Genomic DNA, 56,903 nt, shown 5'->3' on the forward strand with positions numbered 1-56,903 from the left:
CTTCTTCATGCTCAGCCGAAAAGAGCCCTACCGCGATACTGTCATCGACTTCCAAGCCCTCAGCGTCAAACGCAATGCACCTCGCTGGATCAAGGCCCTCACTCAGTACGGCCTGATCCCCGCAGCACCCTGATCTCCACCCCGCTTCCCATGGCCTCAAAAGGCCAGGGACCTCTGCGCCCTAAATCAGGTCTCTTTCACGTTAACCTACCGGCCAGCAAATTCGTGCCGCCCTCCCACAGCAGCTTGATCGACAGCAGCACCAGCAGAGTCTTGAACAGCAGCGCGAAACGCTCCTCGTCCAGATAGGCGTTCAAACGCCGGCCGAGCCAGGTTCCGGCGATGACCGCGGCACAAAGCGCCAGCAGCAGGCGCGGCTGCGTGAACGCGCTGAAGCCGACGAATCCGTAGGCGAGCACGCGCAGCAGATGACCGAGTGCCTGGGTCAGCGCCATCGTGCCGAGCGTGGTTTCCCTGCGCCACTCCGGGCGCAGAAACAGCCTGCCGACCAGCAGGCCGGTGGCGCCGACGACCAGGCCGAACGCGCCGTTGAGCAGGCCGGCGACGATGAACGAGGTGCGCGGCGGCAGCGGCGCGCGCGCTTCGCCGCCGCGCGCGGGGATCAGCGAAACCAGGATCAGCAGCGCGAGCAGGATCTGCACCCAGTTCGCGTCGATGCGCTCGATCCAGGGCGCGACGACGAAAGTCGCCGGCACCGAGGCGAGCAGAAACCAGCCGGTCGCGCCCCAGTGCACGTGACGCACGTAGGCGAGCACGCGCGAGCCGTTGGAGACCAGCTGCACCGCCGCGAACAGCGGCACTGCCTGCACCGGCGTCAGGCCGGCCGCGTAGAACAGGCCGATCAGGATGGTGCCGCCGCCGAGCCCGGCGATGCCCGACAGCGCGGCAGTACAGAACGCCGCCGCGGTCAGGCCCAGGCCCAACATCGTCAGTGCGCGTGATCGTGATCGTCATGATCATCGTGATGCGCAAACGGCTGCGCGCCCGTGGCGTTCAAGGCATCCACCTCGATGGTCACATGCACCAGGCCCGGCAGGCCGGCGAGACGTGTCTTGTATTCGGCCGGCGTCAGCGGCGCCGCCGCCGACAGCGACACGATCACGGCGTGCTTGCCCGGCGCCAGCCGCCACAGATGCAGATCGGCGACCTGCGCGTCGCCGCCTTCGACGCGGTGGCGCACGCGCCCGGCGAGCCGGGTGTCGACGCTGGCGTCGAGCAGCACCGCGGCGGTGCGGCGCGCCAGGCCCCAGGCCCAGTTGCCGATCACCAGCGCGCCGACGATGCCGACCGCCGGATCGGTCCAGGCCCAGCCCATGTAGCGGCCGGCGAGCAGCGCACCGATCGCCAGGATCGAAGTCAGCGCGTCGGCGATCACGTGCACATAGGCCGCGCGCATGTTGTGGTCGGTGTGATGGTCGCCGTGCTCGTGATGATCATCGTCGTGCTCGTCGGCGTGTGCGTGAGTGCCGTGATCATGTCGGTGATCGTGCGAGCCGCCGGGATGCAGCAGGCCGGCGCTGACCAGGTTCACCAGCAGGCCGAGGCCGGCGACGATCAGCGCCTCGCCGTAGGCGACCGGCACCGGCGACAGCAGCCGCTGCACCGATTCGAAGATCATCGTCACGCCGATCGCGCCGAGCAGCAGGCTGCTGGTGAACGCGGCGAGGTCGCCGACCTTGCCGGTACCGAAGCTGTAGCGCGTGTCGTCGACGTGACGATGCGCGTAGGCATAGGCGAACGCACCGACGCCGAGCGCGACCGCATGGCTGGCCATATGCCAGCCGTCGGCGAGCAGCGCCATCGACCCCGACCAGTAACCGGCGACGATCTCGACCACCATCATCACCAGCGTCAGCACCACGACCCAGCTCATGCGCCGGCCGTTGTCGCCGTGATCGTCCCCGAGGAACGCGTGGCGATGTTCGCCGCTGCCGTTCTGCGCCGGGCAGATGCGCGGCTCGGTGGCGGGAGCGTGATGATGTGCGGGAGTCGAGGTGTTCACGTCGGAAATGTTGCCGGAATGTTGCCGGTTCAGGCCCGGCCTGGGCCGGCGAGCGGGGCGCACAGTATGGAGCGCCTCGCCGCGCCCGTCATTCGGGCTCACAGCCGCCGTCAAGGTTTTTCGATTCCCGCAGCACGGCGCGGCTGCGAGACTGCGCAGCGCGGCGAGCGTCGCCGCACTAAGCGCGGGGACACATGATCAAGCTCTACGGCATGACCGGCTCGGGCAATTGCTGGAAGCCGGCGGTATTGATGACGATGCTCGGCATCGCGTTCGAGCACGTCGAGATCGACATGCTCGGCGGCGAAACGCGGCGCGCGCCGTTCCTGGCGCTGAATCCGAACGGCCGCGTGCCGCTGCTGCAACTCGGTGACGGGCGTCTGCTGGCCGAGTCCAACGCGATGCTGTGCTACCTGGCCGAAGGCAGTGCGCTGCTGCCGCCGCCGGGCTTTGATCGCGCCAAGGTGCTGGAATGGATGTTCTTCGAGCAGTACAGCCACGAACCGTATATCGCCAGCGTGCGCTTCTGGATCCATTACCGGCACAAGCGCGAGGAGTGGCGCGACAAGATCGCCGAGGCGAGCAGCAAAGGCCATGCGGCGCTGGCGGTGATGGAAACCGCGCTGGCGAAGCAGGCTTATCTGGCTGGCAGCACCTTCAGCATCGCCGACATCGCGCTGTATGCCTACACGCATGTCGCCGACCAGGGCGACTTCGATCTGTCGCCGTATCCGGCGGTGCTCGCCTGGTTGCAGCGTTGCGAGCAGCAGCCGGGATTCTTTTCGATGCGCTGACCCTGTTGGGGTTCGCGGTGCTCACCCCAACCTACAGTGCAGGGCCGCCCTCGCTCTTCGGGCGCCAGTCGACGGCGCCCGAGCGGGTCTGTCCCAGATAGGTGTAGCCGATGCTGATGGCGCCGACGCGCTGGCGCGTATCGGGCATGTCGGAGTAACTGGCATCGCGTCGCGAGGTGACGTACTTGAGCGTCAGGCCATGCAGGTTGAACACCCGCAGCGTCAGCGAGGCATCGGCGCGCAGGATGTGCTCGTGCCCGCCGTTCTCCTCCGACGCGATGTCGGTGACATGGTAGTTGCGCAGGCTGGTGTCGAGCGACACGCGGTCGCTGAAAATCAGCCTCAGGTTCAGCAGTTCCTGCGGCGTGACGCCGTTGTGATAATCGCGGTCGCCGACGCCGTGGATGGTCCCCGCCGAGCCGTAGCCGATACCGGCCAGTGCCGAGCCCTGCAGCGCGACATTGCGCGACAGCCACCATTGGCTGGTGGTGCCCAGCGCGGCGCCGGTCGTCGAGACGCGGAAGATCTGCGGTGCGACGTAGTCGTAAGTGCCATACAGGCCCCAGATGCCGCGGTAATCCTCGCCGGCCGAGTACGGCGCGCCCACCAGCAGGCCGCGGACGATGACGTTCTCGAGCACATTGCTGCTGGCCGCGGTGAACTGCAGATGGAAGTAATCAAACGGGCGCTCGTAGGTATAGCCGGGCTTGCCGGGCAGGCCGTAGGCCACGGTGAAATCGCCGATCGCCTCGCCGGTGTCGTAGCTCTGCGGTATCGGTGGGTCTTCGATGTTGGTGTTGCGATTGACACTGGAGCTGACCCTGGAATCGACGTTCACGCCCAGATCCAGCCGCGTATACACCGCCGGGTTGTGGCTGCGGAACACCCCATCGAAGCGCTCGCCGAAGGCGAGCCGGTTGAAGCCGGTAGAGGGCGATATCGCAGCCGCGCCGAGTTCGCGCCACATGCCGGGATGAGCGCCGGTGCCGCTCTCCAGCAACAGGCTGGCGAGCCGGAACAGCGGCTCGCCGAGAAAGCTGCCGCCGAAGCCGGTGGTGAACTGGTCGTTGATCGAAGGTTTGGTGGTTTCGCCGGCGATTTCCCAGGCGGCGCTGCCGAGGATCGTATAGGCCGACGCTTCCCAGTAACCCAGGCCGGCCGAGCGCGCGAAGCCGTGATACATCGAGCCCTGATAGGGATGCGCAAACTGGTTGACGCTGAACGGGTCGTTGTCGTGGACCCACTTGCCGGTGAAGTTGTCCTTGATCGACGAGAAGCTCACGTCGTAGTCCGAAGTGCCGGAGATCCGCCGGTCCACCTGGTTCAAGGAGAAGTCGAACAGGAAAATGCCGGCGGCGGGTACCCAGTAGCTCTTGCCATCGCCGATGCCCCAGTCCAGCACCGGATGCGGCCGCTCGTCGGCAAATGCAGTCGGCGCCGCCTGTTGAGCCGGAGTATCGAGCTTGGGGTCTTCCGCCGCGGCGAGCCCCGGCGCCAGTATCGTCGTCAGCAGCAGGATCAGACGGCCGGCGGAGATCCGCTCCCAACTGCGCAGGAACGCTTGTCTGTTCATTGCCCCTTTCCCTGGGTGTCGCCTGCGGCTTCCGGCAACGCCGGCGGCGTCGAACCGGAGCTGCGATATCGTTCGCGGCTGGTTCCGGGATGCTAGGCGTGCAATACAAACCGGCGATGAATGGGCCCGGACAGGCCCTAGTCGGAAGTCCGCGACAGATGAGCCAGCGTATGGCCGGCGGCTTCCCAGTTCTGCCCGTCGAAATCCTCGTAGTCGACCTGCTCGATGCTGCCTGCATCGACGCAGCGCAGGCTGATCGAAAAGCCGTCGGGGTTGGAGCGCGGAACGTAGAAACTCTTGATGCCGCAGACCGAGCAGAAGCGGTGGCGGGCGACGCCGGTGTTGAAGGTATAAGTGCTCAGCCGGTCTTCGCCGCTGAGCAGCTGGAAGTCGCGGCCCGGCACGATCAGGTGCTCGAAGCCGGTCATCGCGCACATCGAGCAGTTGCAGCGCTGTACCCGGACTCGCGCCGGCGCCTGGAATTCGAAGCGCACGGCGCCACAATGGCAACCGCCGGAGTGCGTGATCTGGGTGCTCATATTGCCATTAGTGTTGAGAGTAAAGGTGATAGGCGGAAGAAAAGTCAATAATATTGCACAGCCGAACCGGCTCAGGATCGGGTCACGATGAAGCTCTCTTTTACCAAGATGCACGGCGCCGGCAACGACTTCGTTGTGATAGACGCCACCCGCGAGCGCTTCCGGCCGACGCCGGAGCTGCTGGCGCGGCTCAGCGACCGGCGCTACGGCGTCGGCTGCGACCAGGTGCTGGTGATCGAGTCGCCTTCGTCCCCTGGCATCGACTTCGACTATCGCATCTTCAATGCCGACGGCAGCGAAGTCGGCCAGTGCGGCAACGGCACGCGCGCGCTGGCGCGCTTTGTTGCCGAGCATGGCCTGTCGGACAAGCGCCGGCTGCGCGTGCAAACCTCCACCGCGACGATGGAGCTGCAGCGCCTCGACGACGGCCAGGTGCGGGTCGACATGGGCGCGCCGCGCTGGACACCCGGCCAGATCCCGCTGGCACTGCCGGCCGCGGATCGCTATCGCATCGACACGAGTTTCGGCGCGATTGAGTTCGGTGCCGTCAGCGTCGGCAATCCGCATGCGCTGATTCGGGTCGACGACGTCGATACCGCGCCGGTCGAGGTGCTCGGCCGCGAGCTGCAGTCGCGCCGCGACGTGTTCCCGGAAAGCGTCAATGTCGGCTTCCTGCAGATTGTTGACGCGCAGCTGGGCCGGCTGCGCGTCTGGGAACGCGGTTCCGGCGAAACCCTGGCCTGCGGCAGCGGCGCCTGTGCGGCGGCGGCGGTCGGCCATCGCTGGGGCGGCTTCGGCGAGCGGGTCAAGCTGCAGCTGCGCGGGGGCGAGCTGATGCTGGAATGGAGCGGCTCCGAGCAGGCATCCATCTTTATGACCGGTCCGGCCGAGACCGTGTTCAACGGGGAAATCGAATGGCAGCAGTGAAGGACACAGCGGCCGCCGGTCTGAGCGATGACCAGGTGCTGGCCTATCTGAAATCGCACCCGGATTTTCTGGCGACGCATCCCGAGTTGCTGGAGACGATGGAGCTGCAGCACGCGACCGGCAGCGCGGTATCGCTGATCGAGCGCCAGGTCGAGGTGCTGCGCGGCCGCAGCCAGCGCTTGGAGGACCGCATGACCAAGCTGCTCGAAAACGCGCGCGACAACGAGCGCCGCGCCAGCAACGTGCATCGTCTGGCGCGGACCCTGATCCGCGCGCCGACGCTGGCCGCCGCGATTCTCGGCCTGCAGCAATGCATGCGCGAAGACTTCGGCATCGACGAGGCCTGGGTCGGCGTGTCGCCCGGCCTGCTCAAGCGCAGCGACATCGAAGGCCTGCAGCGCCTGGAGCCCGAAGGTGCGGTCGGCCGCCAGTTCGACGACTTCCTGCGCACCAAGCTGATCGAGTGCGGACCCCTGACCGCGGTGCGCGCCAAGCTGCTGTTCCCGAAAGCCGCCGAGCCGCCGCAATCCGCGGCGGTGGTGCCGCTGGAGCGCGACAAGAACCTGGGCATGCTGGTGCTGGCCTCGCGCGATCCCGAGCGCTTCCAGCCGCGCCAGGGCAAGGTGTTTCTGGAGATGACTGCCGAGCTGGTCGCCGCCGCGGTTCGGGCCAAGCTGGTGTCGTGAGCCGCTCGGCGCCGACGTCGAGTGTGGCACCGGCCGAGTCACCGCTGCTCAAACCGCTGCAGATGTTCCTCGACTGGATGAGCCACGATCGCCGGCTGTCGCCGAACACGGTCGGCGGCCGGCGCCGCGATCTGGAGCAGTTCATCGCCTGGTGCACGGAGACGCGCATTGCCGATCTCGCGCGCATCGATCTGCACGCAGTGCGCGCCTATGCGGCGCGGCTGCGGCGTGCCGGCCGCGACGCGCGCACCATCGAGCGTCACTTGTCGAGCCTGCGCGCCTGGTTCCGCTACGCGGTCGACGAGCGCTGGATCAGCGTCAACCCGGCGCTGGAAGTGCAGGCGCCGAAGCAGGCGCAGCGGCTGCCGAAAACCCTGTCTCAGGGTCAAATCGCCGGCCTGCTCGATGGCCAGTGGGACGACACGCCGGCCGACTGGCGTGACCGCGCGATGATCGAGCTGTTCTATTCGTCCGGCCTGCGCCTGGCCGAGTTGCTCAGCTTGAACCTGCTGGATTTCACCGCCGACCTCGGCGAAGTGCGCGTCACCGGCAAGGGCACGCGCACGCGCATCCTGCCGGTCGGCGGCAAGGCCCGCGCAGCACTGACCCAATGGCTGGCGCGCCGCGCGGTGTGGGTGGCCGGCGACGAACCGGCGGTGTTCGTCAGCAGCCGCGGCAGCCGTATCGGCCGCTCGACCATCGCCCAGCGCCTGCATCATCACGCGCGCCGCCTGGGCCTCGACGCGCGGCTGCATCCGCATCGGCTGCGCCACTCGTTCGCGACGCATCTGCTGGAAGAAAGCAGCGATCTGCGCGCGGTGCAGGAGCTGCTCGGCCACGCCAACCTGTCGACCACCCAGGTTTACACGCATGTCGATTTCAAGCGCCTGGCCCAGGTTTACGATCAGGCGCATCCGCGTGCCAGGCGCGGAAAGACGTCCAGAGCCTGACTCCGAAGCTGAATTAGATGTGAATGGGTCGTCGTCGTTCAGTTTATTTGCTGCATAATCGTGGCTGTCGCCAATCGGCGGCGTCGCTGGCCGATCAATAGCCAGCACCATTTACTGACCTGGGAGTTGTTCAATGAAGTCTAAACTCGTGATCGCCCTGGGCCTCGCCTCCGTGCTGGCGCTGGCCGCTTGTAAGAAGAAAGAAGAAGCCCCTGCTGCTGAACCGGCCGCTCCCCCGGCTGCCGAGACGATGGCGCCTGCCGACACCGCTCCGGCCCCGGCCGAAGCGCCGAAGTGCCCGACTGAGGCCGATCCGAATGCTGCTTGCCCGGAAGCCGCTCCGGCTCCGGCGGAAGCGCCGAAGTAAGCAATCGGTTCGAGCTGGGTTCGAGCTGAGTCGCCGGCAGATCAGCGCCGGCTTCGCGCTTCGATGACGAAGGCGGGGGCCAGTCCTCCGCCTTCGTCGTTTCTGCTGTCGGGTTTAGACGCGGGTTTCGAGCTTGAAATTGGCGGCGCCTGGCCCCAGATCCAGTGACTCTTCTCATTCGGGCAGATCGAATCCATGCAGCAATTCGACGGAACCACCATCGTCTGCGTGCGCCGCGGCAAGCAGGTTGCCCTGGGCGGCGACGGCCAGGTGTCGATGGGCAATACCCGCGTCAAGAACAACGCGCGCAAAGTGCGCCGCCTGTATGGCGAGAAAGTCATCGCGGGTTTCGCCGGCGGCACCGCCGACGCGTTCACGCTGTTCGAGCGTTTTGAAGGCAAGCTCGAGCAGCACGGCGGGCAGCTGACCCGCGCCGCGGTCGAGATGGCCAAGGACTGGCGCAGTGATCGCTACCTGCGCCGTCTCGAGGCGCTGCTGATCGTAGCCGACGCCGGCACCTCGCTGATGATCAGCGGCAACGGCGACGTGATGGAGCCCGAGGATCACGGCGTGATCGCGATCGGCTCCGGCGGCTCCTTCGCGACCGCCGCCGCACGCGCGCTGGTCGAGAACACCGAGCTCGGCGCGCGTGAGGTGGTCGAAAAGGCGCTGCACATCGCCGCCGAAATCTGCATCTACACCAATCATCACCTGACCATCGAAACCATCGGCGAGTGATCCGGCGACGGCGCCCTCAGCCCGGCGGATCGGGCTGAGGATTGAAGCCGTGGATCACTCCCGGATTCATCAGCAGCGTCTGCTGGGTCTGTGTTTCAAATAGCTCGTAGCCGGCCTGCACCGCGCGGCAGGGGTCGGGAGGAAAGGCCCGCGCCGGCCTGATTTCCTGCACGACCGCGCGCATCTGTGTGATCGGCGCGAAATCGCCGACGGCGTCGATCGGCGGCACGTCGGTCGACAGGGGCGCCACTGCCAGCGCGGACTGACCCGGCGTCAGATCGAATTGCTGTGAGTCGCCGAAGGCCTCGCCGTTGGCCTTGTAGAACGTCACCTGCACGCGGCAGGGATCCGGCGGGTACTCGGTGCCGGCGAGATTGACCAGCGTCACGCGCGTGCTCTGCCCGGCAACCAGCGAGCTGGGGACGAAGCTGATGCTGCGCTCTTTTGGCGGCGCGATCAGGCTGGCGCCCTGTGCGGTGCCGGCGATCAGGCCAGTGGCGGCGATCGCGGCGATCATGCGGATACGGTTTTTCATGGTGTCTTCCTTGTCGGTGTTCATGGATGCATCGACGGCCTTGCGATGCGGTGAAGCGCGGTTATTCGCGGATCGGGATCTCGCGCAGCTCGGCGCGGTCGACGTAGAACTGGCCGCCGTCCGGGTCTTCGTTGGCGATCACCAGCGCGTTGGTGCTGTACTCGGAGTTGGTGCAGACGCGCAGTTGCTCCCATTCGCCGATCTTCGAAGTCCAAGCGACCGGACCGCCGGTGGTGGTGTTGGACTGGATCGCGACCTGGCCCTTCTTCACGTAGACCCAGACCGAGAACATGTAGGCCTTGTCGGGCGGCAGCTCGAGCGCCTGGTAGACGCCGCCCTCGTTGCCGCCGGCCTTGAACATCAGCATGTACTCGCCGTGCGGGCCTGGTGTCTTCGAAGGCACCAGCTTCGAGCAGACCTTGGCGCCGGCGTTGCTGGAATGCATGGTCCAGCCTTCGGCCGCGGACGGCGGCGGCGATGGATCGCCCGACGTCCAGCAGATTGTGTCGCCGACCGCGACATCGGCCGTCGGGATCTCGAAACCGGGATTGCTGGCGAGGTTGTCGCTGAGGAAGAAATAGTCCGGACAGGCCGAGGCCGCCGGCGACGCGGCGCCGGCCGGAGTCGCGGCCAGCAGGCTGCTGAGGGACGCGACCAGCAGCATGGGGCCGACGGCGCGTCGTTGGAAATGCGAAGACACTTTTACTTTTTTCACGGCAGGAACTCCCGCGGGCAGGCAAGGATGTCCAGGCGGGCGCCCGACGGCCCGCCTGTCATGGATCGGTGAGGCCGCTGCGACGAAAGCTCGAAGCGGCCCTACTGATACAAACGCGGAAACCTCGGGGAAAGCTCATTGCTCGAGCGAAATCTTTCGATTGCGTCGAGGCGGGTCAATGCGCTGGCTTACGCGCCGCCGGCCGCCAACCCGCCGTCGCCGCCACAGAATCAGGGCGGCGGATTGGGTTCCGGCTTGCCGGCGAGCGTCCGCACCGGTGCCAGCGACAGCTGCGCGATTTCGGCCTGCTGCTGCAGTTGCCGCGCCGGCTCGAGCTCGCCCAGCGCCGTGTCGATCGCGGCCAGCTGGCGCATCGCGGCGATGGTTTTCGGCGCGCTGTCGCCGTACTGCCTGCGCCAGCCTTGCAGGGCCCGCGCCGCCAGTCCCTGGGCCTCGGTATCGCGGTGCAGCTCGGACAGGGTCTGCGACAGATCGCTGGACAGCTGCAGCACAGCCGGGTGCTGTTCGCCCAGCTTCAACGCGGTTTCCAGTGCAGCCTGCTGCAGCGCGAGGGCTTCGTCGTGACGACCCAGGGCGTCCATCGATCGCGCGATGGCCGCGGTCAGCAGCAGGGTATCGGGCTTGTCGGGTCCGAAAGCCTTGCGGAACCCAGGAAGCAGTTCCTCGAAGCTCGCCGCCGCCGCTGCGTGCTGGCCCTGCGCCTGCAGCATCAGCGCGGCGTCGCGGCGCGTCTGCAGCACTTCCGGGTGTTCCGGGCCGAAGGTCTTGAGCTGCCCCGTCAGCACCTCGGCCTGCAGCTTTTCGGCTTCGGCGTAGTGCTGCTGCTCGGACAGCACGTTGGCCAGGCCCTCCAGCGAATGCAGGGTGCGCGGTTTTTCCGGGCCGTAAAGGCGCGCACGCAGTTCGGCGATTCCGCGAAAGATCGTCCCGGCCTGGTCGTAATGCCCGCGCTCCTCCAGCGCCGCCGCGTAGTTCATCGCGCTGACCTGGCTGAGCTGGCTGTCCGGGCTCTGCGAGCGCTGCGCCAGGCGCCAGGCCTGCTGCTTGAGTTCGAACGCGGCCTGCTTGTCGCCGCTGTTGTCGACTGCCGAGCACAGGTTGATCAGCGCGCCGAGCGTCAACGGATGCTCGTCGCCGAGCGTGCGCCGCCGCGTCGCCAGCAGCTCGCGATCCAGCGCCGCGGCGGCCAGCGGCTCGCCCATGTCGTCGAGCGTCGCTGCCACTGAGAAGATCATCGACAGAGTGTCGGGATGCTCGTTGCCATACAGCGCGCGATAGGCCTGCAGCGAGCTTTCCTGCAGTGCCTTGCCCTTCGCATACTCGCCCTGGGCGACGTAAATCGCGCCGAGCACCGATTCGGTATTGGCGGTATCGGCGTCGGGCTGGGGTAGCAAGCGCCGCTCGTGGGCCAGCAGCGGCACCAGTATTTCGATCGCCGCTTGGAAATCCTCATGCCGGTTCAGGAACCGCGCCAGCTGGGTCTGCGCGTGCATGGTGTCGCGATGATCCGCGCCGAGCAGGCGGTGGCGCGCCTGCGCGACGTCGCGGGCGAGCGCGATCGCGTCGTCGGACTGGCCCTGCAGCGAGCGCACGCTGGCGAGCTTGAGCTTGGCGTTGAGCACGTCGGCGGAGTCGGCACCGAGCAGCGGCGTCATGCCGTCGATCGCCTTGCGCAACTGTTCGCTCGCCGGCGCCAGCAGGCCGAGGTCGGCGTAGGCCTGGCCGACGCTGACGCGCAGCGGGCCGTCGATACCCGGCTGATCGGCAAAGCGCTGGTCGAGCTCCTTCACCGACGGCGCCAGCAGGTAGTCGCCCAGCGTCTGTCGCGCGACTTCGGCGGACTGGGTCCAGGGCCGCATCTGGTCGAAGCTGGCGAGCAGCGCCGCGGCCTGGTCGGTCGGCAGCGGCTTGTCCTGGTCCAGGGTCGCGGCCAGTCGCGAGCGCATCTGGTCGAACCAGCCGGCGGCGAACTGGCGGATGTCCACGCGCTGCAGCATCGCGCTCTGGAACACCACCACCTGCGCCAGCTCGGCGGCGCGCTGCTGCGCCAGACGCGCCTGCCAGACGGTGCCGACGACGCCGGCCAGCAGCGCCAGCACGACCGCGGCGCCGGCGGCGACGCCGACGCGATGGCGCCGCAGATACTTGCCGGCGCGATAGCCGAAGGAGTCGCGCCGCGCCAGCACCGGCAGGTTGGCCAGGTGCCGGCGCAGATCCTCGGCCAGCGCCAGCACCGTCGCGTAGCGTTCCGCCGGCACTTTCTTCAGCGCCTTGCGCACGATGGTGTCGAGGTCGCCGCGCAGGCTCTCGCTGAGTTTGCGCGGCGTGGTCGCGCGCTGCGCCGCGATCTGCGCGCCGCTGTCGCCGTCGCCGCGCTGCGTGCGCATCTGGCTCGGCGCGGCCGGCTCGGTTTCGAGTACCGCGCGTTCCAGCTGTGCCGCCGACTGCCCCGGCTTGCCGTGAGGCCGGCGGCCGCTGAGCAGCGTATACAGCAGGACCCCGAGCGCATAGACGTCGGTGGCGGTGGTGATCGCGGCGCCGCTGATCTGCTCGGGCGCCGCGTACTCGGGCGTCATCGCGCGGCCGCCGAGCCGCGTCAGCTCGGTCTCGGGCCTCTCGTCGGTGTCGTTCTCGATCAGCTTGGCGATGCCGAAATCGAGTAGCTTGGCCTCACCGTCCGCGGTGACCAGGATGTTCGACGGCTTCAAGTCTCGATGCACCACCAGGTTCGCATGCGCATGCGCGACCGCGGCGCAGACCTGCAGGAACAGCCGCAGCCGCGCCGCAATGTCGAGCTGACGCGCGTCGCACCAGCGGTCGATCGGCTCGCCCTCGACGTATTCGATCGCCAGAAACAGCTCGCCGTCCGGGCTGATGCCGGCGTCGAGCAAACGCGCGACGTGCGGATGCGCCAGCTCGCCTAGGATCCGGCCCTCGCGCAGGAAACGCCCGCGTATCGCCGACTGCGCCAGGTGCGGATGCAGCAGCTTCAGCGCGACCGGCGCGGTATAGAGGCCGTCGCTGCGCCTTGCCAGCCAGACTTCGCCCATGCCGCCGCTGCCGAGCGGGCGTTCGATCGAATAGGGCCCGAGCATGCTGCCGGCGCGCGCGGCTGCCGCGAGTTCCATGGCTTCGAGGGCGAGCATGGCGCCACCGGCTGCCGGCAGCGTGCCGCCATTGGCGTCGGCCGCTAGCCATACCAGCACCGCGGCATGCAGCTCGGGACGGCCTTGCCTCAACACTTCAAGTTCGATGCCGCGCGCCGCTTGGTCGAGATCCAGCAGCGCCTCGAATGCGGCGTAGGCCTCGCGGCGCAGCGCATCGGCGCCGCCCGCGCTCATGCGGCGCCGTTTTGTCCGAGTTCGCCGATGACGAAGGCGCGTGCCTTGCGCAGCTCGCGCTTGACCGTGGCGGGCGACAGCGCCAGCGTCGTGACAATGTCGTCCACCGCCAGGCCGGCGAAGAAATGCATTTCGAATACCTGATGCGCGCGCGGATCGAGCCGTGCCAGCACCTGCAAGGCATCGTCGATCGCCACCAGGTCGATGCCGCACAATGCGTTGTCCTCGACGCTGGTAGTCAGCGTCACCGCAGCAGCGCCGCCGCCGCGTTTTTCGGCATGGCGTCCACGCGCGTGGTCGACCACCACGGCGCGCATCACGCGCGCGGCGTAGGCGAAAAACGCGTGGCGGCTGTCGAAGGCGAGGTCCTGACGGTGCGCCATGCGCAGGTAGGCCTCGTTGACCAGGCTGCACGGGTCGAGCTGGGTGCAGGGCGCGGCCTGCGCCAGGCTATGACGGGCAAGCTTGCGCAGCTCGTCGTAGACGAGCGTATAGAGCGCGTCGCGGGCGGTGCTTTTCCCGGCGGCCGCGCCCAGCAGCAGATGCGTCACTTCGGCCATGATTGAGCATACCTCCAAGCCCTTGCCGCACCACGCGCCGCCCGTCGGCGCTTGAAAGCCCGGGTTGCAGACCTCAGATCGTAGTCATTCCCTCTATTACGCAAGCGCGCCCCGGCGGCGCCCCGACCGCGAGATTGCCGAGACCCCGATGAATGATGCAGTGAAACCCGGCCCTGAGCTGTCCGCCAGTGCGCAGTCGATGACGCCGCGCGAAATCGTCGCCGAGCTGGACCGTCACATCGTCGGCCAGAAAGCCGCCAAGCGCGCGGTCGCCATCGCGCTGCGCAACCGCTGGCGCCGGCAGCAGGTGCCCGGCGCGCTGCGAGCCGAAATCAGCCCGAAGAACATCCTGATGATCGGCCCGACCGGTGTCGGCAAGACCGAGATCGCGCGGCGCCTGGCCAAGCTCGCCAATGCGCCGTTCGTGAAAGTCGAGGCGACCAAGTTCACCGAAGTCGGCTATGTCGGCAAGGACGTCGATTCGATCATCCGCGACCTCGTCGACGCCGCGGTCAAGATGACGCGCGAGCAGGCGACCCGGCGGGTGCGCGATCGCGCCGAAAGCGCCGCCGAGGATCGCGTGCTCGACGCGCTGCTGCCGCCGCCCAAGGATTTCGGCGAGGCCAGCAGCCTGCGTCAGTCCGAAAGCGGCGCGGCGCGCCAGGTCTTTCGGAAGCAATTGAGAGAGCACAAGCTCGACGACACCGAGATCGAGATCAAGCTCAACGCGCTGCCGCCCAATGTGCAGCTGATGGGGCCGCCGGGGATGGAGGAAATGACGAGTCAGCTGCAGCAGATGTTCGCCAACCTCGGGCAGGCGAAGACGCAGTCCAAGAAGATCAAGATCAAGCTGGCGCTGAAGCAGATCGCGGATGAGGAGGCGCTGCGCCTGGTCGACGAAGAGGCGATCAAGGCCGAGGCTCTGCACAACGTCGAGGAGAACGGCATCGTGTTCATCGACGAGATCGACAAGGTCGCCAAGCGCGGCGAATACGCCGGTGCCGACGTGTCGCGCGAAGGCGTGCAACGCGACCTGCTGCCGCTGATCGAAGGCTCGACCGTGACCACCAAGTACGGTGCGGTGAAGACCGACCACATCCTGTTCATCGCCAGCGGCGCGTTCCACATGTCCAAACCTTCGGACCTGATTCCGGAGCTGCAGGGGCGCCTGCCGATCCGGGTCGAGCTCGAGCCGCTGAAGACCGAAGATTTCGTGCGCATCCTGACCGAGCCGAACTTCTCGCTGACCGAGCAGTACCGCGCGCTGCTGGCGACCGAGGGCGTCACTGTCGGCTTCACCGACGACGGCATCCGCCGGCTCGCCGCGATTGCCTGGCAGGTCAACGAGAGCACCGAGAACATCGGCGCGCGACGCCTGCACACGGTGATGGAACGGCTGATGGAAGAAGTGGCGTTCGATGCGCCGGACTGCAGCGGCAGCACGCTGAGCATCGATGCCGCCTATGTCGACGCCAAGCTGGCGAAGCTGGCTGGCAACGAGGATCTGAGCCGGTATATTTTGTAGCGGCCCGTGTTGGGGTTCGCTGCGCTCACCCCAACCTACCGCGGCGATCGTAGGTTGGGGTGTGCGCAGCGAACCCCAACAGCACTACTCCATCCCCAGTTCCTTGATCTTGCGGGTCAGCGTGTTGCGGCCCCAGCCGAGGCGCCGCGCCGCTTCCTGGCGCTGGCCGTGACAGGCTTCGAGCGCGACTTCGATCATCGTGCGTTCGAAATCCGGCGTCGCTTCGGCGAGCAGGTCGCTGCGCCCGGCCTTGAGTTCGGCGGCGGCCCAGCTGCGCAGCAGCCCGGACCATTGCGCGTCGCGGGCCGCGGGTGCTGCGCCCGGCGCTGCACTCGCCGGGGCGGCGTGCTCCATCGGTGACGGCATGGCCGCCGCCGGAGCTTGACGCACCGCCGGCTCCGAGCTTCGCCGCGTATCGCGCAGCTCCGGGGGCAGGTCGGGCAGATGCACGTCCTGGCCGGGCGCCATCACCGTCAGCCAGCGGCAGGTGTTCTCGAGCTGGCGCACGTTGCCGGGCCAGTCGAAATCGCAGAGCCGCTCCATCACGTCCGGCAGCAGGCGCTTGGGCTCGGTCTTCAGCTCCTTGCCGGCCTGTACGAGGAAATGTCGCATCAGGATCGGGATGTCTTCGACGCGCTCGCGCAGCGGCGGAATGCGTACGCGGATCACGTTGATGCGGTGGAACAAGTCCTCGCGGAACTTGCCTTCGCGCACCAGGGTTTCCAGATCCTGGTGCGTTGCGGCGATCACGCGCACGTCGACGCGCACCGGCGAGACGCCGCCGACGCGATAGAACTCGCCGTTCTGCAGCACGCGCAGCAGGCGGGTCTGCAGGTCCGACGGCATGTCGCCGATCTCATCCAGGAACAGCGAGCCGCCGTCGGCCTGCTCGAAGCGGCCCTTGCGCTGCATCTGCGCGCCGGTGAACGCGCCGCGTTCGTGGCCGAAGAATTCGGATTCCATCAGGTCTTTCGGAATCGCGGCGGTATTGACCGCGATGAACGGGCGGTTGCCGCGCGGCGAGTTGTTGTGCAGCGCACGAGCGACCAGCTCTTTGCCGGTGCCGGATTCGCCGGTGATCATCACCGTGATCTGGCTTTGCGCCAGACGGCCGATCGCGCGGAACACATCCTGCATCGACGGCGCCTCGCCGATGATCGCGGTCGGCGCCGAGGCTTCCTCCGGCTGCTCCAGCACCGGACGCTTGGACGCGGCGCGGCGCACCAGCGCGGCGACGCCATCGACGTCGAAAGGCTTGGGCAGATATTCAAAGGCACCGCCCTTGTACGCGGCGACCGCGGATTCCAGGTCGGAATGCGCGGTCATGATGATCACCGGCAGCAGCGGTTTGGCCGCGCGCACGCGCTCCATCAGCTCCAGGCCGTTGACGCCCGGCATGCGGATGTCGCTGACCAGCACGTCGGGGGTATCGTCGGACAGCGCATCCAGCAGCTCGGCGGCGCCGGGGAACACCGTCACCTGCATGCCTTCGCGCGCCAGCGAGCGCTCAAGCACCCAGCGGATCGATTCGTCGTCGTCGACCACCCATACCGTCAGCGCGGGATTATTCATGCCGGGGTCCCGGCTGAAACGTCGAGCGGCATGTAGATCGAGAAAACGGTGCTGCCCGGGCGCGACTTGCACTCGATGACTCCGCCATGGGTGTGGACAAGGTATTGCGCTATCGGCAATCCAAGTCCCGTGCCTTCTGCACGCATCGTCACCATCGGGTAGAAGATTTTGTCGATCATTGCTGGGGGAATTCCGTGTCCGTCGTCTTCGATATCAATTTGGACGACCAGGCGGTGACGGGTGCCGCCGATCGTGTATTGCCGCCGCGTGCGGGACCGCAGCGCGATGCTGCCCTGGTCGCCGACCGCCTGCAGCGCGTTGCGCAACAAATTCAGTACCGCCTGTATCAATTGCTCGCGATCCCCGATCATCTCCGGGATCGACGGGTCGTAGTCGCGCAGGAAGCTCACGCCGATCGGCGCTTCCGCCTCGACCAGCTGGCGCACGTGCTCGAGCACCTCGTGCACGTTGACCGGCGCTTTCTGCGACACGCGGTTCGGGCCGAGCAGCCGGTTGACCAGGTTCTGCAGACGGTCGACCTCGCGGATGATCACGCGCGTGTATTCGCGGTGCTCGGAGTCCGGGAACTCGCGCTCGAGCAGCTGCGCCGCGCCGCGGATGCCGCCCAGCGGGTTCTTGATTTCGTGCGCGAGGTTGCGGATCAGCTCGCGCGAAGATTCCTGCTGGGCCAGCAGCAGCTCGTCGCGCGAGATCCGCAGGTGCCGGTCCATCGGCAGGATTTCGATCAGCAGGCCGACGTTCTTGCCGAGCTGCAGCGGCGTTACCGTGCAATCGACGGTGATCGGTTGCTCGCCGCTCTTGCGCAGCTGCAGTTCGCGTTCGATAAAGCCGGTGCCGGCCTTCAAGGCTTCGCGCAGACGCGGCGCGTGCGGCGCGAACTGCGGAATCGCGTGGGTGAAAGCCTCGCCGACGGCGTAGCGGCGGCTGACGCCGAAAACGCTCTCAGCCGTGGAATTGATCGATACGACACGCAGCGCTGCATCGAGGCTGATAACGGCCGTACTGAGCCCGTCCAGAATGTGCGCGGGCGCCGCACGACTACTGGGGGCGAGCTTCATTGCTCCGTTTTAGCAAAAGCCGGGCCACAAAATGGAGCCCAAGAATAGCCTTTCCGGGAAACGAGCGCACCGATAAGGTGCGCGCCTAGTTGATCCCGGGCGGTTTGATGTGAACCAGAACCGGTGCCGCACGCCCAAGCTCCTTCCCACGGCCGTCGACGACCGCCACCGCGACCAGGTGCGTGCCGCGATCAACATCGCCCATGGTATAGCTCAGATCCTGCACCGGTTTGGACGTGCGCGCATTGCCGTCGAGCAGATACACCAGGCCGGCGCCCTCCGGCAGCGGCTTCTGCAGGTTGATCGCGACGCTGAGCTTGCGATCGGTGCCGCGCAGCGTCTGGTCCGGGGTCGGCGAGACGATGCTCAGCATGACGCTCTCGATTGCCGGCGTGGGCGGCTCGGCCTTGCCGGGCGCAAGCGCCGCGGCTGCAGTTGCATTGGCTCCGCCGGAGATGAACTGCAGCGGCGGCAGCTGTACCGGCTTGGCGCCCGGTGTCGGCGCCTTGTCGCCGTAATGCGCATGGCCCTCGGCGTCGACCCAGCGATAGATCTCGGCCTGCGCCGGCAGGGCGATCAACAGCAACGGGAGAAAGAGCAGCTTGCGCATGGCCTACTGTAGCCAGCCGCGAGCGCGATATCAGTCGAAGCGCAGGCGAACGTCGGCGGATTTCAGATAGTCGGCTTCCTGCTCGAGGTCGGCCTGGGTCAGCGGGTGCGCGGCCAGCCACTGGCGCGGGAAGCTCAGGTCGACATTGCGGCGGCCGTTGTTGCTGCCGACCCGTACGCTGACCGGAGGATCCAGATCCGGGTCGCGGCTGCGGTGCAGCAGCGCCGCCAGCCGCAGCAGGATCGCCAGCTTGCGGATGGTTTCGGACTGCGCTGCCGGCAGATCGGCCAGCGGGCTCTCCGAAAATTTGCTGCGATGCAGCCGCACCAGCGCCGCGAGCTGCTTCTGGTCGGTCTGCGAGAAGCCCTGCAGATCGGCATGACGCAGGATGTACTCGCCGTGCTTCTGGTATGAGGAATGCGCGATCACCAGGCCGATCTCGTGCAGCGTCGCGGCCCAGTTCAGTAGCATCGTCGATGACTTGCGGTCCAGCTGCCAGGCCGAGAACACCTGCGTCAGCAGCTTTAACGCCGTCGTGGCGACCCGGCCGGCATGCGCGGCGTCGACGCCGTAGCGTGTCGCCATCGCCCGTACCGATTCGTCGCGCACATCGTGATCGGACAGGCGCCCGAGCAGGTCGTAGACCAGGCCTTCGCGCAGCGCGCGCTCCGAGGTCTGCATGCGCTGCAGATCGAGCGCGTCGAACACCCCGGCGAGCACCGCCAGCCCGCCGGCGAACACCGGCCGGCGGTCTTCGCGCAAGGCCGGAAAATCGATTTTGGAGACATGGCCGCGATCGATCACCAGTTCCACGGTTTTCTCCAGGCCCTCGCGAGTGATCTGCTCGTCGGCCCAGGCCTGTTCACGCATCACCCGCCAGGCCCCGCGCACCGTGCCGCTGGCGCCGATCGCAATGTCCCAGCCGGTGCGGCGGTAGCGGTTCTCCAGAAATTCGAGCTCGAGCCGTGCGGCGAAGCGTGCCTGGCGAAACCGTGAACGCGTGATACTGCCGTCGGCAAAAAAGCGATTCTGATGGACCACGCAGCCCAGTCCGACCGATTCCATCAGTACCGCGGTCGGACCGCGGCCGATGATCACCTCGGTGCTGCCGCCGCCGATGTCGACCACCAGCCGGCGCTCGGTCTCGGCGCCGCCCATGCCGTGAACCACGCCGCCATAGACCAGACGCGCCTCTTCGACTCCCGAGATGATCTCGATGCTGTGGCCGAGCGCCGCTTCCGCTCGCTCGACAAACCCGCCGGTCGCGGAATCCGCTTCCTGAAGCCGGCGCAGGGTATTGGTGCCGACCGCGCGCACACGCTCGCGCGGCAGGTTGCTGAGGCGCTGGCCGAAGCGCTGCAGGCAGGCTAGCGCGCGCGTCTCCGCCTCGAGGGTCAGGCGGCGCCTGTCGTCCAGGCCGGCGGCCAGGCGCACCGGTTCGCGCAGGCGGTCGATCACCTGCAGATCGGCACCGGCGCTGCGCGCGACCATCATGTGGAAGCTGTTCGAGCCCAGATCGACAGCCGCGACGACGGTGGTATCGGGCGCGACGATGAGACGGTCGGCGGTTTGGCTCATGGTGATTAAATCGCCGTGATAAACGTATAAAGCAGTACAAAATCACAAAGGCGTTTTGCAGCCCCTGCCCGAAAACAAACTATAGCAATCACCGGTGAAGGCCTCGCGACGGCATGCGGCCTTGCGATCTCCGCACGATCTTCGTTGACCCACGATGCTGAATCCCTGACAATTTCGTGCTGCAACAGCCCGGCCATCGTGCTTAGCCACCGCGCCAGGGCTCTTGCGGGTCTCGAACCAAAAAGTATCCTGGGAGTTGATGGTATGAAACTCGCGCGTCGGGGCATCCTGGCCCTTGCCGCTTTGCTCAGCCTGCCTGCTGCAGCGGCCGGTGATCCGGCCGTCGGCCGCGACAAGGCCGATACCTGTATCGGATGCCACGGCATCCCGTTCTACTCCAATGCCTATCCGACGTATCGCGTGCCCAAGCTGGGCGGCCAGCAGCCCGGCTACATCGTTGCCGCGCTGAAGGCTTATCGCTCCGGCGACCGTCCACATCCGACGATGCACGCCCAGGCCGCGAGCATGACCGACCAGGACATGGAGGACATCGCCGCCTTCCTGACCCAGGCGCCCCGCAACAAGGCTGACAAGTGAAGCGCGATCCGATGAGCCTCCACCGCAAGTTTGTGCTGATTTCCGCCGCGGCCCTGGTTCTGGGCCTGAGTGTTTCGGCCCGGGCCGACGAGCATGAAGCGGCGGCGGCTCCGGCCGTCGACAAGCTGGTGCCGGTCTGCCAGTCCTGCCATGGCGAGCACGGCGCCAAGCCGATCCTGCCGGAATATCCGGTGCTGGCCGGGCAGTACGCCAACTACATCGAGCACGCGCTGAAGGACTACCGCTCCGGCGCGCGCAAGAACGCGGTGATGAGGGCGCAGGCGGCGAATCTGACCGACACCGACATCGCGGCGGTCGCGCAGTACTTCGCGCATCAGCAAGGCCCGATCTACACCTTCACGCTGCCGCCAGCGGCCGCGAAGTAAGCCTCGACGCTGTACAAAAAAGGCCGGCTTCCGCCGGCCTTTTTTGTGGTTCGCGGAATTACCGCACCATGTCAATAAACTAGATTAAGTATTCTATATAACATATTGTATAATTAAGAAATTGAGCTGGGGGAGACAGCCATGAAATTGCTGGGAATGAGTCTGCTGGCGCTATTGCTAGCAGCTTGCGGAGGAGGCGGTGGATCGCCGCAGAACGGGGAATCGCCGGCCGCCGATACCGCCACCGCTGCGGCCGAAACCGGCACCGACAGCGGACCGGGATCCGCCCCGGCGACGACGCTGAGCTGTCGCGACTCGTTCAGCCCGGACCGGCTGGCGGCCGGCGACGACTGTGCCTCTACCGCTGGCGACTACTGCGGGCTGCCGGAAGGCGTGTTCGCAATGAATGGCGAGGTCGCGGCCTGCGACGGCGTCAGCATCAGCTCGGTCGACATCACCAGCACTTCGGGCAGCCGCTCGCACTATCTGGTACTGCAGGGCGCCGAGGCGCCGCAGACTGTTTACCTGGCGCTGCATTACCTCGGTGGCCGCGTCGAAACCTTCGCCAACGTGATCCGGCTGCAGGAGCTGGCGAAGCAGCGGCGCACGCTGGTGATCGTGCCGCAGGCTCCCGGCCTGCTCGGCGATCTCGGTCCAGACCTGGGCCTGGAACTGCCAGGTTCGCGCTGGCCGACGCAGCCGGCGCTGGAGCCGGTCGCGAGCTACGTGCAGTTCCTCGACGAGGTGGTCGCCGACGCGCGTGCGCGCTATGCGGCCGAAGGCCTGCCGCTGCTGGTCGCCGGCCTCTCCAACGGCGGCACGATGGCCTACAACTACGGCTGCGCAGCGGCCGAGCGCGTCGACGCGGTGATGGCGACCGCCGCCAACATGAGCCGCGAAGTGCAGCAGGCCTGCCTGCCCTCGCGCTCGATCGGCACGGTGATCGTCCACGGCACTGCCGACCTGCTGAATCCCTACGACGGCCTGATCGACCTGACGCTGGCGGTGCCCGGCATCCACCAACTGTTCGAGAATTTCAGCGGCTGCGCCGGAGACGACGGCGAGACCCGTATCGACGCCACCGACAGCGCGACACTGCCGGTGATTTTTGAGGCATCGACCAAAACCTGCGCCGAAAACCGCCGGCACTACCTGGTGACGGTGCGGGGTGGCGGCCACAACTGGCCGGGTCAGACCCACGATATCCAGGATATGACGCTGGATCTGGTCGGCCTCAAATCCAGCGCCTTCGATGCGACGCTACAGGGCTACGATCTGCTGAAGCTGGCCGCCGGCTTGTAGCGGCGCGAGTTGGAGACCGGCGGACCCGATCAGGCCGGTTCGATCGCGGCCAGATGCCGCGTCACCGTCCACCAGGCGCCGATCAGCCCCAGCAGTACCCCGCCAAGGATGATCGTCAGCACGGTGGCCAGCCCCGGCCCCTGGATCGCGAAATCGCTCTGGTACAGCGCGGCGAGTTCATGCGCCGGCGCCTGCAGCACCGCCAGGCCGACGGTCAGCAGCAGCAGCGCGAACCAGCCGCCGAGCAGGCCGAGCCAGCAACCGCCGTACAGGAACGGGCGGCGGATGAAGCCGTCCGGAGCGCCGATCAGCTTCATCACCACGATCTCGTCGCGACGAGCCTCGATATCGAGCCGCAGTGTATTGCCGACGATCACCAGCACGGCCACACCGAGCAGCGCGGCGGCCATCATCACCACGCGTTCGAGTATAGCCAGCAGGCTCTGAAGCCGCTGCAGCCATTGCTGATCCATCTGCGACAGCTCGACTTCCGGCAGGGCCGACAGCGTCTGCGCCAGCACGGTGACTTGCGCGGCGCTGCGCCCGGCATCGGGCGAGACCACGATCACTGCCGGCAGCGGGTTGTGCTGCAGCAGGTCGAGCACTTCGCCGAAGCCCGACAGCTCGCGGAATTCGGCGGCCGACTGTTCGCGCGAGATGTAGCGCGCGGATTTCACGCCGTCGCGGCTCGCCAGCTGCTGCGTCAGTTCGCGGCCGCGCGTCTCGTCGACGCCGTCTTTCAGGAACAGCGACAGCTGCAGATCGTTCTGCCAGGTGTAGGCGAGCCGCTGGAAGTTGTTGACGGCCAGGTGCAGCGCCGCCGGCAGCGCCAGCGCGATGCCGATCACCGCCGCGGTCAGCAGCGAACTGCCGGGATGATTGACCAGCTTGCCAAGCGAGAAGAAAAACACCCGCGCATGTTCCTGCAGCGTGCGCGCGAGCCAGTTCTGCGGCGCCGCGTCGGCGGCATTCTGTGCCTTGGTGCGCGCCATCACAGCACTCCCAGCGGCAGCTTCGAGGCGGCGGCCATCTTCGCGCCGCTGACGATGCGGCCGTCTTCCAGGTGCACGATGCGCCGGTCCATGCGCTCGATCAGATCGATCGCGTGGGTCGCCACCAGCACGCTGACGCCGACGTCGTTGAAGCGCTCGAACAGGCGCATGACTTCCTGCGCCATCACCGGGTCGAGGTTGCCGGTGGGCTCGTCGGCCAGCAGCAGCAGCGGCTTGGTGACCACCGCGCGGGCGATGCCGACGCGCTGCTGTTCGCCGCCGGACAGCGTCTCCGGCCGAGCGCGTTCGCGGTTGAGCAGGCCGACCGTATCCAGCGCCGCGCGCACGCGGCGGCCGATGTCCTGATGCGAGTGGCCGCGGATCACCAGCGGCAGGGCGACGTTGTCGAACACGCTGCGATCGTTGAGCAGGTTGAAGTTCTGGAAAATCATGCCGATCTGCTGCCGGTACGGCGCGACCTGGCGGCGCGGCAGCTGCGCCAGATTGGCGCCGGCGACGACGATCTGGCCGCGGCTGGCGCGCGACAGCAGCGCGATCAGCCGCAGCACCGTCGACTTGCCGGCCCCCGAGGCGCCGGTCAGAAACACCATCTCGCCGGCGTCGAGCTGGAAATCGATGCTGTTGAGCACGTCGCTGCCGCCGCCGGGATAGCGGTGATGGACCTGGGAAAACTGCACGATCGCCTGGCTCATCCGGCGGCTCCTCCGATCAGGGAATCCACGTAGACCTCGGCATCGAATACTTCCAGATCCTCGAGCGCCTCGCCGAGGCCGACATAGCGGATCGGCAGCGCCATGCGCCGTGCGATGGCGAGCAATATGCCGCCTTTGGCGGTGCCGTCGAGCTTGGTCACCGCGATGCCGGTCAGGCCGATCGCCTCGTGAAACTGGATCGCCTGATTCAGCGCGTTCTGTCCGGTGGTGGCGTCGACGACGAGCAGGACTTCATGCGGCGCGAAGGCATCGTGCTTCTGGATCACACGCTTGATCTTGCGCAGCTCGTCCATCAGGTGGCTTTGCGTATGCAGGCGGCCGGCGGTGTCGGCGATCACCACGTCGATGCCGCGCGCTTTGGCCGACTGCACCGCGTCGAAGATCACGCTGGCGGAATCCGCGCCTTCGCCTTGCGACAGGATAGCCGTGCCGCTGCGCTCGGCCCAGGTGCTCAGTTGCTGCACCGCGGCGGCGCGGAAGGTATCGCCGGCGGCCAGCAGCACGCTCAGTTTCTCAGCCTTGAAGCGTGCCGCGAGCTTGCCGATGGTCGTGGTCTTGCCGACGCCGTTGACGCCGACGACGAACAGGATGTACGGGCGGATGAAGGCCGGGATCTTCAAAGGCTGGGCGATTGGCAGCAGCAATTCGAGCAGTGAGGCTTTAAGCGAATCGCGCAGCTGCTTTTCGGTCTTGATGCGGCCGCCGTCGATCTCGGTCTTGAGCCGGGTGAGCAGCCAATTCGTCGCCTCGAGGCCGGCGTCGGCCATCAGCAGCCGCGTCTCCAGCTCCTCCAGCGCGTCCGGGCTCAGCGCGGCGCCGCTGAACAGCGTGCCGATATCGCGCGTCAGCCAGCTGTCGCCACCCAGGCCCTTGTTGAGCCGCGTACGGAACTTGGAAAGCAGATCGGCCATGCCGGGGGTTATCTAGGGTTTTTGTGGTGGTGGCGGTGCCGCAACCGGGGCGGGAACCACGGCACCGGTGTCGCGATAGGCGGCAGTGTATAGGCTCGGGTTCTCTGCGATCAGCCATACGGGCCCTGTGGCCGCCGCAACCTGGCGCTGCGAATACGGTGGCGGCGCGCTGAAATCGATTGGTGTCGTGCGATCGGTGACCGGATAGCGGAACAGCCGGTAATAAGTGCGCGCGGTCTGCGTACTCAAAACGCCGAGCCATACGGTTTCGCCCTGAGCCGGGCCATCGCCGAGCTTCCAGCCCGAATCCCAGAGCCGGATCACTTGCTGGTGCTCGCCGTCGACGGCGCGGCGCAACGCCAGCTGCGGATGACGGCCGGCGTGCACCTGCGGCAGCAGCGGCAGCAGATCGACCGTGCTGCTGGTGGTCAGCCAGCGCAGCAGATTGCTGCCCGAGGGCTCGGCCAGCGGCTGCCAGCCGGCGGCGCCCAGGCTGGCCGCGATCCGCGAAAGCTCGCCGGCCCATTGCAGGTTGAATGGGTTGCCGCCGCGCCCGCGCAGATCGACGCGCTGCAGCGGCAGCTGCTGCCAGCCGCCGGTCCACCAGGCGGCCGGCTGAATCGCCTGCTCATGGCCGACGGCGAACGGCCGGTCCGGCAGCGGCGCGTCGCTGCTCCAGCGCACACCGGCGGCGACCACGAACACCAGCGCCACCGGCAGCAGGAAGCCGCGCGCGAACAGCCGCTCCGGCCGGTGCCGGCGATAGCCCAGCGCCAGCGCGCCCAGCCAGACCAGGGACACCGCGATCGAGGACAGCGTCAGGCTCCACCATTCGATGCCCAGATACAGCCGCGACAGCAGGATCATCGCCAGCAGCACGGTGCTGCCGATGTAAACGCGGCGTCGCAATCGCCGTGGCCGCTGCGTCGCCAGCAGCACCGCGGCGAAACCGTAGGTGACGATGACCATCACCAGGTCGCGCGGCAGTGCCGCCGCGCCGATGCCGTGGTAAAAAGTCGCCGGTGCCGGCCGGATCGGTACCGCGTGCAGGCCCAGCGAAATCAGCGCGCCGAAGGCCAGCGCCGCGATCCAGTGCGCGGCTGCGCGGTGCCGGCGCCGCGCGATCAGCGAGCCCAGCACCGCCAGCGCCACCGGGCCGTAGACCCAAGGGCTGCCGAGCTGGGCGATCGCATAGGCGAGCAGGTTGCCCCAGGGTGTCTGCAGGTCGTGCAGCGTCTGGTAGATCACCGCGTCGATCGGCGACGGGTAGGGATGGCCGGCGGCGTCGGCGAGGTTGAACAGCCACAGGCCGCCGAGCACCACCAGCATCAGCGCGACCGCGGCCAGCGCCGGGGTTTCCGGCTGCTGCGGATCGGCCAGCGCGGCGCCGAAGCGGCCCAGATGGCGGTGCCGCCGGCTCCAGTCCAGCACCGGCCCCAGCCAGCGCTCGCCATTGCGCTGCAGCGCCGCCATCAGCAGCGGCACCAGCCAGAAGATCGCGCCGCCGAGTGTGAAGATCAGCACCAGCAGCCCGGCCAGGCGCGTCGCCACCTCGGCCGCCAGGCCCATGCTGGCGCCGAACAGCACGCCGGGCAGGATGTAGACCAGCGCCCACAGGTAGGCGGCGCTGACATCGATCAGTGCGAACTGCCACAGCGGCATGCCCGAGGCGCCGGCGATCGCCGGCGTCACCGAGCGCACCGGCCCGAGGAAGCGCGCCAGCCAGATGCCCTTGCCGCCGTGGCGTTCGAAGAACTTGCGGCCGCTGCCGACGAATTCCGGATGGCGCAGCATCAGCGGCATGTTGAACAGCCGCTCGCCGTAATGGCGGCCGACCCAGAACGAAATGCCGTCGCCGATCAGCGCACCGGCTGCCGCAACCGCCGCAGTCGGCCAGAGCTCGAGCGAGCCGAGTGCGACCAGTGCGCCGACGCCGAACAGGAAGATCGAGGCCGGCACGAACGCGCCGATGATGAACAGCGCGTCGAGCAGCGATGCTGCGAACAGCAGGCCCAGCGCCAGTCCCGGGTGGGCGGCGATCCAGTCGAGAAACGCCTGGGCGTTCTCCAGCACGGGGCGAGTCGGCGGCTAGGGGCTAGCGGGCGGCGAGCGCTTGGAAGCTGGCCCGTGCCGCGTCCAGCGTGTGGGTGATTTCGGCTTCGCCGTGCGCGGCCGAAACGAAGCCGGCCTCGAAGGCCGAGGGCGCCAGGTACACGCCGCGATCCAGCATCAGATGGAAGAAGCGCTTGAAGCGGGCGCCGTCGCAGGCGGACACATCGGCCAGACCATTAATTGGCCCGCTGCCGAAATACAGGCCGAACATGCTGCCGACCTGGGTCGTCGTAAAGGCGATGCCGGCATCGATCGCGGCCTGCTTGAAACCGTCCAGCAGCTGCTTCGTGCTGGCTTCCAGTCGCGTATAGATCGCATCGTCGGCCAAAGCCCGCAGGATCGCCAGGCCCGCGGCCATCGCCAGCGGATTGCCCGACAAGGTGCCGGCCTGGTAGACCGGGCCGGTCGGCGCCAGCTGTTCCATCAGCTGGCGCGAGCCGCCGAAGGCGCCGACCGGCAGGCCGCCACCGATGATCTTACCCAGCGTGATCAGGTCGGCGCGCACGCCGTACAGGCCGGTAGCGCCGCGCGGGCCGACGCGGAAGCCGGTCATCACCTCGTCGAAAATCAGCAGCGCGCCGCCCTCGTCACACAGCGCGCGCAGACCGTCGAGGAAGCCCGGCGCCGGCGGCACGCAGTTCATGTTGCCGGCGACCGGCTCGACGATGACCGCGGCGATCTGGTTGCGGTGTTCGGCGAACAGCGCGCGCGTGCTGACCAGGTCGTTGTAGGTCGCGGTCAGCGTGTACTTGGCCAGATCGGCCGGCACGCCCGGCGAGGTCGGCACGCCGAACGTCAGCAGGCCGGAGCCGGCTTTCACCAGCAGCGCATCGCCGTGGCCGTGGTAGCAGCCCTCGAACTTGAGGATGTAGTCGCGGCCGGTGGCACCGCGCGCCAGGCGCAGCGCGCTCATCGTTGCCTCGGTGCCGCTGTTGCACATGCGCACCATGTCCAGGCCCGGCACGCGCGCGCACAGCAGGTCGGCCATCTCGACCTCGAGTTCGGTCGGCGCGCCGTAGGACACGCCGATCTGCGCCTGCTCCAGAATCGCGTTCTGAACCGCCGGATACTGGTGGCCGAGAATCATCGGGCCCCAGGAGCCGACATAGTCGACATAGCGCTGCTCGTCCGCGTCGGTCAGCCAGGCGCCGCTGGCCGCCTTGATGAACCGCGGCGTGCCGCCGACCGAGCGGAACGCCCGGACCGGTGAGTTCACTCCGCCTGGAATGCGTGCCTGGGCGCGCTGGAACAGCTCTTCTGATCGGGACATGGACCTGGCGGTTTTGGTGCCGCTTGGAATGAGCGAGTAGCGGATTGTACTGATCGACGCCGGTCCGGGCCTGACTCGGGACAACGCGTAGGTCGGCAATCCCTTGCCGACGTGGACCTTCGATGCGCAACCGGGGCCTCGCGTCGGCAAGGGATTGCCGACCTACGGGAACAGCGATGCGTAACGCCTTGCCGCGGCCTCGATATCCGCCGCGCCGAACACGCCGTCGACCGCGGCGATCATATCGGCGCCGGCGGCCAGCAGCGGCGCGGCATTGTCCGGCGTGATGCCGCCGATTGCGCAGATCGGCAGCCGCAGCTGCGCCCGCGCCTCGCGCAGTGCATCCAGGCCCGCCAGCGGTGCGTCGGGCTTGGTATTGGAGTCGTAAAAGCGGCCGAAGGCGACGTAGTCGGCGCCCTGTTGCCGGGCCGCCAGCGCGCGCTGCAGATCGCCGGAACAGCTGACGCCGATCAGCACGCTGTCACCCAGTAGCGCGCGCGCGGCGGCGATCGCCCCGTCGGTCTTGCCCAGGTGCAGGCCGTCGGCATCCACGATGGCCGCCATCTGCATATCGTCGTTGACGATGAACAGCGCGCCGGCGTCGCGGCACAAACGGCGCAGGCGCTTGGCGTAATCGAGCCGCGTCGGCGCATCGTTTTGCTTGTCGCGGTACTGGATCACGCGTGCGCCGCCGGCGATCGCGGCTGCGACGCCGGCCTGCAGCCGCTGCGGGGTTTCGCAGAGCGCCTGCGAGGTGATCGCGTAAAGCCCGCTCAGCGCGTTGTTCACTGCTGGCCCGGAAGCCGATTCGGCAGACGGTTTGGAAGACGGTTTGGAAGACGGTTTGGAATCCGCCGGCCCTGGCCGATCGCATACGAGCGCGCCAGCGCCTCGTGTACCCAGCGCTGCGCATTGTCCAGCGCCGCCTCCAGCGCGTCGCCCAGCGCCAGCCGCGCGGCGATCACCGAAGCCAGTGTGCAGCCGGCGCCGTGGAAGCCTTGCGGCAGTCGCGGCCACAGCCAGGTTCGCGGCTCCGCCTGCGCGCGGTGCCAGGTGTTGTAGACGCTGCCTGGCGTGGGCTCGTCGCCGCCGGTGATCAGCAGGTTGGCGCAGCCCAGCGCCAGTAGCATCGCGGCGCCGGCTTGCAGATCGTCCGATCCGGCGAGGCGACGCGCTTCGGCCGCATTCGGCGTGCATACGGTGACCCGCGGCATCAGCTGGTCGATCAGGGCGCGTTGTACCGCGGCGCTAGCCAAGTCGCCGCCGCCGCCGGCGCGCAGCACCGGGTCCAGCACCACCGGAACTCCGCAGCGCTCGATCAGGCGGGCGATCACCGGGATCTGCGCCGGCTCGCCGATCAGGCCGATCTTGATCGCGCTGATCCGGCTATCTTCGAGCAACAGCTCAAGCTGACGTTCGATCAGCGCGGCGGTGACCGGCGCGACCTCGCGGACGTTGCGGCTGTCTTGCACCGTCAGTGCGGTAATGACGCTGAGCGGATGGCAGCCGAGCGCGGAAACCGCCTGCACGTCGGCGATGACGCCGGCGCCGCCGCTGGGGTCGTGGCCGGCGATGCACAGGACCAGCGGCGGAGCGGACATAACGGTCATCGAGATAGTTTAAACACTTGTGCACCGCGGCAATTCGCGGACGCCCGGTGGAACCCTTATGCACAGTTGCAAAAGGATGCGCCCGCAGACGGCCTAACTACGACATATTTCTGCAGGAATACCGCAACAATGTAGTAAATGTATGAATATACTCAAGAATTTGCAATGACTATAAACTGGTCGTCGAGCATAAATGCTAATGGGGACTTCCACTTAACTCACCAGCCCCGCCGTTTCCCACAGTTTTATCCACAGAAGCTGTGGGCGGAAACCAATTTCCTATGTAGGCAATGCACTTACAGACTAAAGCTCATGTCGTGACACACGGGTGGAACGCACTGGCTCCGGCGCGGCGCCGGTGTGCGCTCGCGGCCGTTCTGATGCTGGTTCCGGCGCTGCTGGCGGCGGCCGATCCGTCGATCCGGGTGGTCGGCGCGGTGCAGACCGACGCGCTGGTCGAGCTGTCCGGCATCGCAGTGTCGCGGCGCGTGCCGGGCCGCTGGTGGGGGCACAACGACAGTGGCAACCTGGCCGAACTGTTCGCGTTCGACGGCCGCGGCCACTCGCTCGGGCGCGTCGCCATCGATGCGCCGGAACTGGACTGGGAGGACATGGCCAGCTACGAGCGCGACGGCGTCGCCTATCTGGCGGTGGCCGACACCGGCGACAACTTCAGCTTCCGCTCGCAGCTGGCGATCCAGATCGTCGCCGAGCCCAGCGCCGAGCTGCCGGCACAGCCCTTGAAGCCGCTGCGCACGATCGCATTCCGCTTCGAGGACGGCCCGCGCGATTGTGAGTCGCTCGCGGCCGATCCGGCGAAGCGGCGGTTCCTGCTGATCGACAAGCAGCGCAGCCCGGCGGGCGTCTACGAGTTGCCGATGGACCCGCCGCCGGGCGTGGTCGCGACCGCGAGGCGCATCGCCGACCTGCCGCCGTTGTATCGCGACCCGCTGCCGCCGGCGTCGCCGGCCGGCTCCGAGCGCTATCGCGGCACGGCGACCGCGGCGGATCTGTCCGCGGAAGGCCGCCGTCTGGCGGTGCTGACCTATACCCATCTGGCGTTGTTCGAGCGCCGCGGCGACGAGGACTGGCCGCAGGCGTTCAAGGCCCGCGATCCGCTGCTGCTGCGCCTGCCGGCGTTACGCATCGCCGAGGGCATGGGGCTGAGCGCCGACGGCAAGACCGCGCTGATCGGCGGCGAGCGCCTGCATTCGCCGCTGTTGCGCTGGGACGAGGCACCGCATTGAGGCCGGATGTCAGGCGTTGACGCCTCCGGATATCACCACCGAAAAACGATGGATGTCATCGCGCTGCTGCCAGCCAGCCTGGGACCAAAAGGCCTGGGCCACGTCGTTCTCCTCCAGAACGTCCACGTGGGCCTTGCTGATGCCGGCTTTATGCAAGCGATCCAGAGCCGACTCGACCAGCCGGGTGGCAACGCCGCGCCTGCGGAACTCGGGCAAGACGATCAGGTGGTTGAGGTAGCCGCGACGTCCGTCGTGACCGCTGAGAACAAAGCCGGCCAGTGAACGACCCATATAGGCGATGACGCTGAGATTGGGATTGCGGAGCAGGTAACGCTCCAGCGCGGGCAGGGAATCGGCGTCGCGCTGTCTCACACCCGGCACGACCGCGAGAGCCGCTACCACGGTGGGCAGGTGGCGAGTTTCGAGCGAGCTGATTTTCATGATCCGAGGCTAGTGCGTTGCGGGTGTCAGCGGCACCGGTTGCGGCGCGTCCAGTTCGGGCTCGGAGAGCGGCTCCGCCTTTGGTGCATCGCTGGACGCGGGCGGCTCGGCAGCCGGTTCGGGATCGGGTTCCGGCCGGGTCGGCGCCGGCTCCGCAGCTGGGCTCGGCGCGAATGCCGGCGGGTCCTCGTCATCATCCGGGATCACCTCGCCGGGCGGCGGTGCCGGCTCGGCGTCCTCGACCGGCGGCCTGCGGCCGGAGTAGCCCATCTGCCGCTGGATCCAGGCCGCCCGCGACTGCACGTACGAGCCCGGAGACGAAACACTCCATTTGCGCGGATTCGGCAGCACCGCCGCCAGCCGCGCCGCTTCGGCAGGCGTCAGCTGTGCGGCCGGCTTGCCGAAGAAGTGCTGCGAAGCGGCCTCGACGCCATAGATCCCGGAACCGAATTCGGCCGAGTTCAGATACACCTCGAGGATCCGGTCCTTGCCCCACAGCGTTTCGATCGCCACGGTAATGCCGGCCTCGATGCCCTTGCGCAGATAGCCGCCGCCCGGCCACAGGAACAGGTTCTTGGCGGTCTGCTGGCTGATCGTCGACCCGCCGCGGACTCGGCCGCCACGCTGGTTGCGCGCGTAGGCTTTTTGCATCGCCTCGACGTCGAAGCCGTGGTGATCCCAGAACTTCTGGTCCTCGGCAGCGATGACCGCGCGCCGCGCCGACTCGGCGATGCGGGTCCGCGACACCCATTGGTGCTGCACCGGCCGCGTCGGGCTCTGCAGCATGTAGCTGGTGACCGCGATCGGCACGAAGCGGCCGAGCAGGATCAGCGTCAGCGGCAGTACGACGAAGAGGCAGACCAGCGCCAGCAGCAGGCGCCGGACGTGGGAGGTTCGGCGGCGGGGTCTGGCCAGGTCGGCTTCCTTCTTTGGCGGATCGGGCGGGATGTCGTGCCTGGAGCGGCGATTCGGAACCCGGATCTGATCTGGCGGCGGGGTCGGCATGCCGGGATTGTAGTCGCGGCCATCGCGTAGGTTGGGGTGAGCTTGCGAACCCCAACATCAGCGCGGAGGAATGTTGGGGTTCGCTGCGCTCACCCCAACCTACGGTTTTTCCTTGATCGTCAGCGTCGGCAAGGTGATGTTGCGGGCGATCGCGACCAACCGCAGGCCGGCGATCAGCGCCATCGCGGCGAAGCCGGCGGCATTCCGCGGCATGCCGAGCGACTGCAGCAGCACGTACAGCGAGGCGCCGGCGATCACCGCGGTGCCGTAGATCGTGCCCGGGCGCAGCAGCAGCGGGATGTCGTTGCACAGCACGTCGCGCAGCACGCCGCCGAAAGTGCCGGTGATCGTCGCCAGCACCACCACGATCAGGCCCGGCAGACCGGCGGCCTCGGCGATGCGCGCGCCGGAGATCGAGAACAGCGCCAGGCCCAGCGCGTCGGCGATCTGCAGCACGCGCTCGGACGGATGGCGCCAGCGCAGCATCAGCACGGTTGCACCGGCGGTGACCAGGATCGTCACCAGGTAGCCGGTATCGGTGAACCAGAACGGCGTGCGGCCGAGCAGCAGATCGCGCACGGTGCCGCCGCCGGTGGCGGTCATCACCGCGATCACCAGCACGCCGAGCAGGTCCAGGCCTTTGCGGCCGGCCGCAAGGACCGCCGACACCGCGAACACCGCGGTGCCGGCGTACTCCAGGGCGTGCGGCAGATTCACAGCGATCAGTTGCTGCCGAGCCCCAGCGCGCGGCACAGGCGCAGCGTCGGCTCGGCCTGGTTGAGCGTATAGAAATGCAGACTTGGCGCTCCGCCGGCGATCAGTTTCTCGCACAGACGTGCGACCACGTCGGTGCCGAAGTCCTGCAGCGCGGCCTTGTCGTCGGCGAGCTCATCGATGCGCAGACGCAGCCAGCGCGGAATCTCGGCGCCGCAGCCGGCGGAGAAGCGGATCAGCTGCGCCGCGTTGACGATCGGCATGATGCCCGGCACCACCGGCACCGTGATGCCGGCCCGCGTGCAGCGCTCCATGAAATCGAAGTAAGCGTCGGCGTTGAAGAAGTACTGGGTGATCGCCGCATGCGCACCGGCGCGAACCTTGTCGGCGAAATAAGCGAAGTCGGCGGCTACGCTGCTCGCCTGCGGGTGCAGCTCCGGATAGGCCGCGACTTCGATGCGGAAGTGTGCACCATGGCTCTCGCGTATGAACGCGACCAACTCGTTGGCGAAATGGAATTCACCCGGTGCCGCCGGGCTGTAGGCCGTCGCCGGCAGATCGCCGCGCAGCGCGACGATGCGCTTCACGCCGGCTTCGCGGTACTGCGCCAGCAGTTCGGCGATGCGCGAGCGCGTGCTGCCGATGCAGGTCAGATGCGGTGCGGCCTCAACGCCGGTTTCGCGCACCACCGTCATCAAGGTGTCGTAGGTGCCGTTCTGCTCAGAGCCGCCGGCACCGTAGGTCACCGAAAAGAATTCGGGACCGGTTGCAGCCAGTCTCTTCAAGATCGCCGGCAGCTTCGCGGTGCCTTCAGGCGTGCGCGGCGGGAACAGTTCCAGCGAGAATTTGGATGTCATTTTCTGAGGCCCAAACGTTCCCTCCCCCGCGAGCGGGGGAGGGTTAGGGTGGGGGGAAGGCGCAACGGCGGTCCAACCGTCGCGCCCCCATCCCGGCCTTCCCCCGCTCGCGGGGGAAGGAGAGAACCTAGTAGCGGTAGTGCTCCGGCTTGTACGGCCCTTCCACCGGCACGCCGAGATAGTCGGCCTGCTCCTGGCTCAGCTTGGTCAGCTTGACGCCGATCTGCGCCAGATGCAGCGCGGCGACTTCCTCGTCGAGCTTCTTCGGCAGGCGATAAACGGTCTTTTCGTACGTGTCCTTGTTCTTCCACAAGTCGATCTGCGCGAGTGTCTGGTTGGAGAACGAGTTGCTCATCACGAACGCCGGGTGGCCGTTGGCGCAGCCGAGGTTCACCAGGCGGCCTTCGGCGAGAAGGTAGATGCACTTGCCACCCGGGAAGGTGTAGTGGTCGACCTGCGGCTTGATGTTCATCTTGACCACGCCTTCGGCCGCGTTCAGACGATCCATCTGGATTTCGTTGTCGAAGTGGCCGATGTTGCAGACCAGCGCGTTGTGCTTCATGCGCTGCATGTGCTCGAGCGTGATGATGTCCTTGTTGCCGGTTGTCGTGACATAGATGTCGGCCAGGCCCAGCGTGTCGTCGACGGTGTCGACCTGGAAGCCTTCCATCGCCGCCTGCAGCGCGTTGATGGGGTCGATCTCGGTGACGATCACGCGCGCGCCGAGGCCGCGCAGCGAGTGCGCCGAACCCTTGCCGACGTCGCCGTAACCGCAGACCACCGCAACCTTGCCGGCGATCATCAGATCGGTGGCGCGCTTGATGCCGTCGGCCAGCGATTCGCGGCAGCCATAGAGGTTGTCGAACTTGCTCTTGGTGACCGAGTCGTTGACGTTGATCGCGGGAACCAGCAGCTTGCCGGCTTCGAACATCTGGTACAGGCGATGCACGCCGGTGGTGGTCTCTTCCGAGACGCCGCGCCAGTCCTTGACCACGCGCGTCCAGAAGCCGGGGCGTTCGACGGCGACTTTCTTCAGCAGGTCTTTGATGACCTTGATTTCGTGGTTGTCGGACGGCGTATTGACCCAGTCCGAACCCAGCTCCAGCTCGTAGCCCTTGTGAATCAGCAGGGTCACGTCGCCGCCGTCGTCGACCACCAGTTCCGGGCCGGTGAGCGTGCCATCGGGTAGTTTGTGGCTGATGCAGTCCAGCGCCAGGTCCCAATACTCTTCCAGCGTCTCGCCCTTCCAGGCGAACACCGGGATGCCGGCGGCGGCGATCGCGGCGGCGGAGTCGTCCGAGGTCGAGAAGATGTTGCACGAGGCCCAGCGCACCGAGGCGCCGAGCGCGGCCAGGGTCTCGATCAGCACCGCGGTCTCCTTGGTCATGTGCAAGGATCCGGTGACGCGCACGCCGGCCAGCGGCTGCAGCGGTGCGTACTTGGCGCGGATCTGCATCAGGCCGGGCATCTCCTCCTCGGCCATGGTGATGCGCTTGCGGCCGAATTCGGCGAGGGACAGATCGCGGACCTTATAGTCCTGCGCGGGGGTGATCGGGGCGTTCATGACGAATTCCTGGTGGAGTCGCTGCCAGTATATCCGCTTATGCGGATAAAGAGATATGTGCAAACTAACTAGCCAAGGGTATGCCAATTGCGTACTCAGACAGGCCATGAAGACCTCCGATATCAGCTCCGAACTCGTCTCCCCCGCCGCCCGCGGCACCCTTGATGCGCCCTTGCGCGAGGACGTCCGCCATCTGGGCAACACCGTCGGCGAACTGCTGGCCGAGCAACTCGGCGACGAGGTGTTCGAGCAGGTCGAGTCGATCCGCATCCGCTCGATCGCGCGCCGCGAGCAGAACCGGCCGCTGAGCGAGCTGGCTACGACGCTGCAGGCGCTGCCGGTTGCTACGGCGGAGGCGCTGACGCGCTCGTTCGCGACCTATTTCCAGATGGTCAACATCGCCGAGCGCGTGCATCGCATCCGCCGCCGCCGCCAGTACCAGCACGGTGATCAGTCCGGTTCGCTAAAGCCGCAGCCCGATGGCCTGGTCGACGCGCTGCGGCGCCTGAAAGCCGCCGGCGTCACCGCCGAAGAGCTGCTGGCCGCGCTCGCCCGGCTCGACGTCGAGCCGGTGTTCACCGCCCACCCGACCGAGGCGATCCGCCGCTCCCTGCTGGAGAAGGAGCAGGAGATCGTGCGCTGCCTGGTCAACGGCTTCGACGATGCGCGCACGCCGATGGAAGCCAATGCCGACTGGGAGCGGCTAAGGATGGCGCTGACCGCCGGCTGGCAGACCAGCGACACCTCGGCGGTGCGGCTGACGGTGGCGGACGAGCTCGAACATGTCGGTTTTTATCTCGGCGGCCCGCTGTACCTGGTCGTGCCGGTGTTCTACGAGCTGCTCGAGGACGCGCTGAGCACGGTCTACGGCGTCACCGAGGATCTGCCGCGGCTGCTGCGTTTCGCGACCTGGGTCGGCGGCGACATGGACGGCAATCCAAACGTCGGCGCCGAGACCATCGCGGCAACGCTGTCGACGCAGCGCAGCCAGGTGCTCGATCGCTACGTCGCCGAGGTTACCGACCTGGCGCGCCTGCTGTCGCAGACGGTGAGCCGCGCGCAGATTTCGGCCGAGGTGCTGGCACGCAGCGAGGACTATCGCGCACGCTTTCCGGCCGCTGCCGCCTTGATCCGTCCGCGTCACGCGGACATGCCGTATCGCGTGCTGCTGACGCTGATCCGCGCGCGCCTGCGAGCGACGCAGCGCGACGACATCGCCAACGGCTACCCGGACGCGGCGGCGTTCCTGGCCGATGTGGATCTGGTCGCCGACAGCCTGCGCGCGCATCGCGGCCTGCATGCCGGCTGGTTCCAGATGCGGCGTCTGCGCTGGCGTATCCGCACCTTCGGCTTTCATCTGGCGCGCCTGGATCTGCGCCAGGATTCGCGCATCCACGCGCAGGCCCTGAGCGCGCTGCTGAATGATCCGGAATGGGCCGAGCGCAGCGGCGACGAACAGTCCGAGACGCTGACGCCTTATGCGGCCGGCGAAGCCCGCTTTCCGCGGCCGGGCGCGGCGGTCGCCGCGAAAACGCTGGCGGTGTTCGATCAGCTCGACCAGGCGCGCAGCCGCTACGGTGCAGAAGCGACCGGCCTGTACATCATCAGCATGGCGCAGCGGCCGGCGGACGTGCTCGCGGTGCTGGCGCTCGCGCGCCAGGGCGGGCTCGCCGACAAAGACGCAGCCGTGCCGCTCGATATCGCGCCGCTGTTCGAGACCGTCGATGACTTGAAGCAAGGGCCGGATACCTTGCGCTCGCTGCTGGCGAATCCGGCGTACCGCGCGCACTTGAGCGCGCGCGGCGATCGCCAGTACGTGATGCTCGGCTATTCGGACAGCGGCAAGGACGGCGGCACGCTGGCCTCGCGCTGGGGTTTGCAGCGCGCGCAGGTCGAGCTGCTGGAAGTCGCCGGTGAAGCCGGCATTCGCTTGAGCTTCTTCCATGGCCGCGGCGGTTCGGCGAGCCGCGGCGGCACGCGCGTGATGCCGGCGCTGATGGCCAGCCCGCGCGGCTCGGTCGGCGGCACGTTCCGCGTCACCGAGCAGGGGGAAGTGATCCATCGCAAGTACGGCATTCGCGCGCTCGCGCTGCGCGAGCTGGAGCAATCGGTCGCCGCGACTTTGCGCGCGAGCCTGCGCCCGCGTCTGAACGAGCCGCGCGAAGAAGGCTGGAAGCAGATGATGGCGGCGGTTGCCGGCTACAGCCGCGAGGCGTATCGCGCGTTCGTCGCCGATCCCCAGTTCGTTGAATATTTTCGCAGTGCGACGCCGATCGACGTGATCGAGAAAATGACGCTGGGCTCGCGGCCTTCGCGCCGCGGCAGCATGATCGGTGTGGAATCGCTGCGCGCGATCCCCTGGGTGTTCGCGTGGACGCAGTGCCGTGCGGTGCTGACCGCCTGGTACGGGCTGGGCAGCGCGCTGGAACGCGGTGCCGCCGAGTTCGGTGAGGAGCGCATGCTGGAGATGGCGCGCGACTGGGGCTTCGTGCGCTCGATGTTGGATGACGTCGACATGGTGCTGGCGAAATGCGATCTGGACATCGCCGAGGCCTTCTCGAAATTGTCCGGTTCCTTGCACGGCCATTTCTATCCGATGATCCGCGCCGAATTCGATCGCACCGTGAGCTGGGTGCTGCGCCTGAAGAACGCCGATCGCCTGCTGGCCAGCGATCCCAAGCTCGCGCAGTCGATCCGCCTGCGCAATCCCTATGTCGATCCGATCAGCCTGATCCAGGTCGATCTGCTGGCGCGCTGGCGCGCCGGTGGCAGCGAGGACGAGGCGCTGCTGCGCGCGCTGGTCGCGACCGTCAACGGCGTGTCGCAGGGCTTGCAGAACACCGGCTGATGACGATGCGCGAGCTGCGTATCAGCACCGATTCGAGCCAGATCGACGTCGATCTGGTTCACCGGTATTTATCGGAAGAATCGTATTGGGCCAAAGGCATTCCACGTGAAACCGTCGAGCGCTCGCTTGCGCATTCGCTGTGTTTCGGCGGCTACATCGACGGCCACCAGGTCGCGTTCGCACGCGTGATCTCGGACTACGCGACCTTCGCCTACCTGGGTGATGTGTTCGTGCTGCCGGAGTACCGCGGCAGCGGCTACAGCAAGGCCTTGATGCAGGCGGTGATCGCGCATCCGCAGTTGCAGGGCTTGCGACGTTTCATGCTCGCCACATCCGATGCGCACGGGCTGTATGCGCAGTTCGGCTTTGCCGCGCCGGCCAAGCCACAGACGCTGATGGAGTGCTGCGTCCCGGATATTTACAAGACATCTAAACCGATTCCGCCGCCGCAGAGACGACGCAGCGGCCAGTAGGTTGGGGTGAGCATCGCGAACCCCAACATCAGCGCGGACGAATGTTGGGGTTCGCTGCGCTCACCCCAACCTACTCTTCGCTACTCTTCGATGTACAGATCCATCTGCTGGCCCACATACACCGGCCGTTCGATCGGATTGGTGAAGCGGAACACCACCTGCAGCACCCGCGTATCGACGCGTTCTGCGGCCATGCCGGTCAGCGAGCGCTTCGGCACCACCAGTGGCTCGATCCGCACGAAGGTCAGCGGGAACGGACGATCCGGCTCGCCCTTGATGTAGCCCACCGCGTTCTTGCCGGCCTTGATGCGCGGCGCGATCTGCTCGTCGACGTCGGCGCGCACCTGCACTTCGTCGGTATTGCCCAGCACCATCGGCGCCACCGGCGACTGCGGCGACACGAACTCGCCGACCGACACGCTCATCTGCAGCACGCTGCCATCGATCGGCGACGTCACCCGCATGCGGTCGACCAGGTTCTGCGTCGCCTTGACCGCGGCCTCTGCGGCTCCGACCTGGGCTTTGGCGACTTCGACTTCGTCCGAGCGCGTCGAGACTTCGCCACGCGTCACCGCATACGGATCGGTGACGTCGGTCAGCCGCTTGTAGGTGGCGCTGACGCGCGCCAGCTGCGCCTGCGCCACGCCCAGGTTCGCCTGCTGCAACGCGAGTTGCGCCCGTACGTCACGATCATCGATCTGGAACAGCGGCTGACCGCTCTTGACGTGATCGCCAGCGTCGACGAACACCTTGGAGACGATGCCGGCAACCGGCGCGCCGAGCTGGGTATTGTCATGCATCGCCTCGACGAGGCCGGCGGCGCCAATGCCGGTCGAATGCGGTTTCACCGGCGGCTGCACCGAAGGCGGCGGCGCCGGCGGTTTGTGCGACAGGCGATAGATCTGGATGCCCATCATCACGATGCTGATCAGGGCGATATAGAAGGTCAGTTTTTTCAGGACAATCATGGCAGGCGCCTGGTGAGTCTCAAGGGGTTGGCGCGGCGGCGACTTCGGCGGGCGGCGGCACGGTGTCGGCGCCCGTCTTCGTATCCGCGGGCGCCACGGCTTCGTCGGCGCTGGCGCCCACTGCGGCTAGGATTGCGTCCAGTTCCTGATCCTCGGACGTCGTCGCCGGTTCGGATATCGAAACCGGAGCGGCGGCTGGGGCTTCGACCGGGACCGCGGCTGGTGCTTCGACCGGAGCGGCGGCGGGCGTTTCGGCCGGGACCGCGGCCGGTGCTTCGACCGGAGCCGCGGCCGGCATTTCGACCGGGGCCGCAACCGGTGTTTCAACGGCGGGCGCGGTCGGGGCTCCAACCGGCGCCGTTTCCTCGGGCAGCGGTGCCTTCAGCAGAACCGGCGTCGCCGCGTCGGCCGCGGCCGGTGAACCGTCGGCGCGGACCACCGGACTGCCGCCGAGTGCCAGGTCCAGCGCGATACGGTTGTTCAGCAGCGCCAGATCCAGATCGAGCGCCTTGATCCGTGCCAGCACCACGCCGCGTTCCGCGCCCAGGTTGGTGCCGGCGTCCAGCGTTCCGTTATCGTAGCTCTTCTGGGTCAGCGATTGGTTCTTCATCGACAGATCCAGCGCGCGCTGCACAAAGTCGCGCTGCTGACGCAGCGCCGCCTCGGTTGCCAGGCCGTCTTCGACTTCACGGAAAGCGGAGAGCGCCTTGTCGCGATATTTCTGCACCGACTCCACCATCAGCGCGCGCTGCACGCGGATGCCGGCGCGAATCTGGCCGCCGTCGAAAATCGGCTGCAGCAGGCCGCCGCCCAGCGACCAGGTAAACGAGTCGTCGTCGAACAGCAGATCGCGATACTTGGACTGGGTGCCGCCCGAGGCATTGAGCGTGAAGCGGGGCAGCAGGTTCTTTTTTGCCGCCAGCAGCCGATCGTCGCTGGCGGTTACCCGCAGCGCGGCAGCCTGGATGTCGGGACGGCGTTCCAGCAGATTCGACGGCAGGCCGGCCGCTATTGGCGCCGGCATCGGCGGCAGCGCTCCGCTGGCTTCGAGCGCGGCCGCCGGATAGCGGCCGACCAGCACTTCGAGCGAGCGCGCAATGCGGTCGCGCTCGAGTTTGCGTGCGACCAGATCGCCGTCCGCGGCGGCCTGGTCGGTCTCGAGCTTGATCAGCTCGGCGGTGCTCAGCAGGCCGGACGCTTCGCGCTCGCCCGAGATGCGCACCGTCTCGTTCTGGCTCTTCTGCAGCGCCTGCGACAGTTCCAGGCGCTGATCCGCCGCGACCAGCGAGAACCACAGGCTCGCGGTCTGCGCGGCCAGCGAGAAGCGCGCGGCTTCGACATCGAGCATCACTGACACCAGGTCGCCGGCGGCCGCGTGATTCAGATCGAGCACGCGGTTCCAGACGTCCAGCTCCCAGGACAGGCCCAGGCCGAAACGGATGCGCGAGATGTACGCATCCGAAGGCAGCACGGTCGAGTTGCCGAGGAAGTCGTTGATCTGTCGCTGACGGCCGACGCTGGCCTGAAAGTCCAGACGCGGCAGATTGGCTGCCTTGTCGATCGCCGCACGCGCAGCGGACGCGTCGCGCCGCGAGATCGCCGACAGCAGCGTGGCGTTGTTGCGCCAGGCTTCTTCGACGAGCGAGGTCAGCGTCGGATCGTTGAAGTCCTTGAGCCAGTCGTCCGCGACGGTGTCAGCCGTGGCCGGCGCCGACCAGGCCGCCGGTACCACGCCGCTGACCACGGTCTTGGGCTCCGGCGCTTCGCGCTGGAACAGCGAGCAGCCGGCGAGCGTCGTCGAGGCGCCGGTGATCGAGGCCACGACCACTGCTCTGCCCAGTGTCCGGCGCCAAGCCGGCCGCGACAGGCGCCAGCCCGGTGTGGGAGCGAAGTTCTGCATCGTCATGATCCGGGTCTATCGCGGAGCGCGGATCAGGGTGTCGTTACCGGCGTGATGTTGGCCACAGCGAAGTATGGCGCTCCGATGCCCAGGCTCGGTGACAGATTCGTCCACGCCGTCCAGGTGTTGCCGGCAGCGGTGGGGTTGGAAGGATCGACCGCCTTGTCCGGTACGTTGAGGTAGGAAACCACGCCATGCGGCGGGTTCGCCGAGTTCGGAGTACCGCCTGCGGTGTACAGGGCCCCCAGATTCGCGGCGGTATACGCCGTTTCTTCATATGGAGGCACGTCGGTGGTCGTTTCATCGAAGCAGGCGTCGACGGCACCGGCGTTGACCAGCGTGCCCGGGAACGTGATCACGGTGCCGTCCGCGCTCAATACAACACCCGTCGCAGTCAGGGCAACCTGTGCGTTGCAGCCGGAGAACAGCAGGCTGCCCAGCTGGCTGATCGGCTCGTTGAAGACGAAAGTGAAATTGGCCCCGTCGTAGAAGCCCAGCTTGACCAGCGGCGGCATCAAGTCGCGCAGCCGCACCAGTGCCCGCGTGCCCGCATCCGGTGACACGCCATTGAGATCCTTGATTGAAGCGCCGAGATTGATTTCCGCGGTGCCGGCGCTTGCATCGTTGGCGAACTGGAAGATATTGCTGACGGTTATGGAGAACAGATTGGAGACCGATCCGTCCTCGGCGCTGGTGACGTTGTTCAGTACCAGCGGAGCCGACAGTGTTGCGGTCATGTTGCTCGTCGTCGGTACGGTACCCGTGGCGGTGCCGGGTTCGGTGATCGCGATGCCCAGCGTCGTCGAGGTCTTGATGAAGGCGGCCGTACCTTCAGCGTCGCCTATGGCGCGAGTGCCGCTGCCATTGTTCAGGTCGGTGGCGAAGGTCGAGCTTTTCAGGGCCGCGCTCGACAGACCCTGCAATTCAGAGGCCCCGCGCCAGTTGTCGTCGGCGTAATCGGTGTTGCTGTCGTTGACGTCGGCTGCCTGCGGCGTAATCGACAGCAGCACCGTTGCCGGCTCGCTGGGGCTGACCGGCGTGACGACGCCGCCGCTGCTGCCGGAACTGGTCGTTCCGGCGATCAGTTCATCGAGCAATTGCAGCGCGACCGTCGGCCGCCCGTTGTCGGCCAGCGTTGCCTGCGAGCTGCCGCCCGAAACGCCGGAAGTGTTGCGCGACGTGATATGGAACACATCGCCGGCCTGCACGGTGAATGTGGAAACGCGGGCGCGGATCAGCAGGTCGAACTGGGCTGCGCCGCCCGGCGAGATCACGTAGGTCGAACCGTTGTTGGAGATGAACGAAGTGTTCTGCGGATTGCCGCCGCTGGTCTGAACCGGGAAGAACAGCGCGTCCAGCTTGTTGCCGGCACGCTCCAGCCAGACAACGTAGTCGGCGGCGCTGCCGTTGGCCGGCGCCACGACGGTGACGCGCGCCAGGCCGGGTTGCACGGTGCGCGTATCGCTAGGCGCGACTGCGAGCAGCAGCGCGTTTAGCGCAGTCACGGCCGCGGTACTATTGACCTGTTCAACTTCCGGCGCCGTGCCGTAAGCCGTCGTCGTGCCAGCCGGCGTCCGCGCGGCGCGGATGTCGGATGCGGTGTCCACGGTATCCAGCAGTGCGTCGGTGCTGATGTAGGCCAGATCGTCGGCAATGGCCTGGGTGCTGACCTGTGCCGTTGCCGCCGCCGAGGCGACCGTGTTGGACGAACCGAAGCTAACGAAGGACAGCACCAGCTCCTGGCTGGTCAGGCTGTCGTAGGCGAGGCCGGAGGCGTCGGCGATGCCGTTGCCGGCGGTGTCCTTCAGCGCTTCGCGCGCAATGTGCAGCGTCACTGCCGTGCTTGCCGGTACCGCGCTGCCGAGTATGATCGTCACGGTGTTGTCGGCCAGCGTCACTGCAGAAACCACCGCATAGGTCTGATTCGGCGAGACGCCGAGTATTACCGAGACATCCGCCGGGTCGAGCAGGCCCTGCTCAAGCGGCTCGCTGAAATGAATGGTGAACGTCTTGGTGACGCTGCTCTCGAGCTGCGCCGGACTGGCGCTCGGGTCGATCACGCCGTCGACCGAGGCGACGAAGGGCGCCACCGTGTCGGAGCTGGTAGGTGGGCTGACCGAAACATTGGCCAGCAGCACCGGGCTGCTCGCGTCCGAGGTACGCAGGTTGATCGTGTTCGTATCGCTGGCGAGGCCGCCGATCGGGCACGGCGGAGCCGAGCCGGTGACGCTGTCGATCTTGTAGCTGCTGACCACGAACTGCAGGCAGGAATCGTTGTAAGCCGTGGGGAAATTGAAGCTGCCGCTGCTGTCCGAGGTCGCCGACATGCTCGCCGCGTCGTACGAAGTCGCTACGCCCGCGGTGGTTGCGGTGGTCAGCGGCTCGACGCCGATGAAGTTCAGTGCCAGATGGGCGCCGCTGACGGCAGTGCCGGTCGAAGTACTACGCAAAACGCCGCTGACCGACGAGGCCAGCTGGGGCAGCTTGACGATGCCGACGCCGACATTGAAGCCATCGACGAACACGGTCCCGCCTCCCACCGAGCTGCCCGACTGCGCGGTCGGCATCGCGCTGACCGTTGCCCCCAGATAAGTGGTGTCACCGCTCGGCGAGGCCACCACGAGGGTGATCGGTCCGTTGACATCATTGGAGGCGATACTGGAAACACCCGAGACGATCACGCCGGGCATCGAGAACGAGCCGTCCGACCCGCTGGTAACCGACAAGGGCGTACCGTCTTCGGATGCGCCTGCATAACGGATCGTGGCGCCGGCGATGCCATGGCCTCGCGTGTCCTGGATGACGCCGGTAATGGTGCCGGTCAGATCGGAAACCTGGGTCGGATCGCCGTTGTCGTCCGGCGAGGCGCAGGCGCTCAATAACAGGATTGCCGATACGGGCAGCAGCACCAGGCTCCGCATAGCGGAGCGGCCATCACAAAGCATCATCGTAAATCTCCCTGGGAAACGCCCGTCTACCGGGTCGTTGAGTTCCATTGTGCCAGCGCCTCAAGCGCCGAGCGTAACGCTATGTGCCCACGGTCGAATAGCCGTGCCCGGGCCGCAAGCGAAGCCGAAGCCGATGCCGAGCACTATGCAAATTCCATGCGGAGCTATATTTGCATGAAGCTTGCGGACGCAAGCACCTGCCAGGAAAGGCAGTCATAAAGTGCCGTAAAGTGATACTAGGGTATTCGGCAAAGGACATCCGGGGGGACGTCATGAATCAGAGAGCGAGGGCCGTGCGTGCGCGCGTCGGCCTGCAGGCAGCCGTGCTGGCTGGGGTGCTGCACAGCGCGGGCGCCATGGCCCAGGATGCGCAGAACACTTCCGATGCGCCGGCTCCGCCGGCCACAGCCGCGCCAACCGAGCCGCCGGTGCTCGACGTGATACCGGTCGACGTGGCGCAGCCCAAGGAGCAGCCGAGCGCGCGCGCGCCCGAATCCGTCGAGCTCGACGAGGTCATCGTCACCTCTCAGAAGACCAAGCAGACCTTGCGCGAAGTGCCGGCCTCGGTGTCGGCGATTTCCGGCGAGGCGATGCGCGACTCCAAGATCCTGACCGCCAGCGACGTCAACGGCTACGTGCCCAACGCCCAGCTGCGCGTGTCGCCGTTCGCCGGCGAACTGCGCATCCGCGGCTACGGTACGTCGCTGAGCAACGTCGGCTTCGAGCCCTCGGTCGGCCTGATCATCGACGACGTCTACTACGGCCGCACCTCGTTCATGTCGGCGTTGATGTACGACGTCGATCGCCTCGAGGTGATCCGCGGCCCGCAGGGTGCGCTGTTCGGCAAGAACACCGTTGCCGGCGTGGTCAATATCACCACCATCGACGCCGACAACGTGGTCGCCGGCGACATCACCGTGTTCGCGCGCGACGACAACGAGATCCGCGACGTGCGCGGCGGCGTCTCCGTGCCGCTGGCCGACGGCGTCTATTCGCGGCTGTCGGGGGCGGTGCAGTCCTTCGAGGGTTTGTTCTACAACACCACGCTGGACCGTCGCGAGGCGGATCTGGATTCCTTCGCCGGCCGCGCCAAGCTGCGCATCACCGATCTGTTCGGCCAGGGCCAGCTGCGGCTCGCGGTGTCGTCGGCCACGCAGAAGGCCAACGGCAATCTGTTCCAGTTGTCCAAGGCCAGCGACGCGACGCTGGCGCTGTTCAAGCAATACGATCCGCGCACCGAGACCAATCCTTACAACTCCACGCTGTCGAGCAACGTGCCGTCGAAAGTCAACGTCGCCACCGATACCGCGTCGGCGGCGTTCGATTATCCGTTCGGCGAAATCTGGGGTCTCGACAGTCTGAGCCTGACATCAGTCAGCGCCTATGCCTACAACGAGGTAAAGGAACGCACCATCGACTTCGATTTCTCGCCGGTGCCGGTGGTGCGCCTGGATCTGGCCAGGCCGACGCCGTATGACCAGTACAGCCAGGAGCTGCGGCTGTCGGGCGTGTCGCCGTCCTTGTTCGGGCTGTTTGGGCGCACCGAGTTCATCGGCGGCGTCTACTACCTGAAAGCCAGCCTGCTCAGCAACGATATCGTGCAGGTGGAGGATCTGGGCGCCGCCGCGGCCTTCGTGATCGCGGCGCGTGGCGGCAATGCACTGACCGGCGCCAACGGCCTGCCGCTGAACGACGTGCTCGCCGAACAGCTCGGCAATCTACTTGGCGCCGTCACCGCCTCTCCGCTGGACGATGTGCTGGTCACCGGGCAGACCAATCGCGAACGCGCCGAGCTGCTGCTCGACCAGGACCAGGAGGCGATCGCGGCCTATGGCCAGGTCACCACGTATCTGACCGAGCATTTCGCCGGCATTCTCGGCTGGCGCATCGGCCACGAGACCAAGGACGCGCATCTGTCCTCACAGGCGCCGGCCGGCGCGATCTTCATCCCGGCGATCCTCGGTCAGAGCAACTTCGATACGCAGCTGCATCGAGCCGAGAACGAGAGCTCGCCGAAGGTCGGCGTGAAATACGACTTCAGCAAAAAAGTGTCGAGCTACCTGGTCTGGGCCAAGGGTTACAAGGGCGGTGGCTACAACGCGCTGCCGTTCAACGACCAGAACCTTCAGTACGGGCCGGAAACCGCCGACACCTACGAGACCGGCATCAAGGCCCGCCTGTTCGACAACACGCTGGACGCGAACTTCGCGGCCTACCTGACCAACTTCAACAATCTGCAGGTGTCGGTGTTCGACGGCACCACGTTCAACATCCAGAACGCGGCGGAGGCTCGCAGCCAGGGTTTCGAGGCGGATTTCCGCTGGCTGTCCCCCTTCCCCGGCACCTCGGTGCGCGGCACGCTCGGCTATTGCGACGCCTACTACCGCAGCTATCCGGAAGGCCCGGCGCCGGCGGATTCGGGACTGGATTCGGTGGACCTGTCGGGCCGCAGCCTGGTCTCCGCACCTAAATGGAGCGCGAGCCTGATTCCGCAGCTGAGCCTGCCCGGCTTCGGACCGAACTGGGGTTTCCAGTTCCAGGTCGAGGGCCTGTATACGTCCAAGCGCTATCTCGATGTCGATCTGGATCCGAATACGCTGCAGAAGGCGACGCTGCAGGTCAATGCGCGGGTGTCGGTGGGTGCGCGAGACGGGGCCTGGAGCGTGTCGGTATTCGGCTCCAACCTGACCAACGAGGGTGTACTGGCGCAGGTTACGGACGAGCCGGTGGCACCGGGCAATTTCGGTGCGATCCGTCAGGATCGCGGCCGCGAGTTCTATGGCGCGGTGAAGCTGAATTTCTGATTTTGCTGCCCCGATGGTGAAACGAGGGCTCGCTTGAATGGTAGGTCGGCAATCCCTTGCCGACGTGCATGCCCAATGCGTAATCGAGGTCTCATGTCGGCAAAGGATTGCCGACCTACGGCTACGAGCGGAAGCTAAAACCCGTAAGCCCTGTTCTTGGTATCGAAGTCGGCGTCGGTCAGGCCCGGCTTCAGGTTCCAGTCGTGGAAGCGGTAGTGCTCCATCAGGCGGCCGTCCTTGTGCCAGAACTGCACCTCGGTCGGCATTGCCAGCGTCTTGTCGAAGCACAGCTCGGCCGCGCCGACCGGATACGGTGCCTTGTCGTCGGAGCCCATGGTGTCGCTGCGCAGGCACAGCGAGGTCTGACCTTCGACGACGCGCTCGCTGGCCACCGGCGCGGCCTCGGGTTCGGCTGAGGCCCTGCGCTTGTCGATGTTGGCTTTCAGCATCTTCGCCATGTTGTAGATGCCGGCTTGCGCGATCGGCCGCAGGTTGCCGCTGTTGGCGGTCGATCCGGCCGGGTCCAGCGACAGTGTCGCGATGCCGAGAAGGCCGGATTCGTGGACCTGGATCTTGCCGTCGTAACGGCCGCTGCACAGGATCAGTTCGCGGCCCTTGTGCGGATCGGCGATCCATTTCATGTAGCGGCAATCGGGGGTTTTCTGCTGCTTCAACAACAGCGTTTCGGCGGGTTTCAGATCGCTGCCGATGCGCTGCTGCTTCTGCATCACGACCTGGTAGCCGGGCAGCGTCTCGACGGTGTCGACGAACTTCTGCAGCAGCGCACGCACATCGGATGCGACCACCGGCGCGGCATCCACCGCGACCGCCGGCTGCAGCGACACCCAGGCGGCAACCGCAACCGCAACCGTGCTGGCAATTACAGGGGCGGCGCGCATCAGAACGCCACCGCCAGGCGCAGCCCGAGGCTGGTGTTGTGGCCGGTCTGGTCGACCACACCGCTGACCGCGAAGCTCGGCAGATTGAGCCGCAGGCCGGCGTAAACGTCGGGCCGCACCAGGGTCTGGTTGCCGGGCGCATCGGCGCCCGACGCCGCAAATTCGCCTAGCGCGACGCCGATGCCGCCGTAGGGCAGCAGCAGGCCATGGACCGTCGAGACTTCCAAGCCCAGCGCCTGTGTGTAGGCGTCGACATCCTTGATGCTCCACACCGCGCCGAGGCTGGCGCGGGCGTCGACTGTCCAGCGGCCGTGCGCATAGACCGGCAGGCTGGCATCGATGCGCCACAGCGCATCGTCGGTGCTGGCGAGCGCGGCTGCGGTCAGGCCGACACGGATGCCATGCGGCGCCTGGAACCAGGCATCGACACCGGCGACGTCAAGGTTGTCGACCTCGGCGCCGGTGACTGCGGACCAGGTCTTGGAGTCATCGGTGTATGTGGTGCTGGCATAGCCGGCCAAGCCCCAGCTTCCGGTTTCGGCGCTGGCCGGGCCGGCCACGCCCTTGTTGCCCAGTGCCGCGAGCAGGTCGGCGCTCAGCTGGTGGAACTGCGAGTCGCTGGCGGCGGCGAGCCGGTTGAGTTCATAGGCCTGCGCCGGCGCGGCACCGAGCAACGCGGTGGCGACAGCGGCGGGCAGCAGTGTAAGTCGGGGAAGTTTCATGAGGTTTTCAGGCCGCAAGTTCCAGGCCCATTCGATAGTAGCGCGCGGCGTCATCCGGGTTCTGGGTCTGCTCGGCGAGCCGCGCCAGTTCCAGGTACGCGGCCGGGGAAGGCTGGGTCCGCGCGGCGGCCTCGAGGTAGCTGCGCGCCTTGCCCCAGAGCTTGTTCTGCAGGCAGGCCTGGCCCGCGGTGACCAGCAGCTCGATGCGCTCGCCGTACTGGCTCAGCCATTGTTCTATCGAGGCGAGCCGGGTGACATCGTCGCTGCCATGCAGGCGGCCGTAGAGGCTGACCAGTTCGCCGTCCCAGTCTTCGCGCAGCGCTTCGCCGATCAGCGCGGCGGCCTCGGCATCGGCGTTGAGCCGGTGCAGCGCACTGGCATAGCGCAGCCTCAGCGCAGGCTCGCGGCGCAGTTCGCTGCCGCTGGCGTCCCACAGGGCCTTGAGCCGCGACAGCTGAGCGGCCGCTTCGGCCTGTGCGATCAGCTCGCTCATCGAGCGGCGCATCAGCGCGTCGCGGCGTTCGGCCGTCAGTGCGTCGAGCTTGAGCGTTTCCAGCAGCAGGCCGCGCAGCGCCTCCCAGTCGTTCAGGCCCTCGAAGGCCAGTGCCAGCAGCTCGACCGCGTACGGATGCCGCGGGTCCTGCTCGCGCAGACGCAGCGCGGTGTCGCGGGCCGGTGCAAATTCGCCGCGCTCGAGCTGCAGCTCGGTCTGCGTCAGCAGCACCGCGAAGTCCAGCCCGGATTTGCCAGCGGCATCGCCGCTGGCCGCGAGCTGCAGATAGTGGTCGCGCCGGTCCGGCGCGCCCAGGCGCTGCGCCGCGCGCGCGGCGGCCAGATAGTTCAGATGCGAGGCGTGATGGTCGGCGGCGCGGCGCACCAGCTCGATTTCGGCGCGCTTCCAGTTGCCCTCGAGCAGGCGCAGCAGGCCTTCCTCGAAGGTGTCGCGCGCGCGCTCCTCGCGGTGCTTGTCGAGCAGCCGCCGGATCAGCGACGGCAGGCGCACCCCGGCGAACAGCAGCCGAAAACCCCAGACGACGAGCGCCAAGCCGACGAGCACGGTGCCGAACAGGCCGAGCAGTGAGGTCTCGACGACCCAAAGCCCGTAGTTCATCAGCACGTAGCCGGCGTCGGCGCGCAGCAGCCAGGCGGCCGCGGCACCGAGCGCGAGCGCGACCAGCAGCAGGAGCCAGGTGCGGATCACTGCGGGTTCGGTGCGAGGACCTGACGCAGCAGCGTCAGCGATCCGCTCAGCTCGGGCGGCGGCGCTGACAGCTCCAGCGCCTGCAGGCGCTCGATCTCGCCGAGTGCGGCTTCGACGCCGGGGTCGTCGGCGCGGAAGAACTGGCGCAGCCAGTCGGCAGCCGAACCGAGCACTTCACGGAAGCTGGCGGTTTCACCGCGCAGCAAGGCGACGCGCGCCGATTCCAGCTTCAGGATCAGCACGTGGACGATCACCGCCTCGTCCTCGGCCGGCAGCAGGCGCAGGCTCGCGGCATTGTCCTCGCGGCGGATCACGAACAGGCTCGCGACCGCGCTGCGCACCGAGGCCCAGACGCGCTCGTACCAGCGCGCGCCGGCATCGCTGCCGGCGCTACCCGGGCGGGCGCCGCCGAACTGCCGCGGCTCGACGCGCGCGCGCAGTGGCAGCGAGTCGGCGCGGTCGATCAGGCTCGACAGCGTCAGCGAAGCCGAGGTCAGATCCGGCCGCGGCAGCGCCTGCAGCTGCGCGCGCTCCCGCGCGATCGCCTCGCGCACGCGGAACAGCCGCGGATCGTTCAGTGCGCCGAGGCGCTCGTCGGCAATCTGCAGCGCCAGCAAGGCCGAGCGCACATCGTGCTCGAGCAGCAGGCGGTCGTTGGCGAGCAGCATCAGCTGCTCGACCGAGGCGAGCGCAAAGCGCGTGCGGCCGCCCTGCAATTCTTCGGTCATGCGGCCCATCAGCTGCTCGCTGTTGTCGAGCCGGCCCTGCATCGCGGCCAGGTCCGAGCCCGAGCGCTGCAGCACGCGCGCCAGGTCGGACTGGCGCGTCGCGGTCTGCGACGTCAGGTTGTCGAGTTCGGCGGCCTGGCGCGTCAGCCGCCGCAGCGCGTGATCCTGGGCCTGCAGCAGGCTGGCCTGGTTGGCGCGCAGATCCCACAGCAGCCAGCCGCCGTAGCCGAGCGCACCGGCCAGCAGCAGCACCAGCAGCCAGGCGATGGCGCCGCCGCTGCTTTTCGGGGATGCGGAAACATCGCGGGTCTCGGAGGCCATGGACGCCAGCGGCGGCACTGATGGCACTGATATTGGCGGCACAGCGCCTGCCGAGGCCGACACTTCGGCGTCGTTGTCGGCCGCATCGGGTGGATTGGGGCTGCTCATGCTGAGGTCCTGAACCTGGCCTTTGCGCCACACACCGAGGCAGTGGACGATGGCGTCGTCGCTGACCGTTTCGGGCAGCAGCGGAGCGGTGAAGCCCAGCGCCAGCGCTTTTTCTAACACACGCGGGCTCGGCACAACCAGCTTCAACGCCAGCAAGCTCGGGCGCAGCGCCTCGGGCGTCAGCAGCCACAGGCGTTCCAGCGTCTCGCCGCTGGTGATCACGATCGCGTCGGCCAGCGCGATCTCGGCCTCGATGCGGGCTTCGTCGTGCTCGAGCGGCCGGCGCCGATACAGGCTCAGCGTGTCGACCTGGGCGCCGCGTGCGGCGAGGCCGGTGGCGATCAGCTCGCGGCCGTCCTCGCCGGCGACAATCAGATAGCGCTTGCCGGCCGCATCCTGCAGCGGCGGCAGCTGCAGCAGGGCCTCGCTGGACGCGCGCTGCTCGGGCCAGATCGCGCCCGGATGCCCGACCGCTGCCAGCGCCGCGGCGGTGGCGCCGCCGACCGCAAACAGCGACGGCCAGCCCGCGTCGCGGCCGTCGATCTCGGCCGCGTAGCGCACCGCGTTGGCGCTGGTGAAGATCCAGCCGTCGTCGTCGCGGTGCGCGGACAGAATCGCGCGGCTCGCCTCGTCATCGCCGCTGGCGGCGATCGCAAAAACCGGCAGCCTGGCGGCTTCGGCGCCCTGGGCTTCCAGCAGCAGGCTCAGATTGCCAGCCTGCAGATCCGGGCGCGTGACGATGACACGCAAGCCCTTCAGCGGCAGGCTAGCTTTGCTCTTCACGTCAATATGCCGAGCGTGCGCAGGATGTCGCGCGCGCCGGCATCGAGCAGGCGTTCGGCCAGCGTAATACCGAGGTTTTCAGCATCGGTTGCCGGACCGCGGATTTCGTCGCGCACTTGCAGCGCGCTGGCCGGATCGCCGACTACAGCCTGCAGATGCAGCTGCCCGCCGGAGATCCGCGCATGGCCGGCGACCGGCACCTGGCAGGCCCCGCCCAGGCGCGAGTTCAGTGCCCGCTCTGCGGCCAGCCGCTGGGTCGTCAGCGGATCGTGCAGATGCGCCAGCAGCTGGCGCGTCGCGGTGTCGTCGTCCCGGCATTCGATGCCGATCACGCCCTGGCCGATCGCCGGCACGAAGCGCTCGACATCCAGGTATTCACGGATGCGCTCCGCCAGGCCCAGGCGCAGCAGCCCGGCCGCGGCGAGCAGGATCGCGTCGTAGCCGCCTTCATCCAATTTGCGCAGGCGCGTGCCGACATTGCCGCGCAGCGGCGAGATCTGCAGATCCGGCCGCAGGCCGTGCAGCTGGGTCGAGCGGCGCAGGCTCGAGGTGCCGACATGCGCGCCCCGCGGCAGATCCGCGACGCTGGCGCAGGTGTTGGAGACGAAGGCGTCGCGCGGGTCCTCGCCGGCCAGGAATGCGCTCAGGCACAGGCCCTCGGGCTGCTGCGCCGGCACGTCCTTCATCGAATGCACGGCGATGTCGGCGCGCCGCTCGAGCATCGCCTGCTCGAGTTCCTTGACGAACAGCCCCTTGCCGCCGACCGCCGACAGCGGGCTGGCCAGCAGCTGGTCGCCGCGCGTGGTCATCGGCACCAGTTGCACGTCCAGCGCAGGCTCGAGTTCGAGCAGGCGCCGCTGCACGTGGTGCGCCTGCCACAGCGCGAGCGGCGACTCGCGCGTTGCGATGCGGACGCGAGTCGCTGCCGCCGCCACCGTCAGACGACTTCGGCCGCGCTGCTGATGATCTTGCCGACCAGGCCGTATTCCTTGGCTTCCTGTGCGGACATCCAGTGATCGCGCTGTGTGTCGGTGGCGATGCGCTCGACGGTCTGGCCGGTTTCCTTGGCGTAGATCTCGTTGAGGCGCTGGCGCATGCGCACGATCTCCTTGGCGGCGATCGCGATGTCCGAAGCCGTGCCGCCCATGCCGCCGGAGGGCTGGTGCAACAGGAACCGGGTGTTGGTCAGCGCGTAGCGGTTCTCGGGCTTGGCAGCGCTATAGATCAGCGAGCCGGCGCTGGCGCACCAGCCGGTACCGACCATTCGGATCTCGGGCTGCACGAACTTGATCATGTCGTAGATCGTGTCGCCGGATTCGACGTGGCCGCCCTGGCTGTTGATGAAAATGGTGATCGGCTCTGACGATTCGGCCTGCATCGCGAGCAGCCGGCTGGTCACGTTCTCGGCGAGCTTCTGGTTGATGCCGCCGTAGATCAGGATCGTGCGCGCCTGGAACAGCCGCTCTTCGAGCGCGTTCGGCCGCTTCGGCGTCACCGCTTCGGATTTCTCTTCGTCGGCGGCGATGAAGGGGTACGACATGGCAAAGCTCCTCGTGTGAGTTTCGCCCGCCCGGGGCGGACTAGGACAGACAGTTTAGGGGAGTCGGCTGAAGCGTGGCGAAAGCCCGCGTTGCCATTCCCCGTCCCGCCTGTGGCGAAGGAGAATGGGTGGGGGCAAAACCCCGCGGCGCAAGGCGATCCGTAGGGCGGGTCGTGACCCGCCGCTTTTCTGGCGCCCTGATCGATACAACGGCGGGTCGCGACCCGCCCTACCAAAGCCGCGCTAGCCGTCGGTCAGGAACCGCCGGACTTCCGCCAGACGCCGACGCGATACCGGCAGCGGCTTGCTCGCGTGCTTCATCTTCAGCCAGTGGTGCTGCTCGCCGCCGCGCTCGCGCTCCAGGCTGGCGATGAAGCGCGTCGCGACCAGGGCCTTGCGGTGGATGCGCAGGAACCAGGGCGCAAAGTCGTCCTCGAGCGTCTTCAGCGACTCCTCGATCAGCACTTCGCCGTGCAGATGGCAGACCGTGGTGTATTTCTGGTCGGCCAGGAAATAGACGATGTCCTCGACCGGAATCCGCACCAGGCCCTCGCGGGTCGTGGCCAGAATATGTTCGCGCTTGGGCCGCTCGCCGTCGCCGGGTACCGCGGCCGGGGTCTTCTGCGCCCGCGTCGGGCGGCGTGCCCGCAGCAGCGCCTCCTTGAGCTTCTCGACGCGGATCGGCTTCAGCAGGTAGGCGTCGGCATTGGCGTCGAACGCCGACAGCGCGTGCTCGGAATACGCGGTGGTGAAGATGATCGCCGGCGGCGGATCGTATTCGGCCAGCTGGCGCGCGACCTGCAGGCCATCGACGCCGCCCATGCGGATATCGAGCAGCACCAGGTCGGGCTCCTCGTTATCGACGATCTCCAGCGCGGTCTCGCCGTCGCCGGCCTCGCCGACGATCTCGTAGCCCGGAAACTCCGACAACAGCCGCCTCAGGCGCTCGCGCGCCAGCGGCTCATCGTCCACGATCACGACTCTCATCGCGCAACTCCTCCCTAATCCGCAACGGCAAAAATGCCTGGGAGGACACTACGCCGGCAAGAACAGCCTTGCCTTGTAGAGCCCCTCCTCGATTCCCAACTCTACCCGCCCCCGCTCACCGTAAATGAGGCCGAGGCGGCTCGCAATGTTGTCGACCGCCACCTGGTTGCCGCGGTGGCCGTCTTCGACGCGCTCTTCGTCCTGCGGCGGGATCGGATTGCTCACCTCCAGCAGCACTTCGCCCATGCTGCGCCGGGCCCTGACCTGGATCGTGCCACCGTCGCGTCGCTTCGACACCCCATGATGCACCGCGTTCTCGACCAGCGGTTGGATGATCAGCGACGGCACCGGGTGGCTGAGCAGATCTTCGGGGATGTCCCACTCGACGTTCAGGCGCTCGTCGAGCCGCGCCTTCTCGATGCGCAGGTAGGCATTGCAGATGCTGATCTCGTCGACCAGCGGCGCCATCTGGCCGGGTTTCTCCAGGCTGGCGCGGAACACGTCGGCCAGATCCTCGACCAGGCCTTCGGCCTCGGCCGGGCGCAGGCTGATCAGCGCCGCCAGGCTGTTCAGGGCGTTGAACAGGAAGTGCGGGCGGATACGCGCGTTCAGCGCCTGGTAGCGGCTTTCGGATTCGGCGCGCACCTGTTCGCGCCACTGGTGGCGGGTCCAGAAGTAGCGCAGCAGCAGCACCGCGACGATCGCCGCGATCGCGCTGTGGCGCAGCACGAACCACAGCCGCGGCTCGTTCGGGTCGAGCACCCCCCAGCGCGGGTGGGTGCCGATGCTCCAGGCCAGGTTGGATAGCAGCATCACCGCCATCACCAGCGCGCCCCAGCAGACGAAGAACACCAGGCCGGGCCGTGCGATCGTCAGGAAGCGCCGCAGCCAGCACAGGATCGCCGCGCCGCACAGGCCGATCCACTGCAGGTAGACGCTGAGCAGCACCAGGGTCTGGACGAAGCCGCCGCTGCGCACGCTGCCGCCGAGGGTGAAGCACAGCGCCACCAGCTCCATCGCCAGCGCCATCGACAGCGCCACCGGCAAGGTGCAGAAGTTGGGGATCAGGCGGATGCGGGTCGCCGGATTGGACTGGACTTGGAGCATGGTTCCGGCAGTGGGGAGGCGGCGCGAGGCGGTGATCGCATCGGCGGGCGGAGCGGCGCGGCCATTGTAAGCCGATGCTTCCGAGCTGCGACCCGGGCTTCGGCCATCGGGTCCGGGCGGGGGCGCCGCTGGTCGGCCGTTATACTTTATGCCCCGTTTGTCCTTCGTCCGCAGCCCCAGAAGATCCGCGCATGACACAGCCCGCTGGCAAAAACCAAATGTGGAGCGGCCGGTTTTCCGAATCCACGACCGAACTGGTCGCGGCGTTCAGCGAGTCGGTGAGCTTCGATCGCCGGCTGTACCGGCAGGACATCGCGCAGAGCACGGCTCACGCGCGGATGCTCGCCAGGGTCGGCGTGCTGACCGCGGTCGATGCGGACGCGATCACCGGCGGCCTGCAGCAGGTGCTGGCCGAGATCGAGCGCGGCGAGTTCGTCTGGAAGGCCGAGCTCGAAGACGTACACATGAACATCGAGGCGCGGCTGACCGAGATCGTCGGCGACGCCGGCAAGCGCCTGCACACCGGCCGCTCGCGCAACGACCAGGTCGCCACCGACATCCGCCTGTACGTGCGCGACGCGATCGACGTGCTGCTGCCGCTGATCGACCGGCTCGGCTTAAGCCTGCTGGATCTGGCCGAAGCCGAGGCCGACAGCATCATGCCGGGCTTCACCCATCTGCAGATCGCGCA

Annotated in this window: 50 protein-coding genes and 1 pseudogene (1 of these 51 running past the window's edge); 16 read left to right on the forward strand and 35 right to left on the reverse strand. The window is 67.3% G+C overall.

Going from position 1 to position 56,903, the window contains the following annotated elements:
- A pseudogene (locus JWQ90_RS08720) lies at positions 1–133 on the forward strand (IS110 family transposase); the annotation flags it as partial.
- A gap of 64 nt (positions 134–197) precedes the next feature.
- Here JWQ90_RS08720 and JWQ90_RS08725 read toward each other — a convergent pair.
- Positions 198–947, reverse strand: a complete 750-nt coding sequence (locus tag JWQ90_RS08725) for a sulfite exporter TauE/SafE family protein (RefSeq protein ID WP_299692209.1) — start codon at positions 945–947, stop codon at positions 198–200.
- 2 nt (positions 948–949) lie between these two features.
- On the reverse strand, positions 950–1,972 hold the full coding sequence (gene dmeF, locus JWQ90_RS08730) for a CDF family Co(II)/Ni(II) efflux transporter DmeF (RefSeq protein ID WP_366919474.1): 1,023 nt from the start codon (positions 1,970–1,972) through the stop codon (positions 950–952).
- A gap of 245 nt (positions 1,973–2,217) precedes the next feature.
- Between dmeF and JWQ90_RS08735 the strand changes: the two genes are divergently transcribed.
- Positions 2,218–2,817, forward strand: coding sequence for a glutathione S-transferase family protein (locus JWQ90_RS08735; RefSeq protein ID WP_299692215.1), 600 nt, complete (start codon positions 2,218–2,220; stop codon positions 2,815–2,817).
- A 31-nt stretch (positions 2,818–2,848) separates the two neighbouring features.
- On the opposite strand, the gene JWQ90_RS08740 is transcribed toward JWQ90_RS08735, so the two are convergent.
- Positions 2,849–4,390, reverse strand: a complete 1,542-nt coding sequence (locus JWQ90_RS08740) for a DUF3943 domain-containing protein (RefSeq protein WP_299692218.1) — start codon at positions 4,388–4,390, stop codon at positions 2,849–2,851.
- 137 nt (positions 4,391–4,527) lie between these two features.
- The gene (locus JWQ90_RS08745; RefSeq protein ID WP_299692221.1) at positions 4,528–4,929 is read right to left on the reverse strand and encodes a GFA family protein; all 402 of its coding nucleotides are present in this window, start codon (positions 4,927–4,929) and stop codon (positions 4,528–4,530) included.
- 87 nt (positions 4,930–5,016) lie between these two features.
- Here JWQ90_RS08745 and dapF point away from each other — a divergent pair, with 87 nt between their 5' ends.
- The 5 genes from dapF (at position 5,017) to hslV (ending at position 8,597) form a co-directional block, all read left to right on the forward strand.
- Positions 5,017–5,856 (forward strand): diaminopimelate epimerase, encoded by an 840-nt coding sequence (gene dapF, locus JWQ90_RS08750; protein ID WP_299692224.1) that lies wholly within the window; start codon positions 5,017–5,019, stop codon positions 5,854–5,856.
- Positions 5,844–6,542, forward strand: coding sequence for a DUF484 family protein (locus JWQ90_RS08755; protein ID WP_299692227.1), 699 nt, complete (start codon positions 5,844–5,846; stop codon positions 6,540–6,542). Before dapF ends, JWQ90_RS08755 begins: the two co-directional genes overlap by 13 nt.
- Positions 6,539–7,492, forward strand: a complete 954-nt coding sequence (locus JWQ90_RS08760; protein ID WP_299692230.1) for a tyrosine recombinase XerC — start codon at positions 6,539–6,541, stop codon at positions 7,490–7,492. The genes JWQ90_RS08755 and JWQ90_RS08760 overlap by 4 nt, the downstream gene beginning before the upstream one ends.
- Before the next feature lie 133 nt (positions 7,493–7,625).
- Positions 7,626–7,859 (forward strand): hypothetical protein, encoded by a 234-nt coding sequence (locus JWQ90_RS08765; RefSeq protein ID WP_299692233.1) that lies wholly within the window; start codon positions 7,626–7,628, stop codon positions 7,857–7,859.
- 195 nt (positions 7,860–8,054) lie between these two features.
- A complete protein-coding gene (gene hslV / locus JWQ90_RS08770; RefSeq protein WP_299692237.1) occupies positions 8,055–8,597 on the forward strand; it encodes an ATP-dependent protease subunit HslV in 543 nt (180 codons plus the stop codon).
- A gap of 16 nt (positions 8,598–8,613) precedes the next feature.
- Here the strand turns inward: hslV and JWQ90_RS08775 are convergent, their stop codons facing one another.
- From JWQ90_RS08775 to JWQ90_RS08790, 4 genes are all read right to left on the reverse strand, one after another.
- On the reverse strand, positions 8,614–9,132 hold the full coding sequence (locus JWQ90_RS08775) for a hypothetical protein (RefSeq protein ID WP_299692240.1): 519 nt from the start codon (positions 9,130–9,132) through the stop codon (positions 8,614–8,616).
- A 61-nt stretch (positions 9,133–9,193) separates the two neighbouring features.
- Positions 9,194–9,847 (reverse strand): hypothetical protein, encoded by a 654-nt coding sequence (locus JWQ90_RS08780; protein WP_299692243.1) that lies wholly within the window; start codon positions 9,845–9,847, stop codon positions 9,194–9,196.
- A gap of 230 nt (positions 9,848–10,077) precedes the next feature.
- Positions 10,078–13,209 carry a serine/threonine-protein kinase gene (locus JWQ90_RS08785; protein WP_299692246.1) on the reverse strand — a complete coding sequence of 1,044 codons (3,132 nt, stop codon included), beginning with the start codon at positions 13,207–13,209 and terminating at the stop codon, positions 10,078–10,080.
- Positions 13,206–13,769 (reverse strand): ECF-type sigma factor, encoded by a 564-nt coding sequence (locus JWQ90_RS08790; RefSeq protein WP_299692249.1) that lies wholly within the window; start codon positions 13,767–13,769, stop codon positions 13,206–13,208. Before JWQ90_RS08790 ends, JWQ90_RS08785 begins: the two co-directional genes overlap by 4 nt.
- A gap of 148 nt (positions 13,770–13,917) precedes the next feature.
- Between JWQ90_RS08790 and hslU the strand changes: the two genes are divergently transcribed.
- Complete coding sequence (gene hslU / locus JWQ90_RS08795) at positions 13,918–15,294, forward strand: ATP-dependent protease ATPase subunit HslU (RefSeq protein WP_299692252.1); 1,377 nt, start codon at positions 13,918–13,920, stop codon at positions 15,292–15,294.
- 84 nt (positions 15,295–15,378) lie between these two features.
- On the opposite strand, the gene ntrC is transcribed toward hslU, so the two are convergent.
- The 4 genes from ntrC to JWQ90_RS08815 all read right to left on the reverse strand — a co-directional run bounded on the left by ntrC (position 15,379) and on the right by JWQ90_RS08815 (position 20,133).
- A complete protein-coding gene (gene ntrC / locus JWQ90_RS08800) occupies positions 15,379–16,866 on the reverse strand; it encodes a nitrogen regulation protein NR(I) (RefSeq protein ID WP_299692255.1) in 1,488 nt (495 codons plus the stop codon).
- Positions 16,863–17,945, reverse strand: a complete 1,083-nt coding sequence (glnL, locus tag JWQ90_RS08805; RefSeq protein ID WP_299692257.1) for a nitrogen regulation protein NR(II) — start codon at positions 17,943–17,945, stop codon at positions 16,863–16,865. The genes ntrC and glnL overlap by 4 nt, the downstream gene beginning before the upstream one ends.
- Positions 17,946–18,030: 85 nt before the next feature.
- A complete protein-coding gene (locus JWQ90_RS08810) occupies positions 18,031–18,555 on the reverse strand; it encodes a DUF4124 domain-containing protein (RefSeq protein ID WP_299692259.1) in 525 nt (174 codons plus the stop codon).
- A gap of 30 nt (positions 18,556–18,585) precedes the next feature.
- Positions 18,586–20,133: a Ppx/GppA phosphatase family protein gene (locus JWQ90_RS08815; protein WP_299692261.1), complete on the reverse strand. Its 1,548-nt coding sequence runs from the start codon at positions 20,131–20,133 to the stop codon at positions 18,586–18,588.
- Positions 20,134–20,397: 264 nt separating this feature from the next.
- Between JWQ90_RS08815 and JWQ90_RS08820 the strand changes: the two genes are divergently transcribed.
- The 3 genes from JWQ90_RS08820 (at position 20,398) to JWQ90_RS08830 (ending at position 22,418) form a co-directional block, all read left to right on the forward strand.
- Positions 20,398–20,730, forward strand: coding sequence for a c-type cytochrome (locus JWQ90_RS08820; protein ID WP_299692263.1), 333 nt, complete (start codon positions 20,398–20,400; stop codon positions 20,728–20,730).
- 11 nt (positions 20,731–20,741) lie between these two features.
- A complete protein-coding gene (locus JWQ90_RS08825) occupies positions 20,742–21,116 on the forward strand; it encodes a cytochrome c (protein WP_299692265.1) in 375 nt (124 codons plus the stop codon).
- A gap of 141 nt (positions 21,117–21,257) precedes the next feature.
- Positions 21,258–22,418, forward strand: coding sequence for a hypothetical protein (locus JWQ90_RS08830; protein ID WP_299692267.1), 1,161 nt, complete (start codon positions 21,258–21,260; stop codon positions 22,416–22,418).
- 29 nt (positions 22,419–22,447) lie between these two features.
- Here JWQ90_RS08830 and ftsX read toward each other — a convergent pair whose 3' ends face one another.
- The 7 genes from ftsX to JWQ90_RS08865 form a co-directional block, all read right to left on the reverse strand.
- A complete protein-coding gene (ftsX, locus tag JWQ90_RS08835) occupies positions 22,448–23,410 on the reverse strand; it encodes a permease-like cell division protein FtsX (protein WP_299692270.1) in 963 nt (320 codons plus the stop codon).
- The gene (ftsE, locus tag JWQ90_RS08840; RefSeq protein WP_299692272.1) at positions 23,410–24,123 is read right to left on the reverse strand and encodes a cell division ATP-binding protein FtsE; all 714 of its coding nucleotides are present in this window, start codon (positions 24,121–24,123) and stop codon (positions 23,410–23,412) included. The genes ftsX and ftsE overlap by 1 nt, the downstream gene beginning before the upstream one ends.
- Positions 24,120–25,055: a signal recognition particle-docking protein FtsY gene (gene ftsY / locus JWQ90_RS08845; protein ID WP_299692275.1), complete on the reverse strand. Its 936-nt coding sequence runs from the start codon at positions 25,053–25,055 to the stop codon at positions 24,120–24,122. The genes ftsE and ftsY overlap by 4 nt, the downstream gene beginning before the upstream one ends.
- 12 nt (positions 25,056–25,067) lie before the next feature.
- A complete protein-coding gene (locus JWQ90_RS08850; protein WP_299692278.1) occupies positions 25,068–27,128 on the reverse strand; it encodes a VTT domain-containing protein in 2,061 nt (686 codons plus the stop codon).
- 22 nt (positions 27,129–27,150) lie between these two features.
- A complete protein-coding gene (hemL, locus tag JWQ90_RS08855) occupies positions 27,151–28,437 on the reverse strand; it encodes a glutamate-1-semialdehyde 2,1-aminomutase (RefSeq protein ID WP_299692281.1) in 1,287 nt (428 codons plus the stop codon).
- Positions 28,438–28,599: 162 nt separating this feature from the next.
- Positions 28,600–29,226 (reverse strand): thiamine phosphate synthase, encoded by a 627-nt coding sequence (thiE, locus tag JWQ90_RS08860; protein ID WP_299692284.1) that lies wholly within the window; start codon positions 29,224–29,226, stop codon positions 28,600–28,602.
- On the reverse strand, positions 29,223–30,038 hold the full coding sequence (locus tag JWQ90_RS08865; RefSeq protein WP_299692286.1) for a bifunctional hydroxymethylpyrimidine kinase/phosphomethylpyrimidine kinase: 816 nt from the start codon (positions 30,036–30,038) through the stop codon (positions 29,223–29,225). Before JWQ90_RS08865 ends, thiE begins: the two co-directional genes overlap by 4 nt.
- A 326-nt stretch (positions 30,039–30,364) precedes the next feature.
- Here JWQ90_RS08865 and JWQ90_RS08870 point away from each other — a divergent pair, with 326 nt between their 5' ends.
- Entirely contained in the window at positions 30,365–31,294 is a 930-nt protein-coding gene (locus tag JWQ90_RS08870; RefSeq protein WP_299692289.1) for a hypothetical protein, read from the forward strand.
- Positions 31,295–31,303: 9 nt separating this feature from the next.
- Here the strand turns inward: JWQ90_RS08870 and JWQ90_RS08875 are convergent, their stop codons facing one another.
- The 5 genes from JWQ90_RS08875 to ahcY form a co-directional block, all read right to left on the reverse strand.
- Positions 31,304–31,735: a GNAT family N-acetyltransferase gene (locus tag JWQ90_RS08875; RefSeq protein WP_299692292.1), complete on the reverse strand. Its 432-nt coding sequence runs from the start codon at positions 31,733–31,735 to the stop codon at positions 31,304–31,306.
- 9 nt (positions 31,736–31,744) lie between these two features.
- The gene (mtgA, locus tag JWQ90_RS08880) at positions 31,745–32,740 is read right to left on the reverse strand and encodes a monofunctional biosynthetic peptidoglycan transglycosylase (RefSeq protein ID WP_299692295.1); all 996 of its coding nucleotides are present in this window, start codon (positions 32,738–32,740) and stop codon (positions 31,745–31,747) included.
- Positions 32,741–32,839: 99 nt separating this feature from the next.
- Positions 32,840–33,457 carry a trimeric intracellular cation channel family protein gene (locus JWQ90_RS08885; protein ID WP_299692298.1) on the reverse strand — a complete coding sequence of 206 codons (618 nt, stop codon included), beginning with the start codon at positions 33,455–33,457 and terminating at the stop codon, positions 32,840–32,842.
- Between the two features lie 5 nt (positions 33,458–33,462).
- Positions 33,463–34,311: a methylenetetrahydrofolate reductase [NAD(P)H] gene (gene metF / locus JWQ90_RS08890; RefSeq protein ID WP_299692300.1), complete on the reverse strand. Its 849-nt coding sequence runs from the start codon at positions 34,309–34,311 to the stop codon at positions 33,463–33,465.
- A 127-nt stretch (positions 34,312–34,438) separates the two neighbouring features.
- A complete protein-coding gene (ahcY, locus tag JWQ90_RS08895) occupies positions 34,439–35,875 on the reverse strand; it encodes an adenosylhomocysteinase (protein WP_299692303.1) in 1,437 nt (478 codons plus the stop codon).
- A gap of 106 nt (positions 35,876–35,981) precedes the next feature.
- Between ahcY and ppc the strand changes: the two genes are divergently transcribed.
- Both ppc and JWQ90_RS08905 read left to right on the forward strand, forming a co-directional pair.
- Positions 35,982–38,723 carry a phosphoenolpyruvate carboxylase gene (gene ppc / locus JWQ90_RS08900; protein ID WP_299692305.1) on the forward strand — a complete coding sequence of 914 codons (2,742 nt, stop codon included), beginning with the start codon at positions 35,982–35,984 and terminating at the stop codon, positions 38,721–38,723.
- Between the two features lie 5 nt (positions 38,724–38,728).
- Positions 38,729–39,196 (forward strand): GNAT family N-acetyltransferase, encoded by a 468-nt coding sequence (locus JWQ90_RS08905; protein ID WP_366919475.1) that lies wholly within the window; start codon positions 38,729–38,731, stop codon positions 39,194–39,196.
- A gap of 80 nt (positions 39,197–39,276) precedes the next feature.
- Here the strand turns inward: JWQ90_RS08905 and JWQ90_RS08910 are convergent, their stop codons facing one another.
- The 3 genes from JWQ90_RS08910 to JWQ90_RS08920 are packed head-to-tail and all read right to left on the reverse strand — an operon-like array spanning position 39,277 to position 45,012.
- Positions 39,277–40,164, reverse strand: a complete 888-nt coding sequence (locus JWQ90_RS08910; RefSeq protein ID WP_299692309.1) for an efflux RND transporter periplasmic adaptor subunit — start codon at positions 40,162–40,164, stop codon at positions 39,277–39,279.
- A gap of 19 nt (positions 40,165–40,183) precedes the next feature.
- Positions 40,184–42,064 (reverse strand): efflux transporter outer membrane subunit, encoded by a 1,881-nt coding sequence (locus JWQ90_RS08915; protein WP_299692311.1) that lies wholly within the window; start codon positions 42,062–42,064, stop codon positions 40,184–40,186.
- Between the two features lie 32 nt (positions 42,065–42,096).
- Positions 42,097–45,012: a hypothetical protein gene (locus tag JWQ90_RS08920; RefSeq protein WP_299692314.1), complete on the reverse strand. Its 2,916-nt coding sequence runs from the start codon at positions 45,010–45,012 to the stop codon at positions 42,097–42,099.
- Positions 45,013–45,284: 272 nt separating this feature from the next.
- On the opposite strand from JWQ90_RS08920, the gene JWQ90_RS08925 reads away from it, so the two are divergent.
- A complete protein-coding gene (locus JWQ90_RS08925) occupies positions 45,285–47,816 on the forward strand; it encodes a TonB-dependent receptor (RefSeq protein ID WP_299692317.1) in 2,532 nt (843 codons plus the stop codon).
- Between the two features lie 134 nt (positions 47,817–47,950).
- Here the strand turns inward: JWQ90_RS08925 and JWQ90_RS08930 are convergent, their stop codons facing one another.
- From JWQ90_RS08930 to JWQ90_RS08965, 8 genes are all read right to left on the reverse strand, one after another.
- Complete coding sequence (locus JWQ90_RS08930; RefSeq protein WP_299692320.1) at positions 47,951–48,715, reverse strand: DUF1571 domain-containing protein; 765 nt, start codon at positions 48,713–48,715, stop codon at positions 47,951–47,953.
- Positions 48,715–49,437 (reverse strand): hypothetical protein, encoded by a 723-nt coding sequence (locus JWQ90_RS08935; RefSeq protein ID WP_299692323.1) that lies wholly within the window; start codon positions 49,435–49,437, stop codon positions 48,715–48,717. The genes JWQ90_RS08930 and JWQ90_RS08935 overlap by 1 nt, the downstream gene beginning before the upstream one ends.
- Before the next feature lie 7 nt (positions 49,438–49,444).
- Complete coding sequence (locus JWQ90_RS08940) at positions 49,445–50,638, reverse strand: heme biosynthesis HemY N-terminal domain-containing protein (protein ID WP_299692326.1); 1,194 nt, start codon at positions 50,636–50,638, stop codon at positions 49,445–49,447.
- Positions 50,635–52,578, reverse strand: a complete 1,944-nt coding sequence (locus tag JWQ90_RS08945; RefSeq protein ID WP_299692329.1) for a uroporphyrinogen-III C-methyltransferase — start codon at positions 52,576–52,578, stop codon at positions 50,635–50,637. The genes JWQ90_RS08940 and JWQ90_RS08945 overlap by 4 nt, the downstream gene beginning before the upstream one ends.
- A complete protein-coding gene (gene hemC / locus JWQ90_RS08950) occupies positions 52,575–53,513 on the reverse strand; it encodes a hydroxymethylbilane synthase (protein ID WP_299692332.1) in 939 nt (312 codons plus the stop codon). The genes JWQ90_RS08945 and hemC overlap by 4 nt, the downstream gene beginning before the upstream one ends.
- A 2-nt stretch (positions 53,514–53,515) precedes the next feature.
- Complete coding sequence (locus JWQ90_RS08955) at positions 53,516–54,118, reverse strand: ATP-dependent Clp protease proteolytic subunit (RefSeq protein ID WP_299692335.1); 603 nt, start codon at positions 54,116–54,118, stop codon at positions 53,516–53,518.
- Between the two features lie 243 nt (positions 54,119–54,361).
- On the reverse strand, positions 54,362–55,105 hold the full coding sequence (locus JWQ90_RS08960; protein WP_299692338.1) for a LytTR family DNA-binding domain-containing protein: 744 nt from the start codon (positions 55,103–55,105) through the stop codon (positions 54,362–54,364).
- A 48-nt stretch (positions 55,106–55,153) separates the two neighbouring features.
- Positions 55,154–56,212, reverse strand: a complete 1,059-nt coding sequence (locus JWQ90_RS08965) for a sensor histidine kinase (RefSeq protein WP_299692341.1) — start codon at positions 56,210–56,212, stop codon at positions 55,154–55,156.
- Between the two features lie 191 nt (positions 56,213–56,403).
- Between JWQ90_RS08965 and argH the strand changes: the two genes are divergently transcribed.
- On the forward strand, positions 56,404–56,903 hold the 5' end (the start) of the coding sequence (gene argH, locus JWQ90_RS08970; RefSeq protein WP_299692344.1) for an argininosuccinate lyase. It continues 895 nt past the right edge of the window; only the first 500 of its 1,395 coding nucleotides appear in the window; its start codon is at positions 56,404–56,406; its stop codon lies beyond the right edge, outside the window.

Origin of the sequence: Hydrocarboniphaga sp., assembly GCF_028291725.1 — a bacterium.
Classification (GTDB): domain Bacteria; phylum Pseudomonadota; class Gammaproteobacteria; order Nevskiales; family Nevskiaceae; genus Hydrocarboniphaga.

Excerpts from the sequence above, each read along its gene's own strand:
- JWQ90_RS08725 (WP_299692209.1), bottom strand. The coding sequence starts at position 947 with ATGTTGGGCCTGGGCCTGACCGCGGCGGCGTTCTGTACTGCCGCGCTG.
- JWQ90_RS08735 (WP_299692215.1), top strand. The coding sequence starts at position 2,218 with ATGATCAAGCTCTACGGCATGACCGGCTCGGGCAATTGCTGGAAGCCG.
- JWQ90_RS08740 (WP_299692218.1), bottom strand. The coding sequence starts at position 4,390 with ATGAACAGACAAGCGTTCCTGCGCAGTTGGGAGCGGATCTCCGCCGGC.
- JWQ90_RS08745 (WP_299692221.1), bottom strand. The coding sequence starts at position 4,929 with ATGAGCACCCAGATCACGCACTCCGGCGGTTGCCATTGTGGCGCCGTG.
- dapF (WP_299692224.1), top strand. The coding sequence starts at position 5,017 with ATGAAGCTCTCTTTTACCAAGATGCACGGCGCCGGCAACGACTTCGTT.
- JWQ90_RS08755 (WP_299692227.1), top strand. The coding sequence starts at position 5,844 with ATGGCAGCAGTGAAGGACACAGCGGCCGCCGGTCTGAGCGATGACCAG.
- JWQ90_RS08765 (WP_299692233.1), top strand. The coding sequence starts at position 7,626 with ATGAAGTCTAAACTCGTGATCGCCCTGGGCCTCGCCTCCGTGCTGGCG.
- hslV (WP_299692237.1), top strand. The coding sequence starts at position 8,055 with ATGCAGCAATTCGACGGAACCACCATCGTCTGCGTGCGCCGCGGCAAG.
- JWQ90_RS08775 (WP_299692240.1), bottom strand. The coding sequence starts at position 9,132 with ATGAAAAACCGTATCCGCATGATCGCCGCGATCGCCGCCACTGGCCTG.
- JWQ90_RS08785 (WP_299692246.1), bottom strand. The coding sequence starts at position 13,209 with ATGAGCGCGGGCGGCGCCGATGCGCTGCGCCGCGAGGCCTACGCCGCA.
- JWQ90_RS08790 (WP_299692249.1), bottom strand. The coding sequence starts at position 13,769 with ATGGCCGAAGTGACGCATCTGCTGCTGGGCGCGGCCGCCGGGAAAAGC.
- hslU (WP_299692252.1), top strand. The coding sequence starts at position 13,918 with ATGAATGATGCAGTGAAACCCGGCCCTGAGCTGTCCGCCAGTGCGCAG.
- ntrC (WP_299692255.1), bottom strand. The coding sequence starts at position 16,866 with ATGAATAATCCCGCGCTGACGGTATGGGTGGTCGACGACGACGAATCG.
- glnL (WP_299692257.1), bottom strand. The coding sequence starts at position 17,945 with ATGAAGCTCGCCCCCAGTAGTCGTGCGGCGCCCGCGCACATTCTGGAC.
- JWQ90_RS08810 (WP_299692259.1), bottom strand. The coding sequence starts at position 18,555 with ATGCGCAAGCTGCTCTTTCTCCCGTTGCTGTTGATCGCCCTGCCGGCG.
- JWQ90_RS08815 (WP_299692261.1), bottom strand. The coding sequence starts at position 20,133 with ATGAGCCAAACCGCCGACCGTCTCATCGTCGCGCCCGATACCACCGTC.
- JWQ90_RS08820 (WP_299692263.1), top strand. The coding sequence starts at position 20,398 with ATGAAACTCGCGCGTCGGGGCATCCTGGCCCTTGCCGCTTTGCTCAGC.
- JWQ90_RS08825 (WP_299692265.1), top strand. The coding sequence starts at position 20,742 with ATGAGCCTCCACCGCAAGTTTGTGCTGATTTCCGCCGCGGCCCTGGTT.
- JWQ90_RS08830 (WP_299692267.1), top strand. The coding sequence starts at position 21,258 with ATGAAATTGCTGGGAATGAGTCTGCTGGCGCTATTGCTAGCAGCTTGC.
- ftsX (WP_299692270.1), bottom strand. The coding sequence starts at position 23,410 with ATGGCGCGCACCAAGGCACAGAATGCCGCCGACGCGGCGCCGCAGAAC.
- ftsE (WP_299692272.1), bottom strand. The coding sequence starts at position 24,123 with ATGAGCCAGGCGATCGTGCAGTTTTCCCAGGTCCATCACCGCTATCCC.
- ftsY (WP_299692275.1), bottom strand. The coding sequence starts at position 25,055 with ATGGCCGATCTGCTTTCCAAGTTCCGTACGCGGCTCAACAAGGGCCTG.
- hemL (WP_299692281.1), bottom strand. The coding sequence starts at position 28,437 with ATGTCCCGATCAGAAGAGCTGTTCCAGCGCGCCCAGGCACGCATTCCA.
- JWQ90_RS08865 (WP_299692286.1), bottom strand. The coding sequence starts at position 30,038 with ATGTCCGCTCCGCCGCTGGTCCTGTGCATCGCCGGCCACGACCCCAGC.
- JWQ90_RS08875 (WP_299692292.1), bottom strand. The coding sequence starts at position 31,735 with ATGAAAATCAGCTCGCTCGAAACTCGCCACCTGCCCACCGTGGTAGCG.
- mtgA (WP_299692295.1), bottom strand. The coding sequence starts at position 32,740 with ATGCCGACCCCGCCGCCAGATCAGATCCGGGTTCCGAATCGCCGCTCC.
- metF (WP_299692300.1), bottom strand. The coding sequence starts at position 34,311 with ATGACATCCAAATTCTCGCTGGAACTGTTCCCGCCGCGCACGCCTGAA.
- ahcY (WP_299692303.1), bottom strand. The coding sequence starts at position 35,875 with ATGAACGCCCCGATCACCCCCGCGCAGGACTATAAGGTCCGCGATCTG.
- ppc (WP_299692305.1), top strand. The coding sequence starts at position 35,982 with ATGAAGACCTCCGATATCAGCTCCGAACTCGTCTCCCCCGCCGCCCGC.
- JWQ90_RS08905 (WP_366919475.1), top strand. The coding sequence starts at position 38,729 with ATGCGCGAGCTGCGTATCAGCACCGATTCGAGCCAGATCGACGTCGAT.
- JWQ90_RS08910 (WP_299692309.1), bottom strand. The coding sequence starts at position 40,164 with ATGATTGTCCTGAAAAAACTGACCTTCTATATCGCCCTGATCAGCATC.
- JWQ90_RS08915 (WP_299692311.1), bottom strand. The coding sequence starts at position 42,064 with ATGCAGAACTTCGCTCCCACACCGGGCTGGCGCCTGTCGCGGCCGGCT.
- JWQ90_RS08920 (WP_299692314.1), bottom strand. The coding sequence starts at position 45,012 with ATGATGCTTTGTGATGGCCGCTCCGCTATGCGGAGCCTGGTGCTGCTG.
- JWQ90_RS08925 (WP_299692317.1), top strand. The coding sequence starts at position 45,285 with ATGAATCAGAGAGCGAGGGCCGTGCGTGCGCGCGTCGGCCTGCAGGCA.
- JWQ90_RS08930 (WP_299692320.1), bottom strand. The coding sequence starts at position 48,715 with ATGCGCGCCGCCCCTGTAATTGCCAGCACGGTTGCGGTTGCGGTTGCC.
- JWQ90_RS08935 (WP_299692323.1), bottom strand. The coding sequence starts at position 49,437 with ATGAAACTTCCCCGACTTACACTGCTGCCCGCCGCTGTCGCCACCGCG.
- JWQ90_RS08955 (WP_299692335.1), bottom strand. The coding sequence starts at position 54,118 with ATGTCGTACCCCTTCATCGCCGCCGACGAAGAGAAATCCGAAGCGGTG.
- JWQ90_RS08960 (WP_299692338.1), bottom strand. The coding sequence starts at position 55,105 with ATGAGAGTCGTGATCGTGGACGATGAGCCGCTGGCGCGCGAGCGCCTG.
- JWQ90_RS08965 (WP_299692341.1), bottom strand. The coding sequence starts at position 56,212 with ATGCTCCAAGTCCAGTCCAATCCGGCGACCCGCATCCGCCTGATCCCC.